We start from the raw sequence: 57,164 nt of genomic DNA, 5'->3' as shown, positions 1-57,164 counted from the left end.
GCCTCTTTCATCACCGGAATTCCGTCAATTTCCACCAACTTATAAACACCGTTCACAGGGGAACCGCTGACCAACTTGGTTCCTAAACCGTAACCGTCAATGCAAGCACCGCTACTTTTTAATTTAGCAATTTCTCGATCGTCCAAATCCCCACTAGCAAAAATTGGAACGCCCGGAAGGATCGATCGAACTTCCCGAGACAGCACCGCCAAATCGCCCGAATCCAGCCGCACGCCTTCCAACTGCATTTCACCGCTGTTTACTCGATCGGCCAACATCCGCGCCGCCGCCACAGTATCATAAGTATCTATCAGCAGCGGCGCCCCCGGAAAATAGCGGTGAAAAGCTGCAAACGCCTGATTCTCGCTACCTTCGAGGGCAGCCACAGCCATTACCAAAGCATGGGCGATCGTACCTACAGGCTTGCGGCCCAACTTCAAAGCAGCCAAAACATTAGAAGTTCCATCGAATCCCGCAGCCAGCGCTGCCCTAGCCGCCCAAACAGCAGCTTGAGGTCCAAAAGCCCTGCGCGTCCCGAATTCCAGCAACTTAGCCTCCGGGCCCGCCACATCGCGCAGCCGCGCTGCCCGCGTCGCAATCAAAGTTTGATAATTTATGGCATTCAATAAATAAGTTTCCACTAACTGAGCCTGCCACAGAGGAGCCTCAATTCGCAGCAGAGGCTCGTTGGCAAACACCGCCGTCCCCTCCGGCACCGCCCAAACATCGCCAGTAAAACGGGCTGTGGCGAGTAAAGTCCAAAATCGCTCCGGGGCGCCGGCAAAAATCCCAGTGGACTGCAAAGCCTGAATTTGCGCCGGCGAAAACCGAAATTTTTCCAAATAATCGATAACTTGCGCCAAACCCATCGCGATCGCGTAGCCAAAACCTTCTGGCAGCCTGCGCGCGAACAACTCAAAACTCGCGGCCCGCCCGTCGAGCCCTTCCCCGACGTAACAAGCGGCCATCGTTAGCTGGTAGAGATCGGTCAAAAGGCTGTAATCTGCTGAAGAAACCGTCAGTTCCTGGTCTTCTAAGATTTCTTCAAAACCTGTGAGCTGCAGGCTTTCTGTGGTAGTTTTCATAAAAAAAACCCCGAACAAACTTCTTTTTTTTAATTATAGTGACAAATACCATATCTTTTTGTAAATATTTGATAAAGATTGCAGATATTTGTCGAAAAAATTCGCTAAATATGCCCTTTAATAGCGGATTTCGGTTAATTGGTAGATTAATATTATGGTAAAACCAATATAAATACTGAATTTAACAAACTCAGGAATTAAGCACAAACACTCAAGCGTTCCGGGTTTTTTGCGAAAATATTTCGTTGCAGCCTTTGAATAGAGTTAGACAACCCGGTTTCTGAGTGTCGGAGGGCGATCGCGAGTGCTGGAGTTGAGCAAGGAAAAATCTACCAGCAAAAGGTCGATCGTCCAAAAATGCGTAATTTCTCTAACCTTCAGTTTGCTTCTATGTTGCAGACCAATAAGTAATTAAAATAAATATTGCTAAACTCATCCACAGCCTAAAAATCAGAGTAATATTAAAAGTATCAGAACCCTGACAAGAGAGGCAGATTCTATGAATCTTTCTAAATCTTTGGCAAACGCGATGCGTTACGTTTCGGAAGCAGCGGTGCGGATTTTTAGCCCCAGCGATGACAACTATCCAAATAGTGGAGTTCAACCTTTTGAGGGTAAGCCCTCCAAAAGTGCTAAATCCAAAGAATGAACAGCCATTCCCACCGTTTCTAGCGAGTTCGGCACAGGCATTCAGTTTAACAGTCAACGGTTAACAATTAACTGTTGACTGTTAACTTTTGAGTTTTGATTTTGACTGTTAATAGTAATTGTAGGTGGGGTTTCTCTTCGTTCGACCCAACGTACAATTACCAATCACCAATTACACTGAACGTCCACAATGGATAAAAGGCCGATTCAGTGTAGACTAAGCTTTTGAAATAAAGATTTCCCCCCCGGTTTACTGCGTATAAATTAGAGAAAAACGAAGCAAAACTAGAGCCTTTTGTTGCACTGGGGTTGGTTCAGTGATATTATCAAAAACAAAGCTAGCACCATTAATAGTTGATTGAATTTGATTGTGAGCTAGAGTACCCAAATCTGCTAGTAACTAACCTTTAGTTGAGAAGATTACCTAAACTTCTGGCTAGGTATCGAATATCCCACAAAAATATATACTGGTAACACTCTCTTGCACTGACTAAAGCCTGCGTCCCATTCCTGAGTTTCTGCAAGCGATCGTCCCAACTCCCCAACCCCCCAACACAAACCACTCATACCGCCGATTCCATGCTAAAAAGGTTAAATTCACACGGAGCCTTAACTCATGACCCACTTCGGCATTCTCTGTCCGGGATTCGGCAGCCACCTCAACACTATGATATCTTTGGGCTGTGAACTGCTTCGCCGAGGCCATCGAGTCACCGTATTTAACTTCCTCGATGCTAAGGGCAAAACTCTAGCCAGTGGCTTAGAATTCCAGCCATTCGCTGAAGAAGAGTTTCCCGTCGGCTGGTTTGCAGAAATCCTTACCCAACGCGGAAAACTTAGTGGAGTTACGGCATTGCGACATACTTTGAAGGAAGTCGCTCAGACTTCGACTGCTATTCTCAGAGAGGCTCCCATCGCCATTAAAAAAGCTGGCGTAGAAGCTTTGCTAGTAGACCAAGTTTGTCTCGAAGGAGGAACAATTGCCGATTTTCTAAACATTCCTTTTATCACAGTTTGCAGTGCGTTACTGTTAAATCGAGACCCCAACATTCCTCCCATTTGTACCCTTTGGCAGTACGATCCGACTTGGAAAGGACGCTTACGCAATCAAGTCAGCTATCAGTTACTCAGTTTGCTTGCAAGACCGATTCGAGAAAGAATTTCTGAGTATCGCCAAGAGTGGAACTTACCTTTGCACTCTCACCCGAATGATGCTTACTCGAAACTAGCTCAACTCAATCAACATCCGGCTGAATTCGACTTTCCCAGGCAAAATTTACCGCCGCATTTCCATTTTACCGGCCCCTATCACAACTCAGCGACGCGCAAACCAGTACCTTTCCCTTTTGAACAATTAACTGGGAAACAATTGATTTATGCCTCAATGGGAACTATTCAAAATCGCTTGTTGGAGGTTTTTCAAACGATCGCCTCTGCTTGTGAAGGATTAGACGCCCAATTGATAATATCTCTCGGAGGTGGTGCGACTCCCGAATCTTTGCCGCCCCTGCCGGGAAATCCGATCGTTGTTGGTTATGCACCGCAATTAGAATTGCTGCAAAAAGCCACTCTGACGATTACTCACGCCGGGATGAATACGACTTTGGAATCTTTGAGCAATGGAGTCCCAATGGTAGCAATTCCTGTGGCAAATGACCAGCCGGGAGTGGCGGCGCGGATTGCTTATACGGGTGTTGGCGAAGTCGTTTCTTTGAAGGAATTGAGCGTTCCTAAACTACGATCGGCAATTGTGAAAGTCCTAACCCAAGAGTCATATAAACAAAGGGCGATCGAGATGCAAGGGGCGATCGGGCGATCGGGAGGAACTAAGCGCGCCGCTGATATTATCGAACAGGTTGTATTGACTGGTAAACCTGTTTTCGATCAAAAATAACCGCAGACTTTCAATAAGTTTTATGTAGGCATTTGGAATCAAGGCTAAGCTGGATGTAATAAGACACTAGAGCTTATATGAAAAAAATGCTTTATTCACTTTTGCCTAAATCTCAAGTCAAAGTTCGGATTTTCAAACAGTTAGCAGCGGCTGTTTCGGCTTCCTTAGCTCTCAGTGCAATTAGCACTTTGAAACCCTCGCCGGTATTAGCAGCTAGCAATATCCCCCTAGCACAAACCTCGACTCAGCTAGCAGCAAAACCTGATTCTAGCTTGCAGTTAGGGCAGTTACGCAGCACTGTTCCCCTGCAGACAATGCAGCTCGATCCGGGCGGATTTATCCCGATCGCGATCGGCGGTACGATCATTATTCTGGTGCTGCCGCTATTTTTTGGCGGATTGGTAGTAATTGGCGATCGGGAAGTTGGCATTGTCAGTAAAAAGTTTAGCTTCGGCGGCAAGTCTTTGCCCCCAGGAGATTTAATTGCCTTAAACGGAGAAGCTGGATATCAAGCTGATACATTGCCTCCCGGTTGGCACTGGGGTTATTGGCCTTTGCAGTACAACGTTCGCAAAGAGTCTCTGACTGTGGTTCCCCAAGGTGAAATTGCTCTCATTATCGCAGCAGGTGGTAAGTCAATTCCACCGCAGCGCATCCTCGGCAAAATCACAGAATGTGACAATTTTCAAGATGCTCGCCAATTCCTCAAAGGCGGGGGCGAAAAAGGTAGACAACTCGGCATCTTGACTGGTGGTAGCTATCGAATTAATACAGCATTATTTACAGTAATTACAGCGGCAAATGCTGCCAAACACGGGATGACAGCAGAACAATTAAAGCTGTACAGAATTGCCCCCGATAAAGTGGGAATTGTCACAACTTTTGACGGCGTTCCCATTCAAGATGGCGAAATTGCTGGCCCGATTATCCCGAATCACGACAACTTCCAAAACGCGCAAAAATTTATCACCGCTGGCGGGCGGCGCGGTTTGCAGGAACAGGTTTTGCTTTCCGGTTCGTGGAACTTAAATCCTTGGTTTGTCGGGGTTGACCAAGTGGCGATGACCGAAATCCCGATCGGCTATGTCGGCGCGGTGATTTCCTATGTCGGCAAAACCTCGGAAGATGTGAGCGGCGCTGCTTTCACTCACGGAAATTTAGTAAATGTCGGCAATAAAGGGGTTTGGGTAACTCCCCTTTATCCGGGGAAACATCCGCTGAATACTCGCATTTTGAAAGTAGAGTTAGTGCCGACTACTAATATAGTATTGAACTGGTCTGGAAAAACAGAAAGGCACAGTTACGATTCTCAACTTTCGTCTTTAACTGTGCGTTCTCAAGACGGTTTTGCCTTTGATTTAGAAGTAGCTCAGATTATTCACGTCGGCGCTTTGGATGCTCCCAAAGTCATCTCTCGCGTCGGTTCGATGCAGAATTTAGTTGACCACGTTTTGCAGCCGACAATTGGGAATTATTTCCGCAATTCGGCTCAAGCTTATTCTGTATTAGATTTTCTCTCCGCAAGAAGCGGCAGGCAAGCGGAAGCGGCCGAGTATATCAAAGCAGCTTTGCGTACCTACGACGTGCAGGCAATTGATACTTTAATCGGGGATATTTTGCCGCCTGCAGAGTTGATGCAAACTCAAACAGATCGCAAAATTGCGGAAGAACAGTGCAAGACTTATGAGGTGCAGCAATTAGCACAAACTCAGCGGCAACAATTGGTGCGGGAAACGGCGCTGGCTGAGATTCAACAAGAGATGGTGAAATCGGAACAAGGCGTGAAGATTTCTGAGTTGAAAGCGAATTCTCAGGTGAAACAAGCTCAAGGCGAAGCTGAGTCGATTCGGGTGAAGGGAAATGCTCAAGCTGAAGCTTATCGCGCGGGTGTTGTGGCTTTGGGAGGTTCGGGTTATACGGCTTTGCAGTTAATGCAAATTATAGGCGATCGCAACGTGCGAGTTGTGCCGGATGTGGCGGTAACAGGCAACGGTAGCGGTGGCGGTTTGGTTGATGGTTTGCTGGGAATGATGATGTGGAATCAAACGAGCAAAAATGGAGAAAATGGCGGGGAGTTGCCGGTAGTAAACCTACAGACATCGGAACCTGCAGCCAAGTTACCGATAGCCAAGGTGCATTCTGTTAAGCCGCCGGCATCTCGCGCTAATTCCCCTGTTGCCAATTCTGAGTCTGATATTGATTCGCTGTTTGATGAATTGCCGTTTGACGATCGATCTTTTAGTTAAAATTTTCGTTTGTAGTGATCACTGTAGGGGCGGGTTCACCAACCATCTGTGCCTAAAACAGATAATCTCATAAACCCGCCCCCGCCCAACCGTAAATCTCCATCTACTTTTTCAAAATAAAAGGAGAAGCATTGGAAATTCAAGCAGTTGTTTTGACTTGATGCAGTGGAAAGAAAACCGCCGGCGAGACACTAAAAAGCTCTGCAAGCTTTTGTATGTGTTCAGTTGTAAGTTGACGCTTTTCATGGAGGATATCTGAGACAATAGACTCGGTTTTAAAAACAGGAACTAGGTCTTTTTGTCTCAGACCAAATTCTTCGATTAAAGCTTTTAACATTTCTATCCCATAAATGTCAGGTATGGGTTCTAAAGTTTTCTCGTATTCATAAATTAGAGTTCCAAGTACGTTTAGATATTCGCGTTCGTCTGAATTCAGTTCGCCTTTGTCCAACAGAAAATCGATCGCTTCTTGAGTGGCAATTAATTCCTCCTCAGCAGTTATGGGTCGCGGCGGAAATGTTTTGAGTAGTTCGATATAAGCACTACAGTTTTTCATGTTAATATGCAATATTAAGCAAGTAACATTTTATCATTTAATTGAATAGTTTGATTATTTAACCGCAGATAAACGCCGATAAACGCGGATATAATTTAGTTATTTATCCCTCATAACTCTTGATGCAATTCCTCGCTATTGAAAACTTTGTACCGATCGCAGTACAATCGATCGATATTGCATCTGAGGAATCTCCCATGTCAGAACAGTTTTCCACTGAGATTAGCGATCGCATCTGCGCTCACATGAACGAAGACCACGCTAGTGCTGTCGTGCTATATGCTCAAGCATTTGGCGGCAAACCAGAGGCGACGGAAGCTCAAATGCTCGCTATTGATGCCAATGGCATGGATTTAACCGCTAAAGTCAACGACGAAACAGTGCCTGTTAGAGTAAATTTCGATCGCACTTTAAAAGACGCCGAAGATGCTCACCACACTCTCATTGAAATGGTGAAACAAGCTCGAAAAGTTGCTAAGTAGTCAATTGCGTACTATTCTGTTATAATTTTAACGTTTGCAGTACAGACTTTAGTCTGGTTAAATAGTTGTTAAGGACTCAAGTCCTTAGTGAAAACCTTTAGTTAGGTTAATTTTTTTTAAAGACTAAAGTCCGTACTGCCCAAAAAATATTTAATAAAGTTTAATTTTACTCTAAACTATCCAATAAAATGACAGAAAATTACCCAAACCCCAAAGCATTAGATGTCGTCAAGGGCAGTAAAAATAACCATTTCGAGGCACTGGTAAAGCGACTAGATTTGATGATTCGCGCCCGCTATTCGCTGCTGTACATTGTCAGCGCGGAGGAGGAACCAGTCGAGGCTGTAATTGCCCAAGTAGCGCTGCAAGTAACTCCCGCGCGCCGGGTGTTGTTCTGGGATCTCGTGCGCGGCTGGGAGGATAACGGTTCTGGGAAAGGTTCGGTAATGGCGGCGCTCGATCGCGTCAGCAAAACTGCTGTTGAAGAATATACCATATTTGTACTGCGGGATTTGCACCCAATTTTGAAATATCCATACACCGAAAAAAATGCGGCGGTAGTGCGAGAATTGCGGAATTTAACGCGAGAATTGAAGCGCAGCAAAAAAACTATAGTTCTTACTTCTCACACGCTGGAATTACCGGAGGAATTGAAAGAAGAAGTCACAGTAATTGATTTTCCTTTGCCCAACGTCCAAGAAATCGACAGTTTAATTTCCCACGTTGTGGAAAAGCCGCAACAGTTGCAAGTTAGCGGTTTAGCAAGGGAACAATTGGTGAAAGCTTGTCAGGGTTTGAGTCGCGCTAGAATCGGGCGGGTTTTGGCTAAAGCTTTGGCCGCCAAACAGCAAATTAACGAGTCAGATATTGACGGAGTTTTGGAGGAAAAACAGCAAGCAATTCGCCAAACGGGAATTTTGGAGTTTTTCAACTCCAGAGAATCCCTAAAAAGTGTGGGGGGCTTGGAGAATTTGAAACAGTGGGTAAAGATGCGGCAAGATGCTTTTACTGATGAAGCGCGTCGCTACGGTATACCGAATCCGAAAGGAGTTTTGTTAGTAGGAATTCAAGGAACGGGCAAATCTTTATCGGCGAAAACAATAGCCTCAGAATGGCGTTTGCCGCTGCTGCGATTGGATACTGGGAGATTGTTTGGCGGCGTGGTCGGGGAAAGCGAAAGTCGCGTCAGGCAAATGATACAATTAGCAGAGGCGATCGCACCTTGCGTTTTGTGGATCGATGAAATAGATAAAGCCTTCGGCAACATTATCAGCGGCAGCGACGGCGATTCGGGAACTTCGCGCCGGGTATTCGGCAGTTTGATTACTTGGATGCAGGAAAAAACCAGTCCGGTGTTTATTGTCGCCACTGCAAATAACGTCAGGATTTTGCCGGCAGAGTTGCTGAGAAAAGGCAGGTTTGATGAAATTTTCTTTTTAAATTTGCCCTCAGAGTCGGAACGGCAAGATATCTTTAAAGTGCATTTGCAGCGACTGCGGCCTACTAGATTGCGCGAGTTTGATTTGGGGGTTTTGGCGAAGTGCGCTGAGAATTTTAGCGGTGCAGAAATTGAGCAAGTTGTAATTGATGGATTGTATCGGGCTTTTGGCACTTTTGTCAACGGACAGCGCCGGGATTTGATGACCGAGGATATTTTGAGGTCGATCGAGGATACAGTACCTTTAGCTGCGATCGCGCGATCGCAAATTGAAGATTTGAAGCGCTGGGCGGCGGAAGCGGGCGCGAGAACAGCATCTAACGATACTCACTTAATTGATGAATTGAAACGCTACAGCCAGCGGCGGAGGGATGCGATAGACAATTAATCCCACTTGTAGGGTGCGTCAGTTAAGGTCTAATTAATTCTGGGAAAAATCCCATCAGACGCACCTTACTAATCGCATGGTGCGTCAGTTAATTGGTGATTAATTATCCCAAATATCTCCCGTTATGACGCACCATACTACTACGAACCTAATTTAAAAACATCAGCAAGAATAGCATTTTCTTCCACCATTCTCCCCGCATCCGGGGAATCGTAAACAACTAACAGCGAATTCTGCCCCCCCAAATACGGAAACAGCGACAACCCCTCAGCATTGTCCGTACCCACCTTAAAAGGCAAGTCAAACAATACCTCCAAATCTCCCCCATCTTGTCCAGTAATACTGTCGCCCGATCGCTCTAAAATCCCCTTTAACCGAAAAACCCTCATCGCCCCCGATAAAGTCATCGTCGGCCCGGCTAAAACAATCAAATCTTCCCCGTTCCAGCACAATTCTCGCACCCCCAAACCGTTCAAATCAACAAAATGTTTCTTGTAAAACTTGTCGGCTTCACCAATAGCCTTTAGCTTTAAAACTCCCTGTTTAGACTCTTGCACTTCTATTTCTAAAATTATCGCCCAACCCCGCAGTACAGGCCCCCGTAAACCAAGAAAAATCCGATTGCCGCGCACCGCCAACCCTTCAATATCAAAACCATTTTCTTTACTCGGAATCGGCACAGATAAAAATAGACCGAGATGGCTGTCATCTTTCAGCGCATCAGTCAGCAAATTCCCCGTTTTTGTCCGCTGAAGGTATCCCGCTTTCAGTTGGTTTTTGGGATTTTCAGGATGGGAAATTGACTTGCACAACATCCCGTCTTTCAGAGGAAGGCGCGCCAGCAAATAGCGGTTGACCTCAGTCTCGATTTCTGCTAATCTTTCAATGTCTTTGTCGGCGTCTTTGCCTTTAGTTTTTTTGCGTTTTGTGCTGTGAGAACCGACCACCCAAAGATAATCGCTGTTGAAATCCATTCCTTCGATATCGATTTCGGATTTTCCAGGTAGATCGATAAAATCGGCGATCGCAAATTTTTGATGTTCTCCAAAAATATGAGGCGCGACAGGCGACAAACGCTCGATCGAAGTCGTTTCATCGGAACCCAGCCACAAATGACCATCGGGAGTTAAAGCAACAGCGGATAAGTCTGTAATGATATCAGCGGCTTCGCTGTTTAATTGCAGCATCAGCCGGCCGAGCAAAAAAGATTCTGGCATAATTATTAGCACCAAAACTATTGGTATGGTCAGTCATTATAGCTAAAGCTGCTTGAAACTGATATCTTGCTACAGGTGTAATAGTCCGCCGGGAATTAATTCTCCGTCTCAAAGCTTGCATTCAGTTAAAACAGAGATGTTGCACCATTCTCAATAAAGCTTTTATGGGCTAGAAGCCCAACCCCTACTCCCCACAATAAAATTTAATTTTTGTGGAACAGGCCGGAAAGCCTGTTCGCGAGCCCAACCCCTACTCCCGACAAGAAAGAAAATTCATCTGTTGTGGAACAGGCATCTTGCCTGTTCATGACACAGGTGCAAAAAGAAAATTCATCTGTTGTGGAACAGGCATCTTGCCTGTTCATGACACAGGTGCAAGATTTGAGTTAAAACCGACTCAAAACTAAAACAGAAAATTAAAACAGATATCCTCCTCAAGCCTCATAGCAAGAACTTCCGTTTTGAGATAAGGATTTTTAACCCCTAGCGGGCCAAACCGCAGTCGGGGGTAATTATTCAGCAAACCGAACCTCCACAGACGGATAACACCCTAATTGAAGCATTAACATTGCCGTTACGTTTCGTTACGATAGGGAGACAGAGAGAAAAACCTCTCCTTCGTAAAATCAGAGGTAGCCATTATGAACGGTACATTTCGCGTCGGCAACCTGTTTGGGATTCCCTTCTTTGTCAACGCATCTTGGTTTTTAGTTCTGGGTTTAGTAACCTGGCAGTACGGTGGCGCATTAGCTGCCCTGTTTCCCACATTGGGCCCCGTAGCGCCCTGGATGCTGGGATTATTCACAGCGTTACTGTTATTTGCTTCCGTCTTAGCCCACGAATTAGGACACAGTTGGGTAGCCATTAAACAGGGAATTGGCGTGAAATCAATTTCGCTATTTCTGTTTGGCGGACTGGCTAATTTAGAAAGAGAATCCAAAACCCCAGCCGAAGCATTTTGGGTAGCAATTGCAGGCCCGTTGGTCAGCTTATTTTTATCCGGTTTGTTAACAGCGATAGGCATCGGTGCTGGTCTCACAGGCCCCGCAGCCGCCATCGTCGGACTTTTAGCTTCCATCAACTTAGTTTTAGCCTTATTTAACTTAATTCCCGGTTTGCCCCTCGACGGTGGCAACATCCTCAAAGCGATCGTCTGGAAAATTACTGGCAACCCTTACAAAGGTGTAATTTTTGCTAGCCGCGTTGGTCAAATAATTGGTTGGATTGCCATTGCTACAGGCATATTCGGCAATATTTGGAATCTAGTAATCGGTTGGTTCTTACTGCAAAATGCCGGTCAATCTGCCCAATATGCCACAGTCCAAAATGAACTGGCAGGCTTGACAGCCGCAGATGCTGTGACCCCCGAAAGTCCGATCGTCTCCCAAGACTTGTCCCTCAGAGAATTTGCCAACAACTACGTTATCGGTAGCACTCAAACCTGGCGCAGGTTCCTGGCAACAGATGATGCCGGACAATTGGTAGGGGCGATCGACCTTGACGACCTCAAAACCATTCCTACTGGACGCTGGCCCGAAGTTTTAGTGAAAGAACTCCTGAAGCCGATCGAATTTTCCACAACCGTCAAACCAGAATTATCCCTCCTCGAAGTCGTCACCCTCCTAGAACAACTCAAAGTACAAGAACTACCCGTCATTCGCGAAAATGGTGTCCTCGTCGGACTTGTAGAAAAAGCTGAAATTGCCCGCCTGCTACAAAGACGAGCCGAAGCCAACCCTGCTTAATATCCTCAGATACTTGACAAATAATAGTTAACCCCCTCGATTTCCCCTTACCAAAAGGGCGATCGGGGGGGTTAACTCTAGCTTGACAAAAGTCAAGTCAAACACTAAATTATTAGCAGCAAATCAAGCATGATAATTATCAGAGTGTATTGACCTTTGAGCGAGGACGTTAGGCCATCTCACGACTATGGTCGCAGCAGCGCCGCCAAACCAAGTAAAATTGTAGTCTGGTATTTCTGTTAATTTCCCCCAGAAAATCGGATTTGGGAACTGCGATCGCAATCAGCCAGTTCAAACCGTAAACATCAGAAAACGGCAGCACTTCCACAAAATATTCCTGCCCGTCTCGGCTAAATTTCAGTTGGTGCCGCTGCTTAATGTCGCCAAAGCCCCCGAAGTGTTCGTACAAATATTTAGCTGCGGTGCGAATGACAGGAGTTTGACTGTCTAAAACATTCACCCGCTGCTGTTGCTGCTTTCCCGACATCATTCTAAAGGGTGATTCTTGACTTGAACTGGCAACCAGCAAGCCCGATCGTTCGATCGCGAAAATTTGTCCCGTTTTGCTAAGCTTGATGCGATCGAGATATTGCTGAAGCTCCGAGAGCGAAAAGTCTACTGCACTAACTCCCAGCAATTTACCATTTCGATCGCGAATGGGTTGGCTGGCAGCAATAAAAACAGTCCCAGGAGTAAAACCTGGATAAATGCTCGTCCAAATCGGTTTATTAGCTGCAACAGCTTCTTTGTACTAGGGGCGGAGACGGGCATCGTAGGTTCCGGGTTCTGCCTTTAATTTAGCGGTGCGAGTGCCTAGGCCGTCTGTAGCGTAGTATATGCTCTGAAAGTTGGTAGACTTGTTCGCCGCGACAATTTGCAAGCTGTTATCCGTGGGGTTGCGCCAAATGCCGAGATATTCTCCTGATTTTCCTGTACCGAAGGATATCCAGTGAATGCTTTGAAAAGATCGCATTTGCTACCAAAGGAACTTCTCTCCCCGAGGCTGGGGCCTTTCTAACTGTAAGTTTAATTCACCGCGCTCGATCGCTTCAGCGTTAAGTTTATTTACCCACTGGGTAGGTTCGAGAAAAGAAATCAGCTTTTCTTCAACTCTTCCCCGTCTCCGCGATCAATTTCTCGGCGAGCTCTTCGACTGCTCTTTCTCCGTTGCGAAAGGAAAGATACCCGACAATCCCAACTGCTGCGACGATTTGCAGCACAAAAGAGGCCACTAGAAGGCGACGCAGGGAGATTTTTGTTTGGTGTTGAGAAGTTTTACTCGCGAATCGGGGCAACGGCATAGGCTGGTGACTAATTGCTCCCTAACACTTTAACTGTTCCAGCTTGTAATTTCCCTTACGGGCGATCGAGGTGTTTCCTTGCCCTCAAAACCCCTCCCACACACAAAAATCAGGAGCAAGCACGAGACTTATACAATTTTAGATTTTAGATTTTAGATTAAATAATTGGGGAGAAATGATGAAGCTCGTGCTTTGGAGTTGGCCGACAGTACATTATTTTTTTTAACTGGTATTACGCACTCTTGGCTGAGAATACTTCGGTTATTTTCTTGCTTTGTTCGGTTTTGTAGCTCAGCCTAACCTGCTTCTTGGCTGGAACATCGACCATCGAAACTCAACATCCATCCGTTAAATGCGTTATAAAATCCGCTGCTGAACATCCATCCCTTACATCCGTTACATCCGCTACACAATCCGTTGCCGAACTTCTCTTCAACAGCTACGCGGAAAATCCCCCGCTTGTCCACACGGATATAGCGAGGGGCGAGAATAGGTATTCTCGGAAAATATAAAGTAGTGGCAGTGGCTTTTGTCGAGCCATTGCCATCTATAGAAGCCATAGTGTTTTAGGCTCACAGAAAGATTTCTGAGCCAATTCTTTGCTTGCAGTCAATGCTTGAAGTCAAACCAACCAGTTCAAGCAAGAAGTCAAAGCAAGTCGTAAAGGCCTAGGATACTTCTTCTTCTCTATCGATTTGGCGCAGGTGAATGTGCTTGCGTCCCAGAGAGATTTCAAATTCATCTCCTGGCTGGAGTTCCATCTGTTTGGTGTAGGCCGCTCCAATCAGTAAGTTGCCGTTAGATTGAACGCTAATCCGATAGCTGGCAGAGCGTCCGCCACGTCCATTGCCGTTTTGCTTCCCGTCTAGCTGAATGCCTTCTGCATCAATCAGCGCATTCAGGAATTTCATCATGTTGACCCGTTCTACGCCGTTCTTGGTAACGGTGTAGTAGCCACAGGCTCTAGCTTTTTCTTCCTTGGTAAGGTTCTCTAGGTCTTTGACCTTTTTGATCAGATCTTCGCCTTCAAGGGGTTCGATATTTTTCTTTTTAGCCATTTACTGAGTCCTGAAATATTCAACTGGTGTACGGATTTTTTCTCGGTTGGTTTTTGGTTTGACCAAGAAACTTTAGCTTTATAGCTGGTCGTAAAACCATATTACACCGATCGGCTCAATTGTTAACCACTATTATCTAAATATTTTTAACAACCTGCAGTCTTTCTTGAGGAGTAGCTGCAACCGGTGCGAGCAATCTCTAAACTCGGTAGCATAAGCTATCAGCTATCAGCTAGCTGAATATTTGCCCCGCTCTTAAAATCCCATGAAGTTAACCACACGCGGACACTACAGTGTCAAAGCATTACTGGATCTAAGTTTGCAACCTCGCTTTGGCCCGACATCGGTGAAATCGATAGCGAAGCGACAGGAGTTACCGGCTCCGTATCTAGAAAAATTGCTGATTGAAATGCGACGAGCCGGTTTAGTCCAATCAGTTCGGGGTGCCCAAGGAGGATATCAATTGGCCCGCCAGCCCGCTCAAATCTCTTTAGGACAAATCTTAGAGGCTGTAGGTGAAACTATTGAACCTTTACCTCGACATTTTCCCGACGCGACGCAAGCAGAGGACTGGGTAACATTCAGTTTGTGGAACCGATTGCACAAAAAACTTGCCGAAGCGCTGTACAGTATTTCCCTCGAAGACTTATACTATGATGTTCGCAGTTGGCAAGCGGCTCTTGGGGAAGAAACTAGCTTTATCATTTAAATGGTAAGTTCATTCATTCGATCGGCAGCAAGCACACATGGACGCAACACTTGTTACTTACTTTGGTGGCTGTCACTGCGGAGCTGTCCGCTTCCGTGTCGCCGTTGACAAACACGAAGCATCTGATTGCAACTGCTCTATCTGTAAAAAGAAGGGATTTTTGCATCTCATTGTGCCACCGGAACGTTTTGCCTTGCTCAGTGGCGAAGATGTTTTGACAACCTATACATTTAATACAGGAACTGCTCAACATACTTTCTGCCGAATTTGCGGCATTCACTCGTTCTATCGCCCCCGATCGCATCCCGATCATTTCGATGTCAACGTCCGCTGTCTTGACTCAGATGCCATCGAACACTTTCAGATCCTACCCTTTGACGGTGTTAATTGGGAGGAGAACGTACACTTGCTGGGCGACTAAAGTAATCTCAGCAGTTATAGCAACCACGCCTGATGATGATGAGGTTTTGAATTGCTCAAACCCTTGCCTTTATTGCTTCTTCCTTCTTCCTTCTACTATCAAATCGCCCCTCAAAAAATCAAAGTCCGCAAGGGTAGCAGGAGTTAAAATCTGCTCTCTGGGGCGAGAGCTCCTGCTCTGAAAATCAAGGAAGATGGTTCGGGCCCCTGGATTCATCCGTGGAGCGAGAAAAAAGCTCCTCGCTCCCCATCGCAAGTCCCCGGATTGATCGGTGGGGTCGCTTTCTTCAATTCTTTAATCTAAAATCTAAAATCTAAAATCTAAAATCGATTGACGGACTATCAAGTTTCACACAATATATAATGATGCCGGATGAATTTCCTGTTTTGATTTTAGCTGCGGTGTTGGATTATTCGATCGGCGATCCTTGGGGTTGGCCACATCCCGTGCAGGCGATGGGTTGGGCGATCGACCGCTATACTCGATTTGTCTTTAATATATGGAATAATCCCGCAGGCAAAATGCCTGAAGCAGGGGATTGTCCCGCTGGCGATCGGCACAAAATGCTGCTACGAGGTGCTGGTACAATACTAGCGCTCGGGCTGATTCTAGGCAGTTATACTGTCAGTTGGTCGATCGTCCAAGCTGCTAGTTGGGTACATCCTCTTTTAGGTATTGCCATACAGACCATTTTGCTGGCAAGCTGTTTTGCAGGTCGCAGTTTGAGGGCCGCAGCAGAGGATGTGCTAGCACCTTTAAATGTTGGAGATTTAGTCAAGGCGCGAGAAAGGTTGAGCCTTTACGTCGGCCGGGATACCGAAAACTTATCCGAACCAGAAATTCTGCGAGCATTGTTAGAAACTGTAACAGAGAATGCAGTCGATGGTGTGACAGCACCGCTATTTTATGCCTTACTTGGGTTCGGTCTGCCACATCTATTATTAAGTGTTACCGGTTCGCCGATCGATCCTAACTCGATGTGGGCGAGTGCTATAGTCCCCTTGGCGATCGCTTACAAAGCAGCCAGCACATTAGATTCTACGATCGGCTACAAAGAAGCGCCATACACAGATTTAGGATGGTTTAGCGCCAAACTAGAAGACGTGCTGACGTGGATTCCTTGCCGGTTAACAGTGATTACTTTAGCCGTTATATCTGGCAAACCGATTTACATTTGGCAAATTTGTCAGAGAGATGCTGTTAAAGATGCCAGCCCGAATTCCGGTTGGAGCGAGTGCGTTTACGCCGCCATCTTGGGAGTGCAACTAGGAGGTACTAATTCCTATCGCGGAGTTCTCAAACACAAACCGCTCTTAGGCGAGCCGGTTCACCCTATCACAGCGCCGCTAATTTGCCAAGCATTGCAATTAACTCGGTATTGCTTTCTGATTTGGTTGGGACTATCATTGCTTTTTTATACCTTATTAGGTTTGAGCCGCTAACTGATGACCTCACCCGAACACTCCAGGAGGCATAAATAACGTATTTCTGTCATTGTTCGCCCGCTTGCAAGCAATCGCAGCATCTGCTTTTCATCGGTTCGGGGTAAGTCCTGCAGAAGACAGAGATCGGCCACCGACAGCAGCAAAAAAAGTTTTGACCTTTGTTCAAACCCCCAGATTCATCTGTCAAGTTCATCTATCTAAAATCTCAAATTGTTCGATATGCCAACAGCCAACAATTAGCTCGCAGCAACCCATGACTAAAATTATCGAAATTTTATCCCCTGATGAAGTGAGGCGTACTCTCACCCGCGTCGCTTCTCAGATTGTCGAAAAATCAGGGAATCCCTCGGAGTTAGTGCTGTTGGGCATTCATAGTAGAGGAGTGCCTTTAGCTCAAATTTTGGCAGATCAAATTGAAGTCCTCGAACAAGTCAAAGTACCCGTGGGCGCTTTGGATATTACCTTTTACCGAGATGACTTGGATCGAGTTGCGATGCGGACACCGGCTAAAACAGAAATTCCTTTCGATTTGACGGGCAAAACCGTGGTGTTGGTAGATGACGTTATATATAAAGGCAGAACGAGTCGAGCGGCTTTGAATGCGGTAAACGATTACGGGCGACCGGAGAAAATTTGGTTAGCGGTATTAGTCGATCGTGGCCACCGAGAAGTACCGATTCAGCCGGATTTTACGGGTAAAAAGTTGCCGACTGCAAAGGAAGAACAAGTTAAGGTTTACGTTCAAGATCTCGACGGGCGGGACGGAGTGGAGTTAATTAAGGGTTGATAAGTAGAAGGAAGAAGGAAGAAGGAAGAAGGAAGAAGGAAGAAGACTTACACAGCAAGCTTGAGCGCGAGCCGTATTTTTCGTTTAATTAGGTGGATCTACTTAGGATCGCGAATTAAATAACTTACAATTTTAATTGTTATTGTGGGATGGGCGTCCCGCCCGTCTTTTTTGGACGGGCGGGACGCCCATCCCACAAACTTGTGGAAGTTATTTAATTCTCCTTCCTTATCGTTTCCGTTGGCATCGGAATCATAATTTTCTGAGGTCGCAAGTGCGATCAACGCGCGCGGAGCCAAGATATCTCCGCAAGGAGTCGATCGATCGAATGTCTAGTTTGCCGCGATCGCACTTGCGACCTCAGAAACCGGGTTTCTACGTATATTTATCGTTACTCAACGTAAAAATTCGGAGAAACCCGGTTTCTCGCCTCCCATGCGTCGAGGGAAGAAACCCGGTTTTGGGTTCACGGGGGGAGGGTCGTGATTAATTTTAAATCGGCAGTGCAGGAGTTGAACCTGCCTGGGGCGAATTATGAGTTCGCTGCCTAAACCGCTCGGCCAACTGCCGTTAAATCGATTTCTTCGACCTAACTCAAAATGAATTATAACATAATTTCTCAGTCCGTGCTAGAACTAGAGAACAAAAATCAAAATCTTTAGATCTGCTGAGTCCCCGATCGCCTGTTAGCCAATGTGCTCTCGCCGATCGACCGGACAAAGCAGTTTCTAGGACTCGGCATAAACTTATAGGCAATGGCAGTGAATTCGACGGTAGTTCTGACTCTAATTCTGCTCGCTCTCATGTTTGGAGCAGGCGTGACGAGTTCTGTTTGGGGATTTACTATAGGTCGCGAAGCCTTGCAAGGAACGACTCAACCCGATATTCGCCCCAGCAACAATGCTGGCAGCGGCAAGCAGGGAACTCAGGCTAGCAAAGACCAAGTGAGCATTTTGAAAGAAAAAGACATTCTCACAACAGTCAAAGCACGGGTAGAAGGTCGCGATCCAGAAAAAACAACGGCCGGGGCAAATACTAAAACAGAGAAGGCAAGCTCTAAACCAGCCGCGGCCAAAAAACCGGCTGCACAAAATGCCAGCGCCAAATTTCCCCGGAACAGTCGCGACGGGGGAATAACCTTGGAAGTGAGCGCGGCCAGTCAGCGCAACAATTCCATGCTGCTAGACGTGAGCATGAAAAATGAAGGCTCCCAAGCTGTGAGGTTTCTCTACAGTTTCTTGAACGTCACTGACGATCGTGGCCGGGCCCTGAGCGCGACTGCCGAGGATTTGCCGTCGGAACTCCCCCCCAACGGGCAGGTGTTTTACGGTACGGTGAGTATTCCCACAGCTTTGCTGGAAAATGCTAAGGAAGTTTCGCTGACGCTGACAGATTATCCAGGTCAAAAACTTCAGTTGCAAATATCTGGCATTCCAGTGGCGAAGTAAAACAAAAGGAGCAAAACCTCCAAAGGGATTCTCACGTTTGATCGAGAAAGTTTTTTTAGGGAGCATTGTGTCACTTTTAGGGGCGAGAGTGCAGGAGATATCTGATTTACCCGCGATGAGTTGGACAGAGGTGCTGTCGCGGTTGCTGTCAGTGCTGTTGCTGATTGCGATCAATGCTTTTTTTGTGGCGGCTGAGTTTTCGATGGTGACGGTACGCCGATCGCGCATCAATCAGTTAGTGGACGCTGGCGACGTTGCAGCTTTAACTGTGCAATCTTTGCAGCAAAGTATTGAGCGATTGCTCTCGACAATGCAGTTGGGAATCACTCTTTCTAGTTTAGCTCTCGGCTGGATTGGGGAAAGTACGATCGCCGTGTTAGTCCGAATGTCGATCGGCTATTTGCCACTGCCAATTTACATCAAGTCGGCGATCGCCCATTCTTTTAGCATATCAATAGTAACTTTTTTGTTGCTAGCTTACGTGCAAATCGTACTGGGCGAACTCTTTCCCAAATCTGTAGCGTTGCTGCATTCCGAACAGCTAGCCAGAAGTTTAGGGCCTCCGAGTTTATTGATTGCCCGTTTGTTCAAGCCCTTTGTGTCGTTTCTCAATCAATCTACTCGATCGCTCTTGCGGTTTGCGGGCATCGAATACGATCTAAGACATCGGCCGGTTACTCCCGAAGAACTGCAATTAATTATAGCTACTTCCAGCGAATCCAGCGGCTTGGAAGCAGAAAAGCGAGAATTGCTCAACAACGTGTTTGAATTTGGCGAAGTTTGGGTAGAAGAAGTAATGGTGCCGAGGCCTAGCATTGTCGCACTTCCCAAGACGGCAACCTTTCAAACTTTGCTCGACGAAATGGCGATTTCTAACCATTCCCGCTATCCCGTGACGGGAGATTCTTTAGACGACATTATCGGCATTATTGGCTTCAAACAACTTGCGAAACCCCTAGCTGAAGGTTTGCTATCTCCCGACACGCCAATTTTACCTTGGATGGGTTCGGTGAGGTTTGTGCCGGAGATGATGCTGCTGGGGGAACTGCTGCCTTTGATGCAGAGTTCGTCGGAAGAAATTGCGATCGTAGTCGATGAATTTGGGGGCATTTCCGGGTTAGTGACGCTGAGTGATTTGATTGCCGAAATTATCGGCCGCAGCTACGAGTCGCCCGACAGTAAAGAAATAGCTTTGCAAGTATTGGACGATCGCACTTATTTAGTGCAAGCGCAGTTAAATTTAGATGATGTGAATCAAATATTGAATGTGGATTTGCCAGTAACTGACGAATATCAGACAATTGGAGGTTTTCTGAGTTATCAGTTGCAAAGAATGCCGGCAGTTGGGGAAGTTTGGCGCGGCGAAAATGTGGAACTTACGGTTATTTCTGTGTCCGGACCGCGGTTGGATCAACTTCAAATTCACTTGCTGGAAGGGGCGGCGGGCGATCGAGCTTTAGGTGAAGTTGCAGCAGCGGATGAGGAAGTTGTGGGGAAAGGGCGAAAGAATAGCGGGGTGAGTAGTGTGGCAAAATTTTCTCATTAAGATTTGGATGAAAAGGGCGCTCAAAATAGCGCAACTTTTTCTCCCAAATCTGAGTTAACAACCCCGTTTATTCTTGAGTTTTTTAGAGAGGGACGAGAGTTTATGGAGGAGCGCTTTCAACCGCCGAGTCGGAATACTGTTTAAGCGTAAGACACCGGATCTTTCAATCCCAATTCCTCAAAAGCCGCCAGCCGCAACCGACAAGAATCGCAAACGCCGCAGGCATTTTTCCCGCCTGCGTAGCAAGACCAAGTTTGCTCCCAAGGTACTCCCAATTTGTTGCCTAATTGAATAATTTCTGTTTTTTTAAGTTCGATCAAAGGTGTTACAATTTTAATAAAATTTCCTTCTCTACCCTGCTTGGTTCCTAACCGAAATACTTCCTGCATGGCTTGGATGTAATCGAGGCGACAGTCGGGATATCCAGAATAATCTAAAGCGTTGACACCGATGTAAATGCGATCGGCTTCTAGAGTTTCTGCGTAGGCGAGGGCAAAGCTGAGAAAGATTGTATTTCTAGCTGGAACGTAGGTAATTGGGATGTTTTGAGACATTTCTGCTAGATTGCGATCGATCGGCAATTCCATCTGATTATCCGTCAAAGCCGAACCGCCCCACAGTGTTAAGTCAAAGTTTACGATCTGATGTGCCTTAACCGCTGCCGAAAGTGCGATCGCCCTTGCTGATTCCAACTCCCGCCGATGTCTTTGCTTGTAGTCAAAGGAAATAGCGTAACACTCGCAGCCGTCGGCTTTGGCTTGATACAAAACTGTTGAGGAATCCAGCCCTCCCGACAATAAAATAACTGCTTTCACTTAAAATATCCTCAATCAAATTAGCTTTTATATTTATATCAAATTAGTTGCCATTTGACAAGATAGCAATGCTAAATGCTTGTTGAAAGATATTTTTTTAACGAACCGCGAAGACGCGAAGTACGCGAAGGAAGAGAAGAGAAGGGACGTTGGTTGATAATCTATAGTGCGTGTTTAACTGGTTCCTAGGTTCTGCCTGGGAACCAGTAGAAAGAAAATTCATCTTTTGTGGAACAGGCATCTTGCCTGTTCTTGAGATTTGTTCAGGATGTCAGATTTAAATTGCTAATAAATCATCGAGTTCGCGGTAATCTGGCAAAGTTGTATCAATTTTAATGCCCTGCCGCAAAACTGTGCGATCGCCCTGCGATCTAGATAACAATTCGCTGAAATTCCGCGCCTTAAACAAAATCAAATCAGCAGGTAAACCAACTGCAATTCGTCCTAAATTCGGCAATCCCATTAAATCTGCTGGAGTCTTTGTAACTGCACAGGGCCAGTCTCCATAAGGCCTATCTAAATGAGCGATGCGGACTGCCATATTAAAGACTTCCAAAACATCATGGTCGCCAAATCCGTAAAACGGATCGCGACAATTGTCGCTAGCAACTGCAACGGGAATTCCGGCTGCTTTGAGTTCGTGCAGTAGCGTGACTCCCCGCCAGCGCGGTGTATGCCCAGATTCTCGGTCTTGCAGGTAAAGGTTGCACATCGGCAAGCTGACAATGCCAATATTTGCTTCCTTGACTAATTCCAGAGTTTCTGTTAGTAAATCTGACGGTTGTACGGCTAAACTACAGCAGTGCCCGCAGATAATTTGACCGGAAAATTCATGGCGGATGGCGGTTTTTGCGACTTCCCGCAATGTTACTGAATCTGGATCGTCGTTTTCGTCGGTGTGAAAGTCGAGGTTTAAATTTCGTTCTTTGGCTAAGGCAAAAACTCGATCGAGTTGTTTGTCTAAGTCGGGATTCATATAGGCGAAGCCGCCGAGAATGCCGCCGATTTGGGCTATGCGATCGGCTAATTTTTCGCCGGCTGGTGTCAGGAAATAGTCGAGGGAAACCAGGGAAACTGCTTGCAAGATCAGCCGATCGCCCCATTCGGCTTGCAGCGCTTCAAATACTTCTAAACTAACGGTTCCCTGTTCGCCCGCGCTGTCGATGTGAGTGCGGATGGCCTTGGTTCCGTGGGCGTAGCTGCACTTGAGGCCAAACTCCATTCGCCGGTAAACATCCTCTGCATTCCAGTTTTTTTGGGCATCAGCGCCTATCGCTTCGATCGCGCTGGCAAAAGTTCCATCGGGATTGGGCGATCGTTCCCAAATGTGACCTTTGTCTAAATGGGTGTGCATATCCACAAAACAAGGCCAAATTAAGCCGCCCTGCAAATCTATAACTGGGATATCTCCAGAGGAGGAGACAGGTTTTGTACCTGCTGGAGTAATTTGGGCGATCGCCCCTGCTGCAATTTCCAAATCCACCAAACAAAAATTGTTCTCACTCCCCGTTGTCGCCACAGTAGAAGCTGAGGGCGCGATCGATTTCATCTCTAGAAGAGACGCGGGTACGCGACCATTTTTGAGCAAATAATTAGATGTACTTGGCAACATTAATTTTGTGAGTTAGTATTTTCTTGATATTTCCCGGCTACCAGTTGTAACTATAACAACCCTCGCAGGAATTGTGAACATCTCTTTTCCCCTCTTTCTCTCTTTTCTAGATTCTCTACTCCCTCTGCGCCCTCTGCGGTTAGTTAAACTAATATCATGCAGAAAGAAAATATAAATGCTAGAGAAACTTGGATTAAATAGGTAGCTTTGCTGTTGGTACTCCCGCCCTAATCACTTAAGCAATTATGCAAAATTTTTAGATTTTCAGGACAGCGATAAAATCATCGTCACGAGTTTGGCTATACCGGATACTTCCCGATCCAGAATCCTTTTGCTATCATAAATCACTGCTTCAAATTGCAATTTCACTTTCAACTAACAGCAGCATCCATAGCAAGAGCCAAAAACAACTGTGTCAAAACCCAAGCATATAGTTTTAACATCCCATCCCGACAGATCCGGCACAAAACCTCATCCCATCCACTGGGGAGAAATCGATCCGCTGAAACGGGGGCCTGTGATTGGTAGCCTCACCAAATCGTCTCAGCGGAATGCGATCGGCACTCATTCGGGTTCCTACTCTGTTTATCGCGCGCTAGCAGTGGCTTCCGGTGCACTCCAAGCAGATCACCGCCCCGATTTTACCAACACCTCTCCGGCCGCACACATCGGGCCACACCAGAGTTGGGGCGATCGCAATTTGATTGTTTCTCTCGATCCGTTTGGGGGTTTGGTCAGCGAAGTTTATACTTCATTTCTCCAGCAGGGATATGATATTCGACCGACAATTGCTGTCACTAAAGCTCACATTAATATGCCGGAATTGCAAGATGCCATCGCTAAGGGGCGAGTGCAAATTGATGGCAAAATAGTCAAAGCAGGTGGCAATTTAGCAGTAACTAAAATTGCGATCGATCCGGTTTGGTATTTGCCGGGAATTGCTAGCCGAATTGGCGCCCAAGAAAGCGTTCTCCGCCGTGTCCTGTTCGAGCAAACAGGCGGAATGTTCTCGGATTTAGTGACGCGGCCAGACTTACACGTTTTCTTGCCACCGATTGGCGGAACTACGGTTTATATTATTGGCGATGTCGCGAATATTTCTGACCCGGATAAGCAGTTGGCGGTACGGGTACACGATGAATGCAACGGTTCTGATGTCTTCAGTTCCGATATCTGCACTTGTCGCCCTTATTTGGTACACGGGATGGAAATTTGCATCCAAACGGCACAATCCGGCGGTTCTGGGGTAATAGTTTACTTCCGCAAGGAAGGAAGAGCTTTGGGGGAAGTGACTAAGTTTTTGGTGTACAATGCCAGAAAACGGCAGGAAGGTGGCGATCGCGCTGATGCCTATTTTACGCGCACTGAATGTGTTGCGGGAGTTCAAGATATGCGGTTTCAAGAATTAATGCCAGACGTGCTGCACTGGTTGGGGATCTCTCGAATTGACAGTTTAGTTTCTATGAGCGATATGAAATACAATGCGATTATCAATTCTGGCATTCAGGTGGTCGATCGCATCCCTATTCCTGAAGATTGGATTCCCGCAGACGCACAAGTCGAAATCGTCGCCAAAAAAGCCGCCGGCTACTACACGCCAGACCCTGTGCCAGATGCTACAATTCTTGCAGAAGCGATCGGACGCGATTTAGGAGATTGAGAGGGCAAAGACGCGAGCGATCGGGCGCGAACAATCGCGTCTTTGCTAAATGAAATTTATTGCTGGTTTTTGATCAGTCAGGGTAGGTTATGGCTAATTTGCGTTCTACTGTGATCGTAAAAACAGATATTTGTGGATATACCGTCAGAGTAAAAAAATTATCTCAGTCGGACTTAAGTAGTTTGTTAAACGAGCATAAAACTTTTGTTTCAGATATTAGCGCCAGAAATGAAGGCAGCGTGATTAAAGGGGAAGGTGATTCATTTTGGATAATTTTTCCAAGCGTCACAGCAGCGGCAGTAGCAGCTATAGAAATGCAGCAAGAATTGAGAGCGCAGCAATCTAGTAAGGCGAACGACGAACGATTGGCTATTCGCGTGTCGATTACATTAGGAGATGTCTTGCATCAAGATAAAGATATCTTTGGCGATACGGTGAATTTAACAGCGCGCATAGAATCAGTAACTCCGCCGGATGAAATATATTTGTCCCAAGCAGCATGGCTGGCCCTCAACAAAGCAGAAGTGCAAACGTCTTTTGTCAACGAGTTTTCTTTGAAAGGGATGAGCGAACCTGAAAAAGTATATAAAGTTGACCAAAGTTACAAAACGCGAATCATCAAAAATCAAGCAATAATTAAAGCAGATTTGAGAGGTTTTATAGCTTATCAAGAATCTAATTCTATCAAAGACGTTGAATATTTGCTGACCAACTTTGATACTTTTGAAAAAACAATTTGCGAAGAATTCGGCGGCACAATTCGGAGTATTGTGGGGGATTCGCATTTGTTGACTTTCCCGGAAGCTCACTCAGCGTTAGCGGCAATGGAAAGTCTGTGCGAGAATTGGAAACTTTTTATTGACGCCAATCAAATACCTTGTGGCTTGTCGGTGGGAGTTGCTAAGGGAAATTTATATATATTTAGGTCTTGCACTTATGGAAAAGATATTAACATAGCCGACAGGCTGGAAGATTTAAGTAAAATAGTAACTCCGGGTAGAGAAAGAAATTCAGTCATAGTTTCCGATCACATAAAACGCGAAGTCAGCGGGTCGAAGTGGGAATATAAGCTGATTAAAATCGATAAAAATGCGATTTTAGATAATCTTTTAGATTACAGTCAGTTTGACTTTTTTCAAGAAAACGATGTTTACCGGTGTTTGGTTGTATGAAGTTGCACAATATTGAACTTGAGACTGTAGAATATCTGAGAACGCCGGCTGCTATTCGTCAAAAGTGCGATCGGCTTTTTGATTTAGCCCGCCAGGACAAACTCCGCTACTTCCGCGTCGATTTATCCCAACTCGACAAAGCAGCAAATTATGTAATTGACATAACGCGCCAACAGTATCCCGATTTTAACATTCCCTTTCACAGTCGCTGGCGACATTTTGAAGCTGGCAACTTGTCGCGACTCGCCGAATTGAATGCAGGTTTAGCAGAATTTGCACTCATAGAGCAAGCTAAGATCAAATTTGATTTAGCAATTGTCAGCGTTTTGCTTGATGCCGGTGCTGGTGCAGATTGGCAGTATTGTGAACCAGAAACCGGGCAGGTGTACCGCCGTTCTGAAGGGTTAGCAATAGCCAGCTTACGGATGTTTTGTCAAGGTGTTTTTTCCAGCAATCCCGATTTTCCTTGGCAAGCTGATTCTCGCGGACTTTCTCAATTAAAACTAGAAGCCTTAGCTGCTGGATTTCAGGTAAGTCGAGACAATCCGCTAGTTGGTTTAACAGGCAGATTAGAATTATTGCAGCGTTTGGGAAATGCGGTTTGCCAGCATCCATTATTATTTGGCAGCGAAAACCCGCGTCCTGGCAATTTGGCCAAATACTTGCTCGACAGTCGGGTTTCTGAAACCCAAACTGTGAATGCTGCGGTCGTATTGAGCGCTGTTTTGACAGGCTTTGGGGAAATTTGGCCGGGAAGATATGCAATTGGTGGCGTTAATTTAGGCGATGTTTGGCGGCATCGGGCATTGCAAGGAGAAAATCTGGGAGATGAATTGGTGCCGTTTCACAAACTCTCGCAGTGGTTGACTTATTCGCTGTTGGAACCGCTGCAAGAACTTGGTTTAGAAGTCGCCGGATTGGATGAGTTAACGGGATTGCCGGAGTACCGCAACGGCGGTTTGTGTTTGGATATCGGGCTGCTGCAGCCAAAAGATTCGGCTATTTTTGAGCAGAGTTACTTGCCTGGTTCGGAAGTTATAGTAGAATGGCGATCGCTGACTGTGAATCTTTTAGATACAATTGCCGCAGCTATTCGAGAAAAGCTGCATTTGAGTGCGACAGAATTGCCGCTGGTGAAGATTTTGCAAGGAGGAACTTGGGCGGCGGGGCGGAAGATTGCGGGGGAATTGAGGGCTGGTGGAGTGCCGCCAATTCAAATTGAAAGTGACGGGACGGTGTTTTAAAGGGAAGAAGGAAGTTCGGCAACGGATTCTGTAACGGATGTAACGGATGTCAGGAAGAAGGAAGTTCGGCAACGGATTCTGTAACGGATGTAACGGATGTAACGGATGTAACGGATGTCAGGAAGAAGGAAGAAGGAAGAGGGAAGAGGGAAGTTCGGCAACGGATTTTATAACGGATGTAACGGATGTAACTCATATGTTGCACCATTCTCAATTAGCTTTTTATGAACAGGCAAGATGCCTGTTCCACACAATATAAATTTTCTTGTGGAACAGGCATCTTGCCTGTTCTCGATAATGGTGCAAGATATCAGACGTAACGGATGTCAAGAAGAGGGAAGAAGCAAGAGGGAAGAAGCAAGAGGGAAGAAGCAAGAAGGAAGAGGGAATAATTTTCCCTCTTCCAACTTAAAACTTAAAATTCAAAATTTAAACCTGAAAACAATACCTCACACTACACTCCCAACAAGCTGCTTAGCGGCAAGTGCGATATTTGACGTGATAAACTAAACCGCGATGAGCCAAATCGAAGGAGTCAACGGTGGCCATGCCAGCACCGCGGGCTGTCATTGCAGCATTTACTCGCATATTTACACTGTCACCACAGCGAGACCAAACATTAGCTACAGTGGCTAAGCTATCTCGAACATTGTAGTTAGTTTCGCCGCTGAGATTCCGATTAAAAACTGGGCCGCGGGTTCCAGCGAAAAAGTATTCTGCTCGCAGGTTGCCTGTGGTTTTGGGAGCAACGTAGCCGCGATAATCAGCATCGTAGATAGAAATTTGGAAGCCTTGGGGTACTTTGATGGGAATGCTGAGATTGCAGCTTTTTCGGCTTTCTGCTGAGACATTTCCCAGGGCTGCAAATTTGTCAAATAGGATGGTCAGTTCTTGACCGTCGGGGCTGACGCTGACGCTGGCAGAGCGATCTGGGCAACCGCTACCGCCGTAGCTTGCACCTAAAATTTGAACGGCAGGATTAGCCAAGGCGGGGCTGATAGAAGCAGTCATTAATGCCGTAGCTAGCAATAGTTTTATAAACTTCATGGATGTTCTCCTTACTTCATAAGTAAAGTTGTGTGTTAGGAGCACCCTAAAAAATTGGAACTGAATTTAGGTAATGTTTTTTACACTGGGATATAACCGCCTTCATGTGGAAAGATGAAAAGCCATTACAGCCAAGCTTATGACCTTATGTGCAGTTCCTATTCAGGTTTTTTCGATTAGTGAATTAATCGAAAAGATAGGTTTTCTGCTGATACTTCTTAAGATTCATATCTGTTGGTAAAAGTTCCGGAAGATTTTGGTGCGAAACTCCGGATCTGTGTTAACAGGCTTGGACGGATCGCGAGAAAGCGAGCGAGACCAGTCGGGAGGCTTTTGTCCCCGGATCTGCGTTCCCAGGAAGAGCGCGGGAAGGAGAGGAAACGAGAAAATGAATTTCTTGTGATTTTCAAACCTCGCATTATTTAGTATCCCGCTGTGCAGATGCAAGGCAAGTTTAGGATCAAATTTTATTGGCGCAGTATTCGTGTTTTCAATAGGGGTTTGATATAAGTAGTCCTGGAGGCAGAGGCTGCCATAAACCTCTTTTTTTTTCGTCAAGAATGCCTCGATGACTGATAAGTTAGAATAAAGCAAATTAATTGTTCAAAAAAATGAGTGCTAAAGTTACTGTCATTGACCATCCTTTGATACAGCACAAGTTAACTCTCATGCGCCAAACTCAAACGAGTACGGCGAAATTTCGCCAATTGCTGAAAGAGATTGGGATGCTGCTAGCCTATGAAGTGACGCGAGATTTGCCGCTAAAATACGAACTAATAGAAACGCCGATCGCCAAAATGAATGCACCGGTGCTGGCTGCAGAAAAGAAAATTGTGATTATTTCAATTATGCGCGCAGGTCAGGGACTGTTAGATAGTATTTTAGAGCTGATTCCGTCTGCGAGGGTAGGACATATTGGTTTGTACCGCGATCCGACAACTCGGATGGTGATTGAATATTATTTCAAAGTTCCCCAGGATATCGAACAGCGAGATGTTTTAATTGTCGATCCGATGCTGGCTACTGGTAATTCAGCAGTGGCGGCAGTGGATAGGCTGAAAGAAGTTAATCCAAAGTCTATTAAATTTTTGTGCTTGCTGGCGGCGCCGGAGGGACTTAAACACTTTCACGAACAACACCCTGACGTGCAGATTTATACGGCTGCTGTTGACGAGTGTTTGGATGAGCACGGCTATATTGTACCCGGATTGGGAGATGCGGGCGATCGACTTTACGGCACTATGTGAATTCAATAAAATTATTTTCTGTTGTATATGCCAATACATTCATTTAACAGTAAGTTTTATAACATAAGTAGTGGTTTGATAGTGGCAGACAATGTAAATTGTAAGATTTTAATGTCAGGGAAAGCCTATATAGAGCAAGGATTGTAGGATTTTATTACGTTAAATTCGTAAATTGCATTATCTCAATGTATTTACTGCATATTATGGGTAAAATCTCTGCCTTTAGTGTAATTAATCGCAAGAATTAGTTCATAAAATAGATGTATGATGCTAACCGTTTGCGATCGACTACTAACATTTTTTGACGAGGGAAAAAACAATGGAGACTACAGCACAGAAGGAAGCCCCAACTCAGCCTGTTGAGGAAGTGAAAATTCAGAATATCAACAGTTTGGAGTTTGAGCTTTGGGCTAAAGCAGTGAAACGGCAGATGATTGCAGCACTCTCTAAAAAGGGCGCGATTTGACATCTCTGGGTTTTTTTTGCACAGGTTGTGTTAATTAATTAAATTAACAAAATTTTTGTCTGCATTGTTGTCCGAGTTCGAGAGGAATAAGGGGAAGAGTTTTGAGATTGCGCTGCTTTCGGAGTTGCGGGAGGGGCAAAAGAAAGAATTTTCCTTTTTCCTAGTTTTGGACGTACAGGTGGAAGGAAGCCGGGTTTTTTTACGAGAATACTTCTGTTGCGATCGGCAGAAATGGTAAAAAACCCCGGTTTCTTTGTGTCAAGAGTGCCTCCGGGACTGTTCTATCTGCCGAATGCTTTCTGCCAGATTACGATCGCTTGTCAACCGCTGCCAGCAAGCGCAGACTTCCGTCTTGAATCTGCACTGCTTTCACCGTTCCTACAGCAACTCTTTGTTGACCGTTAGCCATCGCTACCTCAATCTTAATCTTGGGGTCAGCCTGCAAGCCCAGCCGCCCCCAGAGCCACTTGACTTGAGTAGCAGGAAAAGAGCTCACTTCTACATCAGAAAATGGCGAATTAACCCAGCGGCTACCGTCGTAAAAACTCGCTACCTGCACCTGGTACCACACTTGTTCTCCTGCCAATTTTAACTCATTGTTCGGTTCTGGTTCCAGCCACTCAGCGGGATTGACACTGTTAATTAAAGTAGCAGAACCCATAATTTGACTCTTGTGGGCTTCTAAACTTTCCGCCTGAGAAACTGCTTCCTGAAGTTTGTTGACCAAATTCCGAATTCGACTTCTTGTTTCGCTGTCAGTATCTGATTGCTGGTCGAGCCAATTCATCGCCTCACGAGTGCCGTCTTGAGACGCTACAATCAGGGCACCCCAAGCCTTGACATCGGCGTCAGCGGCATTCACTCTCAAGGCGGCGTCGATGCGGTTCCAGATCCGCCCGCTGTCATTTTTGAGGGTTGTGGCTATTTCGTGACTGTTACTCGGATCGGCTTCAAATACTTGCAAAGCTTCACTCCAGCGGCCGTCGATCAATTCTGCGAGAACTTGTTGACCGGGACTGGCCCAAGATGCGATCGCCTGAGCCCGAGTAATTTTAGCGTGAAATTCGATCGTTTCTAGCTGAGCTTGCGCGACAGCAGGCCAATTTTTGCCGGCTTTCCCCTTCGCCACACGCATAACATTTAATGCTGGAGACCACAGCCCACTTTTTGCCAGTCGCAGCCCATTTTTGTAAGTCTCGTCATTGAAGGCAAATTCTTCTAAAGAAATAGCGGTTAACTGAACTGGGTTGGGCAAAAATTTGCGCGGGCCAATTTGATAAAGGGTAAATTGTGGCTCTAAACCAACTGTTTGGTCGATCGCCAACTGCGGGTTTTCGCCCTTAACAATTTGCTGCCAATTCGGCGGTTGTCCGGCCGCACTCGCCCACTCCAACAGCGGCATTAAATGATTTTGGCTGGGATTGTAGCGAACGACTTGTCCGTAGGGTATTTTCTTGTCGCCCTGCTTTAGTTGACCGCTGACATTAAACCAAATGCCGGATGCGGGGGGCTTTCCATCAAAGCGGCGCAGTTCTGTTAGGGGTAGGGACTGATTCGAGGCTTGATTGTTAGATGTAGAGTCAGCTAAAGAAGCAATGACAAAAGATTCCGCAGGGCCTTCTAGATTCACAGAACTTGCTAACTGAAAATACTGCTCTTTATCGGAACTGCGATCGGGCAACTGTACTCGCTTGTACACCCGAAGTTCGACAATTTGACGGCAAGGATTTTTGCAAACCGTAGAAGCCTTCACAGTTCTTTCTACCATCACCGGCAATAGCAAATCGGAAATAGAATTATCGCGGGATTGATCGACGGGAAGAGGCAGGGGTTCTCCGGTTACGAATCCCAATTTGCGGATGCTGGCTTTGATTTGATCGAGAGTTTGGATCGAATCTCTGCTACCTGTAGGCAGGCGCGACCATTCCGGCACAAACTGAGAGATCAACTTGTTGCCATTGGGATCGACAATTAGCTGATAACTCAGCCAAGCGCCGCCTCCCATTAAGGCTGCACAGCCACCCAAGATGCTGAGGGCTGTCAAATTAGCTATCAGTCTTTTCCAGGGATATCTGGCGCGAGTTCGGGGAGTAGGTATTGGACGCTGGGACTCTTGAAGATTTTTGGGGCGTCGGGTTTGGCGCCGGCGTCTTGTCGGAGGAGGAGCAACTTTGGGATTTTCTGGGGGTTTGGCTCGATTTTTTGAGGGGTTAATTTTGTGTTCCATCATGCCATTTTAGAATTTAGATTTTAGAATTTAGAGTTTAAAATTGCAATAGCCGATCGTACTGCCGACCTATGATATCCCAAGTGTATTGGCTTTCAACGAGCGATCGAGCGTTGACAGAGAGCTCCTGTCTTAGCTGCTGATTTTCAAACAAACTGGCGATCGCCTCAACATACTCCTGAACTTTGTTCGCCCGCAAGGCCTTTATCAGTTGTGGGCCGCCATCGACGGCTAAACCCTCCAAACCTCGATCGCTAGCAACCACGGGAGTTCCCGCAGCCATCGCCTCCAAAGTTTTATTTTTAATCCCAAAACCAATCCGCATCGGCACCACACAAACAGCAGCTTGATGCAAATATTCTGCCACCCTTTGCACCCGGCCTACTACTTGAATTCCGGGAAGTTCCCCCAAGGCGAGCACTTCCGGGACTGGCGAAGCCCCTACTAAGGTGAGGGTAGCATCGGGATAGCGCTGCTGCAAAGGCGGCAGTATTTGCAAACTGAGAAACCGTGCCGCGTCAATATTGGGCAAATTGTTCATTGCGCCTGCAAAAATTAACGTGTGTCCTCCCGGATCGATCGATCGATAGGGAAATTGAGTTAAATCCACGCCGTTAGGAATTACATCTATGGGAGGTACAAAAAAATCTTGTTTTCCTCGCACTGGAACCGGAGGCAACAGTAATTCGAGGAGTTGCTCTCTGTCTGTGGATGTTGTCGCGACAATGCGGGAGAATTTGGAACAATAGCGTTTTTCGTAGCGGGCGAGTAGCGGTAAATTTAGTCGATCGCGCAGGGGTTTTTCCGAGGTGCCGGTTGCTAACATTTCCCTGCAAGTGCCCCAAACGGAACTGTGAATGTTTGCTACTGTCAGCAGTTTTTGCCGCCATTCTGGACGCACGTAAATCTCGTTAACGCTGTGCTCGCAGGTGACAGCATCGCATTTGCCTGCTGTTACCAATTCGTCTGCCCAATTCTGCATTGATTGGGAGTAGCTTGAGAGTACGTTCGGAGGTGTCCCGGACAACAAAAATCGACTGAATCTGTGGAATTTTCCTATTATTTCAGAGAACCCCCCCTCAGTCCCCCCCTTGTTAAGGGGGGGAGGCAAGAATCCTTCCTCAGTCTCCTGGTGGAGTCTTAGCCCCCCCTTAGCAAGGGGGGGTTGGGGGGGTGCTAGCGGGTTGGGAAAAACTGCTAATTCTGTGACTTGCTGGCGCAATGTGTCGATTTGTGCATCGGTGACATCGGGCGATCGTACAGTGCCGAGAATTACATCATGTCGCTGGCTCAAGTATTGTAATAAATTAAACGTCCTTACCTGAGTTCCTCCGCGGCTGGGCGGATAGGGAAATGTCGAGGAAAGCATCAAAATCTTCATGGGATGTGGAATAAATAAAGTTACCGCCAAGCGATAAAATTGATTGATAAAATCTTTTTAACAATCTTCGCACCTATGGACGAATTATCTGTTAAGGCGCTGCTGGAAGACTTGAAAAAGTCCGACGAAATTGTTCGCGATCGGGCAACTACAGAACTCTGGCGCACTTGGTTTAACCAGAAGGGTGAGTATGGGATGCAAATTCTCAGGCGATCGCAAGTTTCGCTGGATGCAGGCGATGTTCACCACGCTTTGGATTTGCTGACGAAATTGATTGCGGAAGCGCCGGATTTTGCGGAAGCTTGGAACCGACGCGCCGTACTTCACTATACTCAAGGAAATTATAAAAAGTCGATCGACGACTGCCAAATTGTCCTCAAACTGAACCCGGTGCATTTTGGGGCGTTGCACGGTCTGGGTTTGTGCTACGCTGCCTTGGGAGAATACCTCAATGCTATTCAAGCTTTTCGTCGCGCTTTGGAAATTCAACCGTTTGCTTTGGTGAATCAAAAGTTAATTCTAGAATGTACGGCTCGTTTAAATTAAAATACATTGGGCATTGGGCATTGGGCATTGGGCATTGGTGGTTTATTTCCCTGGACTGAAGTGCGAATTTTTTCCACAATTTCAAATCTAAAATAGTCGTAGTGCCGAAAATTAGTGTTTGCATTCCTACTTGCAATCGAGTCCATTTGCTAGCTAGTGCGATCGCCAGCGTGCTAGCTCAAACTTATACAGATTTTGAATTAATTATCTGTGATGACGGTTCTACTGACAGCACTCCTCTGTTGATGTCGGAATTTGTCGTAGCTTGCGGGGCGGGACGCCATCGCGGAATTCGCTACATTCGCCACCCGCAGAATATCGGCAAGAGTAATAATATGCGATCGGGCTTTGCGGCGGCAAGGGGCGAATATTTTATCAAGTTTGACGATGACGATCGCCTGAGCGCGCAATTTCTAGAGCGGACATCGGCTATTTTAGATAAAGACCCCAGCATTGATTTTGTCAGTACCGATCACTGGGTGATCGACATTAACAATTATATTGACGAAAGCCAGACGAAACTCAATTCGCAGCGGTGGGGCCGCACCGAGTTGTCGGCGGGAATTATTGAAGATTTGCTATCGGCAGTTTTTCTCAGACAAAGTTTGCAAATAGGGGCGACTTTGTTTCGGCGGCGCGCGCTGGAAGAAGTCGGATTTCTGCGGCCGAATTTGCAAAATTGCGAAGATAACGATTTGTTTGTGAGACTTGCGATTGCGGGCAAAAAGTGCTATTACTTGCCGGAGCTGTTGATGGAGTATCGAGTTCATGCAGGACAGCAAGGAGTCGATCGGGCAATTCCGTATTTAAGCGATAAATTGCGCTATTTAACCGGCTACGAGTTTGAGTCGGAGAAGTTGGAAACTGTCAGGCTCAAAAGGATTGCCGAAACTCAATTAGCGTTAGGCTTGCGGCTGATTGAGGTGGGTGAAACTGCAAAAGGGCGCCTGATGGTGCGGGCGGGAAAGTCTGTTTCTGCGGCGAAAATGTGGGCGGGTTTGGGATTGTCGTTGCTGCCCGTCGAGTTGCGTCCCAGGGCGTTTGAGCTTGTGCGAGAGTTGATGAAATAACTATCAATAAGAATTATTAATTCTCAGCAGCGGATAATATATTAATTTTAATTACAGTACGGGGTTTTGTCTGGCCTTGAGATTTGCTCAGATTGTGCTAGAGCAAGAACTTGCCGGGGATTGTTCCGAGAGTTGGCAAAAAATAAAAATTCGATATGACACGTTTTACATTAAATTAAGAAATTAAGAAATACTGAAAAATTAAGTATTTACGAGTTTGACATTGATCGGGCACGAGTACAGACCTTTTTTTGGGTCTGCCCTGCTTGTGTTATCGATCATGCCATTCGAGAAAACTTTGGCCCTGAGACTTGGTGAAGGGCTCAAAGTCAGCATTGTTAAATTCTGTCTAGTTTATTAATGCACCACTCATGTCAATCACTAATCGGATTAGTTTCAATAATCTCCAGGGCGACATCTTCGGCGGTGTCACGGCTGCCATCGTCTCGCTGCCCCTTGCCCTCGCCTTCGGGGTCGCTTCGGGAATCGGGCCGATCGGGGGACTGTACGGTGCCATTTGCGTTGGCTTCTTTGCGGCGCTGTTTGGTGGCACCCCAACACTGATTTCTGAACCCACAGGGCCGATGACTGTGGTGATGACTGCGATCGTCGCATCCCTCACCGCCAGCAATCCCGAACAAGGGCTAGCAATGTCATTTACCGTTGTGATGCTGGCGGGGCTGTTTCAAATCATCTTTGGTATTTTCAAGCTAGGTAAATACGTCACCCTGATGCCCTACAGCGTGATTTCCGGCTTTATGTCGGGAATTGGCGTGATTTTGATCATTCTGCAAATTGCACCGTTTCTGGGTCAAGCCCCTCCCAAGGGCGGTGTTTTGGGCACTTTTATGGCAATTCCGCAGTTGCTGGCAAACGTAAATCCGCCGGAAGCAATTCTGGGTGCCTTGACGGTGGCAATTATTTTCCTGATGCCCAAAAAGCTGAAGAAAATCGTGCCCCCGCAATTGATAGCGCTGATTGTCGGCACGGTAATTTCCATGACTGTGTTTCAGGGCGCGGATATTCGCCGGATTGGGGAAATTCCGGTGGGACTGCCCCCCTTGCAATTGCCGACTTTTTCCGCCGGTCAAATCACGGTGATGTTTGTGGATGCGGTGATGCTGGGGATGCTGGGCTGTATCGATACCTTGCTGACGGCGGTGGTGGCGGACAGTCTGACGCGGACGGAGCACAAGTCGGATAAGGAGTTGATCGGTCAAGGGATTGGCAATATCGTATCGGGTATCTGCGGTGGCTTACCGGGCGCCGGGGCAACGATGGGAACTGTGGTCAATATCCAAACAGGCGCGACTTCGGCGTTGTCGGGTTTAACTCGGGCGTTGGTGTTGCTGGTGGTGGTTTTGGGGGCGGCGAAGTTAACTGAACCGATTCCGATGGCGGTGTTGGCGGGGATTGCGCTGAAGGTGGGGATTGATATCCTTGACTGGAGTTTCCTGAAACGATCGCACAAAGTATCTGTTAAGGGTTCCCTGATCATGTACGGGGTGCTGTTTTTGACGGTGTTTGTGGATCTGATTGTGGCGGTGGGTGTGGGCGTCTTTATTGCCAATATCCTGACTATCGAACGGTTGAGTAGTTTGCAGTCTGCAGGAGTGAAGCTGATTTCCGATACGGATGATGAGGTTCTCCTCAGTCAGGAGGAGAAGCAACTCTTGGATCAGGGTAAGGGGCGCGTGTTGCTGTTCTGCTTGAGCGGCCCGATGATTTTTGGGTTGTCAAAGGCGATCTCCCGCGAACACAATGCTATGAAGGATGCGGATGCTTTGGTGATGGATTTGAGTGCTGTGCCCATGCTGGGGGTGACGGCTTCGCTAGCGATCGAAAATGCGATTCGCGATGCCTGCGATAAGGGTTTGCAGGTTTACATTGTCGGTGCCAGCGAGAAAATTCAGCAGCGCTTGCAGAAGTTGGGATTGTTGGATCTGATCGCGCCAGAGCATGTCATGAGCGATCGTACCGCAGCCTTGCGACAAGCGGTCGCTGTGGCTGACAAGAAAGGAATTCCCTTGGGAGTGCCGGCGTAACAAGGCGCGAATTCGCCAAAATAGTAGTGGTTTAGCAGGAGTGTCCGTTTCTCCTGCTATTTCTATGGCTCGATAGCCCCTTTCCTATCGTTTCCGGTTGCATCAGTATTGTTCAAGTATCCAAACAGTCAGTTGTCCCGAAAGGATAATTTTAGTCAACAGTCAACAGTCAACAGTCAACAGTCAACAATCATCTCGCTCGTGTGTGCAGAAATTATCCCAATGATATAGCGGGTAGCCACGGAATATCTATAACGCCTGCGTCGTAACCAAGTTGTTTGAGCAGTGTGGTAATTTGCCCTCTATGGTGAGTTTGATGATTAAACATATGTGTCACCAAAACCCAAGTCGGTAGCACGCGGCATTTACCATCTACATTGCTTGTGTACTCAAACGGTTGACTCAACCAGTCAGAATTAAGGTGTCTAGACCATTCTATAATTTGCCGATCCGTTGTCTCCCGTTCTGCTCTCAAAACCTCAAATTCAACATAAAGTTCTTCACCGATAACGGTAACAGAAAATGGGTGAAGAGTGAAACGCCCCATCCATGCTTTGTCACCATACAGTAAGTGATTCAAAGTGCCATGAATCGACTTGAAAAAAGCACCCATATCCTGTTTGCGCTGTTCATCAGGAATTGCCGAGCATACAGAATATATTTTTTGGTTCATCCAGCAATTGTACTCGGCCATTAGCTGGTAGTAGCTACCTTCGTACATACTCAAAACTTAACCATCTAGTTTGAACAACTTACATTATACAAATACGTCTTTCACAATACTCCTGACTCTAATTGGTCTAGATAAATAAATTCAGGAGCTTTAACTCCCGCTTCCTCTCTAATTTTAACCAGTGCAGGCGACTCAAAGAACGCTCTTGCATCTGTTGTTGATGTCCACGCGGAGAAATGAACGATTTTGTTGGGTTCATTGTCATACTTCAAGACTTGATAGGAGCGCTCGCCAGCTTCTTTTCGGATGCTTTCAGCACGATCGAATACCTGTTTCCAAGCTTCATAATTTTCTACTTCATGAATAATTAAGACATACTGCATAGTAATTAGATTCTCTGAGCCTCTCAAAACTTCAAACGACTAATTTTATTAGACTAACTCACCTTGTCTCCAAAACCGACCACAGGAGAGCGAGTAAATTATACCGTAGCGACGGTTGAAAATCCTCCCAACACCGAACAGAGCGATCGCGCTTTCCACTAAAGTAGTAAACAGTGCTCCATCTAAGTTTTTCCTAAATATCGTGTCTATATTTGCTGAAATTCCGACTGTGTGGTTGCAAATTTCCCTCGTGGGAGTCTGGCTGGGTGTGATTTTACTGGTAGCTGAGGGCTTAAATCGCTTTACTTCTGTCGATGCTGAAGTATCGCGGAAGGTTGTTCACATCGGTACTGGAAATGTGATTTTGCTGGCTTGGTGGCTGGAAATACCCGGTTGGGTGGGGATTTCGGCGGGAGTTTTAGCAGGCGCGATCGCCCTAATTTCTTACCAAGTTCCGATTTTGCCCAGTCTTAACAGTATCAACCGGAAGAGTTTGGGGACTTTTTTCTATGCTGTTAGTATCAGCGTTCTCGTGGCTTGGTTTTGGCCGCTGCAACATCAGGAATACGCTGCTTTGGGCATTTTAGTCATGACTTGGGGCGACGGATTGGCTGCTGTCATCGGCCAGAAATACGGCAAACATATTTATCGAGTTGGGGGAATTCAGAAAAGTTGGGAAGGTTCTGCAACTATGTATTTGGTGAGTTTTGCTGTTAGCAGTTTGATTTTGCTGGCGGTTCAAGGCGCAGTTTGGCAAACTTGGGCTGTGTCGGCTGTTGTAGCTTTAGTTGCTGCTACTTTGGAGTCAGTTTCCAAGCTGGGAATTGACAATCTGACTGTGCCGATCGGCAGTGGGGCGATCGCCTTTTTCCTAAATCAATTTTTAATTGGTAATGTGTAATCTGAACTTCCCACCACGGGGGGGCGTTGCTGGATACAGGTATGAATTCAAGATTTCCCAATTGCTGCTATAAACGGCGTTGCTGAATAGAGGTATGAATTCAAGATTTCCCAATTGCTATAAACCGGCTTGAGGGTGAGTTTTGTAACTTCAAGCGAAAAAGTAATTCATACCGTGCACCAGTAACCCCAATTATCAATTGTCTAAGTTCCGTTAAAGCAGCCGACGTGCTTGTAAAATTTGTTGTTGCCATTGCTCGAAAGCGGGGATTTTTGAGCGATCGTCTGTGGGAAACATCGCCCTTATTTGCTCCATCAGCTCGATCGCCAGCGGTACACCAAGCTGCAATTGTTCCAACACATCCCGCTGAGCAAAAACTGTTTCCGGTGTTCCTTCTAAAATCAATTTTCCTCGATCCATGACAAACACCCAATCAGCCCAGCGGTAGATGAAATCGAGGTCGTGACTTGCTAAAAGGATTGTGGTTCCAGTGCTGTGAATTTGTTGAAGTAAACCGATCAATTGTCGGGTGTGACGCGGATCGAGATAGGCGGTAGGTTCATCTAACAGCAGCAGTTTCGGTTTGAGAACCATGATATCGGCGATGGAAACCCGCTTTTTCTGCCCCAAACTGAGATTGTGAATTGGTTCGCGGGCGAGTTCGCTTAGATCGAATTGCTCGATCGCCTGCTGTACCTGTTGAGCTATTTCGGATTCTCTCAAGCCTAAATTGTACAATCCATAGGAAATATCTTCTTCTACCGTCGAAGCTACTAATTGATGTTCGGGATTTTGAAAGACGAGTCCGATTTGTTGGCGCAGTTGCATCAAAGATTTGCGATCGTAGCGAAAGGGTTCACCTTGCCAGCTAATGATTCCCTGTTGCGGTTGATATAAGCCATTTGCTAACAGAAAAAATGTGGTTTTGCCACAGCCATTTTGACCGATCAGCCCGCACCGTTTCCCAGCAGGGACTTTGAGATTTAAACCCTGAATTGCCACTCGCGAACCGCAGGGATAGGAGTAGGAAGTGCCAGCGAATTCGAGAATCCATTCAGACATATTTGTTATTTGTTATTTGTTATTTGTTATTTGTTAAGCTAATACGCATTTAAATTGCATGGGAAATAAATTTTCCTTATTGTGGAGTGGGCATCTTGCCCGCCCTCAACATACAATTTAAATCAACAACAGCTTATAGCCTTGTTCCCAGGCTCTGCCTGGGAATAAATACCCGGAGGCTATGCCTCCAATTACCAATTACCGATTACCAATTACCGATTACCGATTACCGATTTCCATTGTATTTGTGTCAGCCTTGATCAGATTTTGATAACTGCCAAAGCTGCATTTCATAACAGAGATGTTGCTCAAAAAGTTGGCTTGCCTCCAATCCTTCAACCACCAACTTCTTGAACCAGCGGCGAAATATCCAGCGCAGGAATTTGTGGACGGGGGGAACTGTGATCGCAATCAAATCTGCAACATAGATCATTGTATTTAGTCCATATCGGCGGAAAGTATCGACATACAAATCGATTGTTGGCAAAATATGGGCGGAAATATCCTCAGTTTTTACTAAAGTGAATCCAGCCTGCTTTAATGCTGCATGAAGTTCCGTAACAACATGACAATTAGAGAACATTCCCTCTTTATAATTAGCATCAGATCGCAGCATATCAGCCAGCAAAACGTAACCGCCCGGATTGAGGATTTTGGCGGCACCGTTAGCAATATCAACAGCCGACATATACTGGCTACTTTCGCTAAAGAGAATAAGATCGTAGAAATGGGTTGCTTTGAAGTCTTCAAACCTCGTGAGGTGGAAGATTGCCCGATCGCCCGTACACTTAAGAAAGCGCTGTTGTTGGAACGGATCGGGTGCGAGCCCTTCCACTGCAAAACCTCGATCGAGCAAATAAGCCGCATTTCCGCCAATCCCGCAGCCCACATCGAGTATCGTATGAGTGCCTTTGGGGATTGCATCCAACAGTTTTACAGTATAAGCTTGCTGAGCTAGGCGCAATCGTGCGATCGTTAGTTCGTCAGCGGGCACAGGTAGGGTTTCCCAATAGCCGTAGTGAAGGTAGGGCGAATCTGTCAGGCCCAAATAGTAATTAAGCGCTGCATTTTGGTAGCGAGTTACCTTGGAAATTTCGATTGATTTTGGCTGCGGCATTCGGAAAATTTAGTAAGTTTTAGGATTTAGGGCAGAGTTGAAATTCTTCCCAGCGCTTGCATACCTGTTCATAGCACTCAACAGGAGAAATTGCCAACTTTTGCAACAAATTGATATCAATCTGACGGTTGGCGATCGACAAAAATATAATTGCTGCCTTGGGTTCGTAGCCAGCAATGATTTGGAGCAGATTTAAAACAGTGTTCTCCTCTATTTCTAGTTGTTGCAAATAAGCAGTCGCGTGCAATTGCGGAATAAATTGCAGATCGTACTTGATAGTATCTACGCTCCAATTCACCGAACCGTTAATGGGAGTATTGATTTTGCAAGCAACCAAGCCTCGTCCTTGATGCAAAAAGCCATTCCAAGCAGTATGTCCGATCGACAAAATATTCTGATGAATAAACAAGTTTTGCCAGTAGCCAAAACTACCCTGCCAAACACTATCTTCGATTCGCATTTTTTTAGTTTCCCGCTGCCTAAAATTTCGTTATTGTCGATCGGGAAACGGAGCACAACAGCAGATTATTTGTAAAAATATTGAACTCACCATCATCCATACCTCGCAGATGAAAAACAACAGGTAAACAAATCGGCGGGCATCCTGACTTAGAGATGCAATGATCTCATTACAGTTGCGGGACAGCGCCGGATTCGCACCGAACTTTCCCCCTTACGTCTGATGTGTGTTTTTCATCAGAGCCGATCGATATATGGAAATATTACCACTATTTGGAACATTTGACAAAAAACCTTCCGCCTATTCACCAAACTCAATATTTTCATACAAATCGGCCAGCGAAATTTCCACAGCAACAGATGTTAAACTCAGCCGATCGCCCATACAGCTATATTCCGAAAAAATCCACTTATTCGCATCAGTTTTAGAATATTGCTCCACCTGTAGCCGATATTGGTCGATTAATAAATACTCCTGAAAACTAGGAATACTGCGATAGGCAGCAAACTTTTCATCGCGGTCATAAGCTTTAGTACCTTTAGACAGCACCTCAGCAATGAGCAGCGGATTGGTAATTGTATCCGTCCGTCCAGATTGCAGCTCTATCGGGCGCGCTACCACCATCACATCCGGGTAAGTATAATTATTAAGCTGCGGAACCCAAAGCCGCTGATCCGAACTAAAAGTCCGATATGGTTTCCCTTTTAACGCCAGTTTCAGCGCAACAACTAAATTAGTGGTAATTTCATTGTGATCCGGTGTGCCGCCAGCCATCAGAACAATCTCCCCATTGATAAATTCATGCCGATCCTGAGAATTGATTTCCAATTCTAGATATTCCTCAGCGGTGTAGGTTTTGGTTTCAACTTGCGCGATCATACACAACGCTCTCCTTTAATCTACTCATTTCATTTTATCTTAAAAATCGTTAATAAACAGGCCGGGGCGGGTTTATGAAATTGTCGGTTTTCGGCAATTATTGTTAGTGAACCCGCCCCTACAGGAATCACGGTCGATCGACAAGACATGATATTACTTAACAAAGTTACCGCAACGGGACGAAGTTATAGCCAGTGCTTCCTCCTTGTTTAACTTGCACTAAAATCGGCTTACCAGCCCGATCGCCCGTGGGCAAAAACTTCACATCCTCGCTTGAACCTGCTGCCGAAAAACTCGCATTTCTGAGTGCTTGTTGCAATCCTTCCCGCGTATTGCTTTGCCGCAAGCCAGCGATCACAGCTTGAGTCGCGTCAAAACTCGTTGCTGTTCGCCAATTCACAATGCCTCCCCAACGCTGGCGGGCATTTTCTGGGAAACGGCTACCGGGATTAGTTTCAGGATGCCAGGGAACGGGCAAAACAAGCCCGTCAACGTCTTTTTGTCCGTCTTTTAAAGTTTGAAAGGTGTAGAGCGTAGTGCTGCCGTAGAGTGGCAATTTGCCTCGATTACTGCGAGCCAGAGAAATCGCACGGTCAATGCGATCGATGTGGGGTGCTACCATCAATCCTTGTGCACCTTTGCTGACAGCATCGGCGATCGCACTTTCGGGATTAAAAGAGGGTAATGAAAAGTCGCAAACAGTAGGAACTAATTTGCCGCCAGCAGCAGTAAGAGATGCTACAAATTCATCTTTAAATGATATGTTATCCGGTGCTTGGGAGTCATAACAAATGGCAATATTAGTTTGGCCTGCTGTTTTGACTGCATATTCTGCTAAAGGAGCAGCCATTAAGCTAATATTGGGTACTGTCCGAAATATGTAGCTGCCAAATCCTGATAGATTATTGGCAAAGCTCGTCGGTGTAACCATTACCAGTTTTTCTTGCTGATAGATCGGAGCAGCTTCGAGAGATGCGTTGCTAGCATTGTGTCCAATTACTCCTAGTATACTCGGATCTTTTGTCAATGTCCTTGCAACTTCTCTGACAACCTCTTGACTGTTGTCATCGTTGACAATTTCTACTTGCAGTTTTGCCCCGTTTATGCCACCGCTAGTATTGACTTCATCCTGAGCTTGGGCAACACCTCGAAGGATTTCTTGGGCGACATTGGGGTTGCTACCAATGGGGACGCTGACAGCAATTTTCAAGTAAGAACCATTGCTTGCTTTGGAATTATTCAAATAAATAATGGTTTCCGGATCGTTGCGATTTTGTTGCAGCGATTTCTCAAAATATTCGGCGGCAGCTTGGTAATTACCCTCAGCAAAAGCTTGAGTTCCTGCTTGTTTGGCTGCTGTTGTTTGGGAGGCTACTAATATTTGGTTTCCTAAACTGATGCGATTTGCGATCGTTCCGGGTGCGATCGTTGCAGGTGTAGATGTAGATGTAGGTGTATTTGAAGTTTGGGCTTTCAATAAACCGGGAAGGAACTTGTATGCGCCAAACCCAATTAAGCCGAGGGCAATAATAAAAACAATGGGCGGCGGGCTGTTTTTTTTGTTAGTATCTTGATACATGATTTTTTCTCTTTATTTTGATACTGTTATTATTCATTCAATTACTGTTTACGTCAATTCATATAATTCATTAATTAAGTTCATAAAAGTCATATTTGTAATAGCTGTTGCAGGAAGTGCGATCGCCCTTATGCAAATCCGGCCCGCTAAACTAACGAGAATAGGAGAATTATCAACAATAGTCGTGGACGCGCGGGTAGTCAGAAACCGGGTTTTTGGCGAGAATACTTGGTTACAACCCGCAGATTCAGTAAAAACCCGGTTTCTTTGCTTGTGATGCGTAAGTCTCGTTGATATTAACCACCGCCACTAATCGTGAATATAATGCAGGACTTACCCACTCCGACCAAAGAAACCGGGTTTTATTACGAAAAGACACGTTATAGCTCGCAGGTTCGGTAAAAAACCCGGTTTCTGGCCCCCATTCGTCCAGAAATAACAATAAATTTAGCGTTGAAATACCACACTTAACAAAGTTAAAACCGTGCAACCAAACAAAGCTTCTAATGTATATCTTCGCGAAGGTTTGTAAGGGTAAGAATTCCAAACGCGCAGTTCTCCATTAAAGCCCCGTGACGCTAAACTCAACGAAACTTGACGGTAGTTTTCCAAAGTTCGCTGAAGCAATTGCCCGATTAAAATGCTTAAACTACGCATTCCTAGTTTCCAAGTGCGGTAGCCGCAGCGGGAGTTTTGGGCAATCCAAAGTTCATCGGCGATCGCCAATAAGCTAAAAATAAACCGATACATTAGTAATAGCAGTTCTGTGACCAACTCTGGACAGCGTAATTGTCTGAGAATTTGCAAGATTTCGGTAAATGGAACTGTCAAGAGGATGAAATACATACAACTTGTCGATGCGAAGGCGCGGGCAAATAGCAAGCTCACTTGGTATATTCCAGTGCGACTCACATACAGATAAAAAGTGCCGATGCTAATGCCCCAACCTTGCCAAATATCCCACTGAATTTCCTGGATTTGACTTAACTCAACCGCACCCATCGCCAAAGCAGGCAAACTTGTCAGCAAAAACATCAACGGTAGCGACAGCAACCGCAAATACAGTTTCCCCGGAATACCCGCATAGACGACGATCCAGACGGCCAACCAAAGGGCGATCGACAATTGGACGATCGCCCCAGAAACTAGAGACAGAATTAACAGGGCGATCGCAAAGGATAACTTGTGACTTGGCGGCAATCCCCGCAAGCGATTTGTATAAGCCAGACTATCAATCTGATGATTCATTCCAAAGTCTTCCAGTCCGCGCAGGCGGACTTTGTATGTGTAGAAGCGAATTCTATTCGCCGTTTATTCGCCATTTATTCCGACGGCGATTCATCATCAGATTTATGAGATTCCGTGCGTCCCTTATAAAGCCCGATCGCGTAGCCAATTACGCCAGCCCCTAGCGCTGCTTGAGTCGCAAACAGCAAACTTTCAATTTCTCCGCTAGCAGGCTCAAAAAAGTGGTTAAACCAAGGTTGATAGTCCGGTTGAATTTCCGTAATCGCTTTCTCAGCTTCCCCATCCGCTCCGCCGTATTCACCCCGGACAAAAACTAGGGGAATAACGGCAAGCGCGATAACAGCAATTACCAACATCCAATTTTGTTGTGAAGTAGCTTGCTGATTTCTTGTGTTTTTTTGACTCATGGCTTATGACTCCTGTCTCATCAATAACTTGAGAGTTTTTAGCTCTTGCTGCCCGTAAGAATGCAGCCAATTCCAGACCAATACAGTCAGCAATCCCTCACTAATCGCAAGGGGTACTTGAGTGATAGCAAAGATGCCAGCAAACTTGAGAAACGAAGCCATAAAACCGCCACTTGCTGCGGGGAAAGCTAATGCCAACTGAATCGAAGTAACCACGTAAGTCAGCAAATCTGCCAAAGCCGCCGCACAAAAAATTGCCGCCCGTTGCCTGCCAGTTCGCAACAGCAATTTATAGATAAAATACGCAGCAAAAGGGCCAACAATCGCCATCGAAAACATATTAGCTCCCAGCGTTGTCAGCCCACCATGCGCTAACAGTAACGTTTGAAACAGCAGAACTAAAGCCCCCAGTACAGCCATCACCGAAGGGCCGAACAAAATTGCACCCAAACCGGTACCCGTTGGGTGAGAACAACTCCCCGTTACCGAGGGAATTTTTAAAGCAGAAAGTACAAAAGTAAACGCACCGGCTAAAGCTAGCAATAGTTTAAGTTCCGGGTGTTCTTTTGTAATACGAGTAATTGAGCGCAAACCTACTGCAAAAAAAGGCAGCGCCACAATCCACCAAAACGCAGCCCATTGCACCGGCAAAAAACCTTCCGAAATGTGCATAGCTGCGGCGGGCGTTGCCGTGCCCAGGACAATATAACAACTCAAGCCAGCCATCAATCCCAAGCTGACCAATTTCCGATTTCTGGCCTTCACACTGAACCTCGCAGATGAGACTATGTAAACTAACACATCGGCGGGCATCCTGACTCAGAAAGCGACAAAACTCTCATTACAGTTGCGGGACAGCGCCGGACTTACACCGAACTTTCCCCGTTTCCTCTAACGGCTGCTCCCCATTAGAACCGACTGGTTAGACATAGTTTAGTCGATCGCGTAAGTCTCAGCAAATATTTTACAAAAATTCATTCAGCTCAACTCAGTCGAGATTACCGATCATCTTCTCTTCTTTCGCGTCTTCGCGGTTCGTTCCATAAATACTATCGCTCAACAAATCAACGGTATAATATTAATGAGTTTTGAGGAAAGCCGCCATGTTAGATTACAAATTTCCGAGGCACTGGCCCTCAGCCGATGAACTACCAGACTCAGATGAAACGCCTGTGGATAACGAACTGCAAGAACTAATACCAGGGTTGTTAAAAGCAATATTGCTCATACTTTGGGCAGAACGCATGGACTGGTTTTTTGGCATAGATATGGGTATTTATCATCACCCCGATAAACCTCCCATTGTGCCCGATGCTTTTTTAAGTTTAGGTGTAGAAAGGTTTTATGATGAAGAATTGCGTCCCAGTTACGTGCTGTGGGATGAAAATGTTCTGCCGACTTTTGTGCTAGAAGTAGTTTCTCCAACTTATCGCAAGGAATACAGCACAAAGTTGGAGGAATATCAAGCTTTAGGCGTACTTTATTACGTCATTTATTCTTCCCGCCGCCGTCGTAAACCTCATTTGGAAGTACACAAGTTAGTCAATGGGAAGTACGAGTTACAGTCAGGAAATCCAGTTTGGATGCCTGAAATTGGTTTGGGGATTGGTTGTGAAAGGGGAAGTTATTCTGGGGTGACAAGGGAGTGGTTGTATTGGTATGATGCCGATGGAAAACGTTATCTGACTCCTGAAGAACAGGTGAAAGAATCAGCGCAGCGCGCCCAACAGGAATCGCAGCGCGCCCAACAGGAATCGCAGCGCGCCGATCGATTGGCCCAACGTTCCGATCGACTAGCTCAGCGATTGCGGGAGTTGGGGATAGATCCTGATAATCTGGGCTGATGGCAGTCAAGAGTACAACACTTACACACTCTTGAGGCTCACAAACCGGGTTTTTTAACCGAGATCGATCGTCCTCAACGAAAGCTTTTCTGGAAAAAACCCAGTTACTGAATCCAGGAATATGTGAATATTTATCGCAAAAATCGGGGAAAATGGGGCTAGATTTGCGAAAAACAGAGAGTTTGACGGCAAACATTGAGCTCCAGCTCGAAAAGATGAAAATCAGGAGAGGTTATTAAATAATGGTCATGGATCTGCGTTCTTACGATGTCATCTGTTTTGGTGATGAAGTTCCAGGAGTTCTAGCTGTTATCTCGGCGGCCAGAGAATATCGTCGCCGCACAAAGCGTTATCCGCGAATTCTGCTGATGTCGAAAGCAAGCTTGCAAGAAGGAATTGGCGGGCATTTGGTAAGAGGCGGTCTTGCTTATTTAGATAGAACTCAGATTAGTGAAGAACTTCAACAATCTTTAAAGTTAGATACCTTTGGTTCACCGGCGACAATCTATAAAGAATTTTTACAAAAATCCGGCGTTAAGGCAATTGCACTTGACTCCCGCAAAGCCAGTGCAGCGCTGAAAGAAATGCTGGTACAAGCTGGGGCAGATCTCCTCAGCAAAGTAGAAATTCAATCAGTCACTAAAGCAGGGCAAAAAATTGCCAGTATAACCACCTCTAAAGGCGTAGTTTATGCCGGCAAGCAATTTATTGATGCCACTGTCAATGCCGAATTAGCTCAAGCTGCCGGCGTGAGAAAGTTGCAGGGATTTGAAACATTGGGTCTGCCTAATTCAGAACTTCCAGTCACCCTCGTTTTTGAAACGCAAGGACTCAGTGCAAGAGCACTGAAAGAATTCGATTATATTTATCTAAAACGCTTCACAAATCTAGCCGATTCAGAGAGTCAAAAATTTTTGCTGTACGCTGCTGGCAAGGATGCCCAACTAGCAGAAGAACTCCGGCGGGAAATGAGGGACACTAAAGGCAATCTCAAAACTCTGTGGGTGGGAAACGATTACATCGATGTTCGGTCGCTGGCTCTGTCTGTAGCGTACCACTCCTTTAGAGGAATAAAGCTATCTTTTCCTGAAACCGGCGTAATTTTAGATCGGGGAAATATAGCAATACTTCCAAATGAAAGACATTCGTGGAATGCGCTTTTATTTGCAGTCACCGCCAGCGAAGCCGAAGCCTTAGCGAAAAGCGGGAGCAAACCCACGGCTAATATGCAAAGAGAGATGTTATTTATTACAACTTGGCTGAGGAGTTTGGGGGCTACTTCTGTTACTTATGCCTCAGAACTTTATATCAGACACGTCGGCAATGTGACGGGAGTTGTAGAACCTTTAACTGGCGCACAAATGCTGTTAGGTGGCGTACCTGCTAATGAGGCACTGGGAACATTTAGCTATCATTTTGATATCCGCGGAGGTATCCAGGGTATTCGCGAGAAAGCAAACAGTCTAGGATGGTTTAAAAGTATGGCTTTTAAAAAGCCTACCTTCAATATTGGCATCCGCCACGCATTAATTAAAAACGTTCCTAACCTGGCAGTGGTCAGTCCGTGTTCTGGATTTGAAGGGTTAGCCTGTTCGGCCGGCAGAATTGTTGAATTCAACGCTGCAGTTGGTCAAGGTGTGGGTATCGCTGCGGTTAATGCGATTCTAAATAACAAAAATCTAGCCGATGTATCTAACCGAGAAGTGAGACAAGTTCTCGCTGAAACAGGTCAGTTACCTAAAATTTTTGGAACTCCAAATAATGGTGAGGCAATGCTATTGGCGCAATTCGAGACTCTTGCCAGTTCGGATGCTATTGCGTAATCTCAATTCCGGTTGCAGTCCTCATGATTGTTGACTGTTGATTGTTGACTGTTGACTGTTGACTGTTGACTGTTGACCGTTGGCTGTTCGCTGTTGACTGTTGACTGTTGGCTGTTGGCTGTTGACTGTTGACTGTTGAGTAAAATTATGCTTTCGGGACAACGGACTTTTTGAACCTTTGAAAAATATCGATACAACCGGAACGATATAATAGCAATTTCTATAAACAATGCAGTAGTAGGTTGGGCAGGGGGAATGATACTCAAGCCAAAAGTTTTGAGCAAAAAATGAGTGAAATTGCTATTAGTATTATGCCACATCGAACGACAACCATTAAGTTGGTTTGTAGTGAGGAATTTAATCCTCATAAAATTCTGAGTAATTCCCTCGTCACTACAAACCTATAACGGTGATTTTACCGGAAATTGTACAATATCTCGATCGCCTGCACCGAATTATTGTGCTGCGTGGCACTAACCTGTTAAGCAACTTTTCAACTTGAGACTTCACTTGATTTTTCCAGCTTGGTTTCCCGCACAAACAAGAAAAGCGGGAATGTACATGAAAACGAAACAAGCAAACTCAGAAGTATGTACACCCCTACAAAACTTATATCCAATCGTTTTGACCGAAAGCATCCAGGATACAAGCCCCCGGATTCATCCGTCCAGAAATAAAAAACCTGTATCTGATAAACAAGCCCCCGAATTTATCCGTGGGGTCAATGCTTCAATCGAAAATCTAAAATCTAAAATCTAAAATCGATTGACTCAGCGTACATCCAAGTGCTTCCGGCTACAGTGGCGATAAACAAATCTAAACTTACCGATTTCGCAGCAAGATTAGCCGAACTTTCGTTTACAAAGTCGAGCAAACCAGCATTGCTAAAAAACTGCAAGTTATAGTACCAAGGCAATACAAGCCCCAGAATTGCTAGGATGAGATAAATGATTCGCTTAACGCTCATAATTACCCTACCTGTTCTTCGATCAACTGTATTACCCTACTCGTTAACAACCCATCCTTACTTCTTCTGCGGGCACTTCGGATGAATCCCCCCCTGCAAACAGATGTAAGCAATTTGACTTTTATCTAAATTCTTAGCCTCCCCAAAATCAACTCCTTGGAATCGACCCGATTTACTACCAGTCGGACTTTGAATAAATTGATCCGGAGCTGTTTTCCCCAGAAACACAGCGCCTTTAAAATCCGCTCCTGCTAAATTCGCGCCCCTAAAATCAACCGAACTCACCTCCGCATTCCGCAAATTAGCATCTTGCAACCGAGCATCTTTGAAATTCACGTTGGTGAGTTTAGTCGATGTCAAATCGGCTTTTTGTAAGTTAGCACCGCTCAAATCAGCACCGGACAAATCAGCACCTTGCCATTCCGATTTAGACAAATTTGTCAAGGACAACTGAGCGCCTTGAGCCTTCACTTTGCCCAAACGCGCACCTGACAAATCCGCTCCCGACAAATTCGCGCTTCCTATATCTGCCCCGGTAAAACTTGCATTTTTTAACAGTGCTTCCTGCAAATTTGCTCCAATTAAAATAGCACTGCTAAAGTTAGCTGAATTCAAATTGCCGTTTGACAAATTAGCTTTGTTCATGACAGCGCGCACAAAAGTAGTGCGGTTCATTACAGCACTGTTCAAAGACGCCCCGACCAAATTTACTCCTTCCAAATTAGCGCCGCTCAAGTCAGAAATCCAATCGTCAAAGGTACCTGGACGCCTGTCTTCGCCGGTGCCGTAAAAGCGAGATCCCTGCAAGCTGGCATTGGTTAAATTGGCATTTCTCAACTTAATTCCCGACAAGTCAACTTTGTTTAAAACTAAAGTAAACTGAGACGGGCCGGCAGGACTTTGAGCTAAATCCGTGCGGCTGAGATCCGCGCCGTTGAGCTGGCTGCTATACACTGTGAGAATTTTGCCGATCGCCCTTTGTACTGTTCGCTGGCGGGCGGCCGCTAACTCGCGTTCCGGGGCCTTGCCGCCAAAGCGCAGGGAATCGAGGTCGTTGCTGAGGGCTTGATTCAACCGCTGCAACTCAGGCAAAGCTTTCGGCCCGCTACTGACTAAAGCTTGCTGGATCGCGTCCAGCATGGCGCGGTTGTCTTCTTGAGCTAGCAAATCCGCTAGCAGCGGTACGGCGCGGGAGTCTTCCACCGCCCCCAAAGCCAAAATTGCCGATCGCCTGCCGGATGCCCCGCTAGCCGATGCGGGAGACAATTTGCTAACTAAAGCGACAAATAATTCGTCGTTCCGCTGCCGGGAATCCCGCATATTTGCTTGAGTTTGAGTGTAGATGAGAGTGCCGACAAACAAAGTTAAAATCAATCCCGCGCTACCGATGGTAACTATCACTAAAGTGGTGCCTGGGTGTTGGCGCATCCAATTCCACAAACTGGCATTTACTTTCAGGCCACTTTGTGGAGTCACCACCAAAGCCGCAATCTGCGCGTCTTCCTCAGTCCAATCTTGAGTCGGGACAGGAGTGTCAGACAGTTGATGCGATCGAGCGTTGACGACCAAAGTATTCGCTATGCGATCGTGTCCAGATTGGCGTTTGTAGCGCCATGCAAAAGCGCCGTCTGCGAGCACTGCCAAGCCGCTCAACCCCCCTAAAATCAGCAAATCAGGAAACGCACCGCTCAAGCGCCAAATGCCGTAAGCGACGCCCAGAGGCACTCCCCAGCGCCCCAAACTTTCGCGAATTAGCACTTGTCCAAAACCCGGAGGAGTACCCGACGCGGTGACAACTTTGACCCCGAACCAGCGTTTGGGGAGAGTTTGACCGGTTCTGGCGAGCAAAAACAGTTGCCACCCCGCTAAAACAGCCGGTGCCAGCAGCGCCCCTGACCAGAATAGATTAGTTAGGGGTGCGACTCTGGGGCTGCGATCGCGCACGGGTATGCCCAAGGTACGGGCGACGGTTTCGGATGCTGCTGCTACTGAGGAATTGAGCGGCACGGTTTGAGATTCCTGGTTGACCAATGCCCCGATACTGAAGGGAACGAGGGCGCTGGCCGCAATTAACGAAATTTCCACTGCCCAAGCGCCGCACCTGCGAACCAGCAGTGGCATTTGCTTGGATTGTGTTTGCCAAGACGGATCGGGTTGATTGATGCCGCTGGGCGCGGTGGGGTTAGCCATATTTAGAAATTCCTATTATTTGTCGTTAGTATTTGAGGACTGGGGGGAAATTGCCAATTTATACGCTATGTAGATTAGCACTCCGAGAACGGCAAGAGTCATCAGGGCCGAAATTAGCTGTACGATGCTATTGAAGACTGTCAGGACAATTATCGCTCCGACGGCAAAGGCTGCCACCTGTCCCGGTTTGGGGAGTCTTTGAAACTTGTCCAGTAATTGATTGTAGAAGGTTCCGACGGCTTGATAGCTGTCTGGATTTTGTGTGATGAGTGGCGATCGTTCTACTTTCGCTTTTAGTTCTCCGAACGCTTGCTGCCAATTGAAATTATTTTGAGGATTCATAAAAAAATTCGGAAGTTATTTTAGATTAATGTGTTTGGAACCGCCATTATCCTCTACCGTCAAAGAACTAGAACCAAATGCCATTGTGTGAGGAAACATGAAGATCAATTATCCGGGCGATCGCAGCAAACTGTGGTTTAGCTCGATCGTGACCCTAGCCTTGGCAATGATTTTAGCGGATGCCGGTGCCCTTCGGAGCCAACCGCTACAAATTGCTCCGGGATTTCCCGAACCGCTGGGAGTTTCTGGAGTTTCCGGCGGCCCTAACAATAGCGGCGACTGCGGTTTTGTCTCCCAAGCACCGAACCACGTCATCGAAGTAACGCAGGATTTGCCTTACTGGCGGATTGCAGTACAAACCGCTGGAGCTCCGAGTTTGATGATTCAGGGGCCGAGGGGGCGTTTCTGCGTGCTGCCGGCGAATGCTGCTGCGGGGAATGTAGAATTTTCCGGTTATGGGGACAAGGGGACTTATGTTATTTTTGTGGGCGATCGAGCTCAAGGTCAACACCCTTACTCTCTCTCGATTTCCCAAAAGCGAAATTAACAATACAACGGAATTAGGAGGCTGGCTGTCAGAAAATGGCTTTTTGGCGATCGTAAATCAGCCGAATTTCTGACAGCAAGTGCGGGCAATAGGGATTTCATATCAATTTTGTATTTGGTCTTTAACCCACTGGCGAAACAATCTGAGAGTTTGACTCGTCCCCGCGGTTTGGCTTTGTTCGCAATATTGAGAAATAGCTTCAATAATTGGCAACTTGGGAAAGGTCGGACTAATTTCCGATTCAACATATTTCCCATCTTGAAGCACATTAATCAGAAACTTTTTATTTTCATAGCGCCATATTTCAGGTACTCCCAGCGCCTCGTAAGCATCGAGTTGAGTTTTGGAAGTTAGATCGACTTCAATTGCTAAGTCAGGCGGCGGATCTACAGTTAAGTCGATCCGTTTTTTGCCAATCATTAGAGCGTAATTCTGAATGTAAAAGCAGTTGTCAGGTTCAATTCCTTGTAACATACTTTTTCGTTTGAAAGTCGTCGAACCAAAACATTCTCGATCCATTTCAAGTTCTTCGAGTAATATTTTTACCATATCGCCAATGATTTCCTTATTGAATTCATGTTCTGGTAGTGGCATCCTAATCTCCAAAGTTCCTTGACTGTAAGCTATTCTAGAGCCACGGTGTTCTCCCAACTCTTCTAAAATTGCTTCAAATTCCTGCCAGTTGACATCATTGAAAAGCACTCTCTGCCCTGGGGGTACACTGATTTGTTTTAATTGCAGAGTTACCATTTCAACCTCCGATTTATTTAAGTTTATTATAACTGATACCATCTTTTAAGTTGAGGGGTGTACAGCGCCCCTCAACTTAATTTACTGGTAACTATCGCCAAAAATCTAGCTGTCTAATCGGCGTTTTTTTGCTGGTTGTAAAGTTCCTTAAACTTGCGCTGCTGCTCGTTGTGGTCTACGATTGGAGACGGATAATGCAGAAGTCGGCGTTCTAAAGGCGAAATATTTCCTGTTAGCAAAAGTTTAGTATCAACGCGACGCAATTCGGGAACCCAGTGCCGAATATATTCGCCCTCCGGGTCGAATTTTTGAGCTTGACTGGCGGGATTGAATATTCGCAAAGGTTTCGGGTCCATGCCGCTAGATGCGCTCCACTGCCAGCCGCCGTTGTTAGCAGAAAGGTCGCCGTCAATCAATTTTTGCATGAAGTATTTTTCGCCCCACTGCCAGTTAATAATTAAATCTTTGGTGAGGAAACTGGCGACTATCATGCGGCAGCGATTGTGCATCCAACCTGTCTGATTTAACTGCCGCATTGCTGCATCGATAATAGGATAGCCTGTTTTGCCTTTACACCAAGCTTGAAAAAGCTTTTCATCGTTCTCCCACGGAAAGTCTTTGAATGCTTGACGATAGGGGCCGTCTGCTAATTCTGGGAAGTTATATATGGCGTGTTGGTAAAATTCCCGCCATGCTATTTCCTGTTGCCAAGTGCGGATGCTTGTGCACGCTTCTTCGCTGCGGCAAGTTTCCATTACTATCTGGGTAGCTTGCCAAACAGTGCGGATGCCAATTGCACCAAATTTGAGGGCGGCGCTGAGTTGGGATGTGCCGTTAGTTGCGGGGAAATTGCGCTGTCCTTGATATTCGTAAATTGCCCGATCGCAAAATTCTTCTAATTTTTGTTGCGCTGCATCTTCTCCGGGTTCTATTACTAAGGGATTTTCCCAAAGAAATCCCAAACTAGAGGCAGTTGGCACTGTTTCCATTGCACCTGCTTGGTTGGCGAGCTCTTGTTCTTCGGCGGTTAATCCGGTCATTAATTCCAGATAAGTTATCGGCAGTGTCTCTACTGGTTGGGCTTTGGGTTTACTGTTCCATTTTTTCCAAAATGGTGTATAAACGGTGTAGGGAGTCTTTGTACCGCTGCGAATTTCATCTGGGGCGTGCAGGAGTTGATCCCAGAAATTTTGAACTTGAATTCCTGCTTGTTGGAGGGCGTTTGATACGGACTGATCGCGCTGTTTTGCGTAGGGTTCTACATCCCAGTTCCAAAATACTGCTTGAGCATTTATAGCTGTTGCTAATTTCGGTATTCCTAGAATCGGGTCATCTTGAACGATCAGCAATTGGCTGCCTGCTTCGCTGTAACGCGCGGAGAGTTTTTGCAAGCAGCCGATCATGTAGGTGACTCTAGCTGGCGCTACGTCATCCCGATTTAGGATATTGCGATCGAGACAAAAAATCCCGACTACTTTCGGGCTTTGCTGGCGGGCTGCTGCCAGTCCGATGTTGTCAGAAATACGCAAGTCGCGGCGGTGCCAAAATAAAATTAGATTGGATATATCGGACATTCGATTTTAGATTTTAGATTTTAGATTTTAGATTTTACAGTCCTGGACACAAGCGGGTTCAACAACCCGGTTTCTAAGTTAACTTTTATCGGTTTGACGCAGGAATTTTATAAGAAACCGGGTTTGTCTGTCAGTCCTATTTAAGTCAAAAATGGACGGGCTAAGAAAAAGCTAGAAATTGATTTTGCGTCAATTGGTTCCCCAGCTAAGATAGCTTTTTCTAATTCTTCCGGGGTGAATAAAACTGTCTCCATGTCTTCGTCATCGTCTTGTGCGGGCGGCTTTTCCAGTTTTTCCAAATCTTGGGCTAAGAAAGCATAAATGATTTCGTCGGAATAACCGGGGGCGAGAAAAAATTGCCCTAATTTCTGCCATTTTCCGGCGCGATATCCGGTTTCTTCTTCGATTTCGCGTTTGATAGTTTCGGCGGGGCTTTCATTGATTTCGACTGTACCTGCGGGAAATTCTAAAATTCGCCCTTTTGTGGCAAAGCGATATTGGCGTACCAAGACGAGTTTACCTTCGGGTGTGACGGGAACTGCCAGTGCTCCGCCCGGGTGGCGAATACATTCCCACTCGCCTTCGGAACCGTTGGGAAGACGGAGGGTGGCTACGTCAAAGTTAAATTTGCGCCCTTGGTAAAATAGGCGTTGTTTGAGGAGTTGGGGTAGTTCTTGACCGATCGACATAAGCGACAAGCGAATAATGTTAGCATGCACCGATTTAAGACATCATAGGCGATCTCATAGGATTTTAGATTTTAGATTTTAGATTTTAGATGGGGAATGACTGATAACTATCACAGTTTGGAGCTTACCTACGGTTACATTTTTTGGGAAACTGGTACGATCCCCGTGAATTGTACTCAATTTTTACAATGGCAATTTTTGCACTCCGGAACAGTCTGCGGTTTGCAGCAGTTGGGCGATCGCACTTTTCGTCACCGGATGCACCCAATCCGGGGCAATTTCTGCTAAAGGTACTAATACAAAAGCTCTTTCGGTCATCCGGGGATGAGGTAGAGTCAGTGTCGGAGTTTCTAGGATTAAATTGTCGTACAGCAGCAAATCTAGGTCGAGGGTTCTTGGCCCCCATTTTTCTCGGCGAATTCGATTAAATTTTCTCTCAATTTCTAATAATTTTGCTAGCACTTGTTCGGGTTCTAGTGTAACTTCTAGGATTGCACAGCCGTTGATGTAATCGGGTTGGGGCGGCCCGACGGGGGCGGTTTGATACCAGCTTGAATGGGATTTTACTGCGATTTCTGGGGTGTTGTTGAGGGTTACGATCGCGCTAGAGAGTGTGGCGAGGGAGTCGCCTAAGTTGCTACCGAGGGCGATCGCACATTTTGTTAGTTTCATAAAGAAGGAAGAGGGAAGAAGGAAGAAGGAAGAAGGAAGAGGGAAGAGGGAAGAGGGAAGAGGGAAGGCACGACACGGATTTTGACACGGATACACGGATTAATTATCGAG

At 46.1% G+C, this 57,164-nt stretch carries 55 protein-coding genes, 1 tRNA gene, 1 pseudogene and 2 riboswitches (1 of these 59 running past the window's edge); of the genes and pseudogenes, 25 read left to right on the top strand and 32 right to left on the bottom strand.

Annotation, left to right across the window (positions count from 1 at the left end):
* Window positions 1-1,085 carry the 5' portion of a nicotinate phosphoribosyltransferase gene (locus QUA43_RS01295; RefSeq protein WP_333370329.1) on the bottom strand. It extends 319 nt beyond the left edge of the window, so 1,085 of the gene's 1,404 nt are visible here — the first part of the coding sequence; it begins with the start codon at window positions 1,083-1,085; the stop codon falls past the left edge of the window.
* A 499-nt stretch (window positions 1,086-1,584) separates the two neighbouring features.
* Here QUA43_RS01295 and QUA43_RS01290 point away from each other — a divergent pair, with 499 nt between their 5' ends.
* From QUA43_RS01290 to QUA43_RS01280, 3 genes are all read left to right on the top strand, one after another.
* On the top strand, window positions 1,585-1,734 hold the full coding sequence (locus QUA43_RS01290; RefSeq protein WP_333370328.1) for an isochorismate synthase: 150 nt from the start codon (window positions 1,585-1,587) through the stop codon (window positions 1,732-1,734).
* Between the two features lie 615 nt (window positions 1,735-2,349).
* Window positions 2,350-3,627 (top strand): glycosyltransferase, encoded by a 1,278-nt coding sequence (locus tag QUA43_RS01285; protein WP_333370326.1) that lies wholly within the window; start codon window positions 2,350-2,352, stop codon window positions 3,625-3,627.
* 86 nt (window positions 3,628-3,713) lie between these two features.
* Window positions 3,714-5,873 (top strand): flotillin family protein, encoded by a 2,160-nt coding sequence (locus QUA43_RS01280; RefSeq protein ID WP_333370324.1) that lies wholly within the window; start codon window positions 3,714-3,716, stop codon window positions 5,871-5,873.
* A gap of 139 nt (window positions 5,874-6,012) precedes the next feature.
* Here the strand turns inward: QUA43_RS01280 and QUA43_RS01275 are convergent, their stop codons facing one another.
* Window positions 6,013-6,429, bottom strand: a complete 417-nt coding sequence (locus tag QUA43_RS01275) for a transcriptional regulator (RefSeq protein ID WP_333370322.1) — start codon at window positions 6,427-6,429, stop codon at window positions 6,013-6,015.
* A gap of 122 nt (window positions 6,430-6,551) precedes the next feature.
* On the opposite strand from QUA43_RS01275, the gene QUA43_RS01270 reads away from it, so the two are divergent.
* Window positions 6,552-6,911, top strand: coding sequence for a DUF2470 domain-containing protein (locus QUA43_RS01270; RefSeq protein WP_333370320.1), 360 nt, complete (start codon window positions 6,552-6,554; stop codon window positions 6,909-6,911).
* Between the two features lie 188 nt (window positions 6,912-7,099).
* Window positions 7,100-8,737 carry an AAA family ATPase gene (locus QUA43_RS01265; RefSeq protein ID WP_333370318.1) on the top strand — a complete coding sequence of 546 codons (1,638 nt, stop codon included), beginning with the start codon at window positions 7,100-7,102 and terminating at the stop codon, window positions 8,735-8,737.
* A gap of 140 nt (window positions 8,738-8,877) precedes the next feature.
* Here the strand turns inward: QUA43_RS01265 and QUA43_RS01260 are convergent, their stop codons facing one another.
* Window positions 8,878-9,954, bottom strand: a complete 1,077-nt coding sequence (locus QUA43_RS01260) for a DUF3616 domain-containing protein (RefSeq protein ID WP_333370317.1) — start codon at window positions 9,952-9,954, stop codon at window positions 8,878-8,880.
* A gap of 641 nt (window positions 9,955-10,595) precedes the next feature.
* Here QUA43_RS01260 and QUA43_RS01255 point away from each other — a divergent pair.
* Window positions 10,596-11,699, top strand: coding sequence for a site-2 protease family protein (locus tag QUA43_RS01255; RefSeq protein ID WP_333370315.1), 1,104 nt, complete (start codon window positions 10,596-10,598; stop codon window positions 11,697-11,699).
* A gap of 169 nt (window positions 11,700-11,868) precedes the next feature.
* Here QUA43_RS01255 and QUA43_RS01250 read toward each other — a convergent pair.
* The 4 genes and pseudogenes from QUA43_RS01250 to QUA43_RS01235 all read right to left on the bottom strand — a co-directional run.
* Window positions 11,869-12,438, bottom strand: a pseudogene (locus QUA43_RS01250) (PDC sensor domain-containing protein); the annotation flags it as partial.
* Window positions 12,439-12,450: 12 nt separating this feature from the next.
* Complete coding sequence (locus QUA43_RS01245; protein ID WP_333370313.1) at window positions 12,451-12,672, bottom strand: hypothetical protein; 222 nt, start codon at window positions 12,670-12,672, stop codon at window positions 12,451-12,453.
* 624 nt (window positions 12,673-13,296) lie between these two features.
* Window positions 13,297-13,560, bottom strand: coding sequence for a hypothetical protein (locus QUA43_RS01240; RefSeq protein WP_333370311.1), 264 nt, complete (start codon window positions 13,558-13,560; stop codon window positions 13,297-13,299).
* 108 nt (window positions 13,561-13,668) lie between these two features.
* On the bottom strand, window positions 13,669-14,058 hold the full coding sequence (locus QUA43_RS01235; protein ID WP_172191324.1) for an AbrB family transcriptional regulator: 390 nt from the start codon (window positions 14,056-14,058) through the stop codon (window positions 13,669-13,671).
* 265 nt (window positions 14,059-14,323) lie between these two features.
* Here QUA43_RS01235 and QUA43_RS01230 point away from each other — a divergent pair, with 265 nt between their 5' ends.
* From QUA43_RS01230 to pyrR, 4 genes are all read left to right on the top strand, one after another.
* Window positions 14,324-14,767, top strand: a complete 444-nt coding sequence (locus tag QUA43_RS01230) for an Rrf2 family transcriptional regulator (protein WP_190656033.1) — start codon at window positions 14,324-14,326, stop codon at window positions 14,765-14,767.
* Window positions 14,768-14,804: 37 nt separating this feature from the next.
* Window positions 14,805-15,188, top strand: a complete 384-nt coding sequence (locus tag QUA43_RS01225; protein ID WP_333370309.1) for a GFA family protein — start codon at window positions 14,805-14,807, stop codon at window positions 15,186-15,188.
* Between the two features lie 362 nt (window positions 15,189-15,550).
* A complete protein-coding gene (gene cbiB / locus QUA43_RS01220) occupies window positions 15,551-16,630 on the top strand; it encodes an adenosylcobinamide-phosphate synthase CbiB (RefSeq protein ID WP_333370307.1) in 1,080 nt (359 codons plus the stop codon).
* A gap of 256 nt (window positions 16,631-16,886) precedes the next feature.
* Window positions 16,887-17,420, top strand: a complete 534-nt coding sequence (gene pyrR, locus QUA43_RS01215; protein ID WP_333083995.1) for a bifunctional pyr operon transcriptional regulator/uracil phosphoribosyltransferase PyrR — start codon at window positions 16,887-16,889, stop codon at window positions 17,418-17,420.
* 497 nt (window positions 17,421-17,917) lie between these two features.
* On the opposite strand, the gene QUA43_RS01210 is transcribed toward pyrR, so the two are convergent.
* A tRNA-Ile gene (locus QUA43_RS01210) sits at window positions 17,918-17,990 on the bottom strand.
* Between the two features lie 185 nt (window positions 17,991-18,175).
* Between QUA43_RS01210 and QUA43_RS01205 the strand changes: the two genes are divergently transcribed.
* Window positions 18,176-18,868: a hypothetical protein gene (locus QUA43_RS01205; protein ID WP_333362510.1), complete on the top strand. Its 693-nt coding sequence runs from the start codon at window positions 18,176-18,178 to the stop codon at window positions 18,866-18,868.
* A 67-nt stretch (window positions 18,869-18,935) separates the two neighbouring features.
* Window positions 18,936-20,414 (top strand): hemolysin family protein, encoded by a 1,479-nt coding sequence (locus QUA43_RS01200; RefSeq protein ID WP_333370305.1) that lies wholly within the window; start codon window positions 18,936-18,938, stop codon window positions 20,412-20,414.
* Window positions 20,415-20,554: 140 nt separating this feature from the next.
* On the opposite strand, the gene queC is transcribed toward QUA43_RS01200, so the two are convergent.
* Window positions 20,555-21,229 carry a 7-cyano-7-deazaguanine synthase QueC gene (queC, locus tag QUA43_RS01195; RefSeq protein ID WP_333370303.1) on the bottom strand — a complete coding sequence of 225 codons (675 nt, stop codon included), beginning with the start codon at window positions 21,227-21,229 and terminating at the stop codon, window positions 20,555-20,557.
* A 277-nt stretch (window positions 21,230-21,506) separates the two neighbouring features.
* Window positions 21,507-22,841 carry a cytosine deaminase gene (locus tag QUA43_RS01190; protein WP_333370301.1) on the bottom strand — a complete coding sequence of 445 codons (1,335 nt, stop codon included), beginning with the start codon at window positions 22,839-22,841 and terminating at the stop codon, window positions 21,507-21,509.
* A gap of 412 nt (window positions 22,842-23,253) precedes the next feature.
* On the opposite strand from QUA43_RS01190, the gene QUA43_RS01185 reads away from it, so the two are divergent.
* The 4 genes from QUA43_RS01185 to QUA43_RS01170 all read left to right on the top strand — a co-directional run bounded on the left by QUA43_RS01185 (window position 23,254) and on the right by QUA43_RS01170 (window position 27,176).
* Window positions 23,254-24,501, top strand: coding sequence for a GTP cyclohydrolase II (locus tag QUA43_RS01185; RefSeq protein ID WP_333370299.1), 1,248 nt, complete (start codon window positions 23,254-23,256; stop codon window positions 24,499-24,501).
* Between the two features lie 89 nt (window positions 24,502-24,590).
* Window positions 24,591-25,673 (top strand): adenylate/guanylate cyclase domain-containing protein, encoded by a 1,083-nt coding sequence (locus QUA43_RS01180; protein ID WP_333370297.1) that lies wholly within the window; start codon window positions 24,591-24,593, stop codon window positions 25,671-25,673.
* Window positions 25,670-26,917 (top strand): URC4/urg3 family protein, encoded by a 1,248-nt coding sequence (locus tag QUA43_RS01175; RefSeq protein WP_333370295.1) that lies wholly within the window; start codon window positions 25,670-25,672, stop codon window positions 26,915-26,917. The genes QUA43_RS01180 and QUA43_RS01175 overlap by 4 nt, the downstream gene beginning before the upstream one ends.
* Window positions 26,918-26,963: 46 nt before the next feature.
* Window positions 26,964-27,176, top strand: a complete 213-nt coding sequence (locus tag QUA43_RS01170; protein WP_333370293.1) for a hypothetical protein — start codon at window positions 26,964-26,966, stop codon at window positions 27,174-27,176.
* A 215-nt stretch (window positions 27,177-27,391) separates the two neighbouring features.
* Here QUA43_RS01170 and QUA43_RS01165 read toward each other — a convergent pair whose 3' ends face one another.
* Window positions 27,392-27,964, bottom strand: a complete 573-nt coding sequence (locus QUA43_RS01165; protein WP_333370291.1) for a DUF4360 domain-containing protein — start codon at window positions 27,962-27,964, stop codon at window positions 27,392-27,394.
* A 611-nt stretch (window positions 27,965-28,575) separates the two neighbouring features.
* On the opposite strand from QUA43_RS01165, the gene upp reads away from it, so the two are divergent.
* Together upp and QUA43_RS01155 are read left to right on the top strand one after the other, a co-directional pair.
* Window positions 28,576-29,211, top strand: coding sequence for a uracil phosphoribosyltransferase (gene upp / locus QUA43_RS01160; protein WP_333261449.1), 636 nt, complete (start codon window positions 28,576-28,578; stop codon window positions 29,209-29,211).
* A 319-nt stretch (window positions 29,212-29,530) separates the two neighbouring features.
* The gene (locus QUA43_RS01155) at window positions 29,531-29,677 is read left to right on the top strand and encodes a hypothetical protein (RefSeq protein ID WP_332946242.1); all 147 of its coding nucleotides are present in this window, start codon (window positions 29,531-29,533) and stop codon (window positions 29,675-29,677) included.
* Between the two features lie 307 nt (window positions 29,678-29,984).
* Here QUA43_RS01155 and QUA43_RS01150 read toward each other — a convergent pair whose 3' ends face one another.
* Complete coding sequence (locus QUA43_RS01150; RefSeq protein ID WP_333370289.1) at window positions 29,985-31,907, bottom strand: hypothetical protein; 1,923 nt, start codon at window positions 31,905-31,907, stop codon at window positions 29,985-29,987.
* A gap of 34 nt (window positions 31,908-31,941) precedes the next feature.
* A complete protein-coding gene (locus QUA43_RS01145; protein ID WP_333370287.1) occupies window positions 31,942-33,285 on the bottom strand; it encodes a glycosyltransferase family 4 protein in 1,344 nt (447 codons plus the stop codon).
* Window positions 33,286-33,360: 75 nt separating this feature from the next.
* Here QUA43_RS01145 and QUA43_RS01140 point away from each other — a divergent pair, with 75 nt between their 5' ends.
* The 3 genes from QUA43_RS01140 to bicA all read left to right on the top strand — a co-directional run bounded on the left by QUA43_RS01140 (window position 33,361) and on the right by bicA (window position 36,946).
* On the top strand, window positions 33,361-33,831 hold the full coding sequence (locus QUA43_RS01140) for a tetratricopeptide repeat protein (RefSeq protein ID WP_333370285.1): 471 nt from the start codon (window positions 33,361-33,363) through the stop codon (window positions 33,829-33,831).
* Between the two features lie 101 nt (window positions 33,832-33,932).
* The gene (locus QUA43_RS01135; RefSeq protein ID WP_333370284.1) at window positions 33,933-34,901 is read left to right on the top strand and encodes a glycosyltransferase family 2 protein; all 969 of its coding nucleotides are present in this window, start codon (window positions 33,933-33,935) and stop codon (window positions 34,899-34,901) included.
* A 371-nt stretch (window positions 34,902-35,272) separates the two neighbouring features.
* Window positions 35,273-36,946 carry a bicarbonate transporter BicA gene (gene bicA / locus QUA43_RS01130; RefSeq protein WP_333370282.1) on the top strand — a complete coding sequence of 558 codons (1,674 nt, stop codon included), beginning with the start codon at window positions 35,273-35,275 and terminating at the stop codon, window positions 36,944-36,946.
* Between the two features lie 214 nt (window positions 36,947-37,160).
* Here bicA and QUA43_RS01125 read toward each other — a convergent pair whose 3' ends face one another.
* Together QUA43_RS01125 and QUA43_RS01120 are read right to left on the bottom strand one after the other, a co-directional pair.
* Entirely contained in the window at window positions 37,161-37,667 is a 507-nt protein-coding gene (locus QUA43_RS01125) for a DinB family protein (protein ID WP_333370281.1), read from the bottom strand.
* 53 nt (window positions 37,668-37,720) lie between these two features.
* Window positions 37,721-38,002 (bottom strand): antibiotic biosynthesis monooxygenase, encoded by a 282-nt coding sequence (locus tag QUA43_RS01120; protein ID WP_333216526.1) that lies wholly within the window; start codon window positions 38,000-38,002, stop codon window positions 37,721-37,723.
* Between the two features lie 202 nt (window positions 38,003-38,204).
* On the opposite strand from QUA43_RS01120, the gene QUA43_RS01115 reads away from it, so the two are divergent.
* A complete protein-coding gene (locus QUA43_RS01115; protein WP_333370278.1) occupies window positions 38,205-38,903 on the top strand; it encodes a diacylglycerol/polyprenol kinase family protein in 699 nt (232 codons plus the stop codon).
* A gap of 213 nt (window positions 38,904-39,116) precedes the next feature.
* On the opposite strand, the gene QUA43_RS01110 is transcribed toward QUA43_RS01115, so the two are convergent.
* From QUA43_RS01110 to QUA43_RS01075, 8 genes are all read right to left on the bottom strand, one after another.
* Window positions 39,117-39,965, bottom strand: a complete 849-nt coding sequence (locus QUA43_RS01110) for an ABC transporter ATP-binding protein (protein WP_333370276.1) — start codon at window positions 39,963-39,965, stop codon at window positions 39,117-39,119.
* Window positions 39,966-40,215: 250 nt separating this feature from the next.
* Entirely contained in the window at window positions 40,216-41,082 is an 867-nt protein-coding gene (locus QUA43_RS01105; protein WP_333370274.1) for a methyltransferase domain-containing protein, read from the bottom strand.
* 19 nt (window positions 41,083-41,101) lie between these two features.
* Window positions 41,102-41,542 (bottom strand): hypothetical protein, encoded by a 441-nt coding sequence (locus QUA43_RS01100; protein WP_333370272.1) that lies wholly within the window; start codon window positions 41,540-41,542, stop codon window positions 41,102-41,104.
* Between the two features lie 117 nt (window positions 41,543-41,659).
* Window positions 41,660-41,804: riboswitch (cobalamin riboswitch) on the bottom strand.
* Between the two features lie 38 nt (window positions 41,805-41,842).
* Window positions 41,843-42,421 carry a Uma2 family endonuclease gene (locus tag QUA43_RS01095; RefSeq protein ID WP_333158317.1) on the bottom strand — a complete coding sequence of 193 codons (579 nt, stop codon included), beginning with the start codon at window positions 42,419-42,421 and terminating at the stop codon, window positions 41,843-41,845.
* 166 nt (window positions 42,422-42,587) lie between these two features.
* Window positions 42,588-44,000: an ABC transporter substrate-binding protein gene (locus QUA43_RS01090; RefSeq protein ID WP_333370270.1), complete on the bottom strand. Its 1,413-nt coding sequence runs from the start codon at window positions 43,998-44,000 to the stop codon at window positions 42,588-42,590.
* A 447-nt stretch (window positions 44,001-44,447) separates the two neighbouring features.
* Entirely contained in the window at window positions 44,448-45,248 is an 801-nt protein-coding gene (cbiQ, locus tag QUA43_RS01085; protein ID WP_333370268.1) for a cobalt ECF transporter T component CbiQ, read from the bottom strand.
* A gap of 74 nt (window positions 45,249-45,322) precedes the next feature.
* Window positions 45,323-45,655, bottom strand: coding sequence for an energy-coupling factor ABC transporter substrate-binding protein (locus tag QUA43_RS01080; RefSeq protein WP_333370266.1), 333 nt, complete (start codon window positions 45,653-45,655; stop codon window positions 45,323-45,325).
* A gap of 3 nt (window positions 45,656-45,658) precedes the next feature.
* On the bottom strand, window positions 45,659-46,381 hold the full coding sequence (locus QUA43_RS01075; RefSeq protein ID WP_333370348.1) for an energy-coupling factor ABC transporter permease: 723 nt from the start codon (window positions 46,379-46,381) through the stop codon (window positions 45,659-45,661).
* 61 nt (window positions 46,382-46,442) lie between these two features.
* Window positions 46,443-46,589, bottom strand: a riboswitch (cobalamin riboswitch).
* Between the two features lie 169 nt (window positions 46,590-46,758).
* Between QUA43_RS01075 and QUA43_RS01070 the strand changes: the two genes are divergently transcribed.
* Window positions 46,759-47,499: a Uma2 family endonuclease gene (locus tag QUA43_RS01070; RefSeq protein ID WP_333370264.1), complete on the top strand. Its 741-nt coding sequence runs from the start codon at window positions 46,759-46,761 to the stop codon at window positions 47,497-47,499.
* A 248-nt stretch (window positions 47,500-47,747) separates the two neighbouring features.
* On the top strand, window positions 47,748-49,322 hold the full coding sequence (locus QUA43_RS01065; protein ID WP_333370262.1) for an FAD-dependent oxidoreductase: 1,575 nt from the start codon (window positions 47,748-47,750) through the stop codon (window positions 49,320-49,322).
* 21 nt (window positions 49,323-49,343) lie between these two features.
* On the opposite strand, the gene QUA43_RS01060 is transcribed toward QUA43_RS01065, so the two are convergent.
* The 5 genes from QUA43_RS01060 to QUA43_RS01040 form a co-directional block, all read right to left on the bottom strand.
* Window positions 49,344-49,484 (bottom strand): hypothetical protein, encoded by a 141-nt coding sequence (locus QUA43_RS01060; RefSeq protein ID WP_333370260.1) that lies wholly within the window; start codon window positions 49,482-49,484, stop codon window positions 49,344-49,346.
* Between the two features lie 331 nt (window positions 49,485-49,815).
* Window positions 49,816-49,941 carry a DUF2834 domain-containing protein gene (locus QUA43_RS01055; RefSeq protein ID WP_333370258.1) on the bottom strand — a complete coding sequence of 42 codons (126 nt, stop codon included), beginning with the start codon at window positions 49,939-49,941 and terminating at the stop codon, window positions 49,816-49,818.
* 129 nt (window positions 49,942-50,070) lie between these two features.
* Window positions 50,071-50,289: a DUF2834 domain-containing protein gene (locus QUA43_RS01050; RefSeq protein WP_333370256.1), complete on the bottom strand. Its 219-nt coding sequence runs from the start codon at window positions 50,287-50,289 to the stop codon at window positions 50,071-50,073.
* A gap of 57 nt (window positions 50,290-50,346) precedes the next feature.
* Complete coding sequence (locus tag QUA43_RS01045) at window positions 50,347-52,479, bottom strand: pentapeptide repeat-containing protein (RefSeq protein ID WP_333370254.1); 2,133 nt, start codon at window positions 52,477-52,479, stop codon at window positions 50,347-50,349.
* Window positions 52,480-52,494: 15 nt separating this feature from the next.
* A complete protein-coding gene (locus QUA43_RS01040; RefSeq protein WP_333370253.1) occupies window positions 52,495-52,821 on the bottom strand; it encodes a hypothetical protein in 327 nt (108 codons plus the stop codon).
* 97 nt (window positions 52,822-52,918) lie between these two features.
* Here QUA43_RS01040 and QUA43_RS01035 point away from each other — a divergent pair, with 97 nt between their 5' ends.
* Window positions 52,919-53,368, top strand: a complete 450-nt coding sequence (locus tag QUA43_RS01035; RefSeq protein WP_333370251.1) for a hypothetical protein — start codon at window positions 52,919-52,921, stop codon at window positions 53,366-53,368.
* Window positions 53,369-53,470: 102 nt separating this feature from the next.
* On the opposite strand, the gene QUA43_RS01030 is transcribed toward QUA43_RS01035, so the two are convergent.
* From QUA43_RS01030 to folK, 4 genes are all read right to left on the bottom strand, one after another.
* Window positions 53,471-54,118 carry a Uma2 family endonuclease gene (locus QUA43_RS01030; protein ID WP_333370248.1) on the bottom strand — a complete coding sequence of 216 codons (648 nt, stop codon included), beginning with the start codon at window positions 54,116-54,118 and terminating at the stop codon, window positions 53,471-53,473.
* 113 nt (window positions 54,119-54,231) lie between these two features.
* Window positions 54,232-55,683 carry an FAD-binding domain-containing protein gene (locus QUA43_RS01025; RefSeq protein WP_333370346.1) on the bottom strand — a complete coding sequence of 484 codons (1,452 nt, stop codon included), beginning with the start codon at window positions 55,681-55,683 and terminating at the stop codon, window positions 54,232-54,234.
* A gap of 149 nt (window positions 55,684-55,832) precedes the next feature.
* Window positions 55,833-56,381, bottom strand: coding sequence for an NUDIX hydrolase (locus tag QUA43_RS01020; protein ID WP_333205604.1), 549 nt, complete (start codon window positions 56,379-56,381; stop codon window positions 55,833-55,835).
* 183 nt (window positions 56,382-56,564) lie between these two features.
* Window positions 56,565-57,053 (bottom strand): 2-amino-4-hydroxy-6-hydroxymethyldihydropteridine diphosphokinase, encoded by a 489-nt coding sequence (gene folK, locus QUA43_RS01015; protein ID WP_333370246.1) that lies wholly within the window; start codon window positions 57,051-57,053, stop codon window positions 56,565-56,567.
* Window positions 57,054-57,164: the final 111 nt, after the last annotated feature.

Source organism: Microcoleus sp. N9_B4 (assembly GCF_036701635.1).
In the GTDB taxonomy this organism is placed as follows: Bacteria; Cyanobacteriota; Cyanobacteriia; order Cyanobacteriales; family Microcoleaceae; genus Microcoleus.
The sequence above is the reverse complement of the archived record's forward strand: the minus strand, read 5'-3'. Positions and strand labels throughout refer to the sequence as shown.

Bases quoted from the DNA above. Each gene is read 5' to 3' on its own strand.
- QUA43_RS01290 (WP_333370328.1), top strand. From the start codon at position 1,585: ATGAATCTTTCTAAATCTTTGGCAAACGCGATGCGTTACGTTTCGGAA.
- QUA43_RS01285 (WP_333370326.1), top strand. From the start codon at position 2,350: ATGACCCACTTCGGCATTCTCTGTCCGGGATTCGGCAGCCACCTCAAC.
- QUA43_RS01280 (WP_333370324.1), top strand. From the start codon at position 3,714: ATGCTTTATTCACTTTTGCCTAAATCTCAAGTCAAAGTTCGGATTTTC.
- QUA43_RS01275 (WP_333370322.1), bottom strand. From the start codon at position 6,429: ATGAAAAACTGTAGTGCTTATATCGAACTACTCAAAACATTTCCGCCG.
- QUA43_RS01270 (WP_333370320.1), top strand. From the start codon at position 6,552: ATGCAATTCCTCGCTATTGAAAACTTTGTACCGATCGCAGTACAATCG.
- QUA43_RS01265 (WP_333370318.1), top strand. From the start codon at position 7,100: ATGACAGAAAATTACCCAAACCCCAAAGCATTAGATGTCGTCAAGGGC.
- QUA43_RS01260 (WP_333370317.1), bottom strand. From the start codon at position 9,954: ATGCCAGAATCTTTTTTGCTCGGCCGGCTGATGCTGCAATTAAACAGC.
- QUA43_RS01255 (WP_333370315.1), top strand. From the start codon at position 10,596: ATGAACGGTACATTTCGCGTCGGCAACCTGTTTGGGATTCCCTTCTTT.
- QUA43_RS01245 (WP_333370313.1), bottom strand. From the start codon at position 12,672: ATGCGATCTTTTCAAAGCATTCACTGGATATCCTTCGGTACAGGAAAA.
- QUA43_RS01240 (WP_333370311.1), bottom strand. From the start codon at position 13,560: ATGGCTTCTATAGATGGCAATGGCTCGACAAAAGCCACTGCCACTACT.
- QUA43_RS01235 (WP_172191324.1), bottom strand. From the start codon at position 14,058: ATGGCTAAAAAGAAAAATATCGAACCCCTTGAAGGCGAAGATCTGATC.
- QUA43_RS01230 (WP_190656033.1), top strand. From the start codon at position 14,324: ATGAAGTTAACCACACGCGGACACTACAGTGTCAAAGCATTACTGGAT.
- QUA43_RS01225 (WP_333370309.1), top strand. From the start codon at position 14,805: ATGGACGCAACACTTGTTACTTACTTTGGTGGCTGTCACTGCGGAGCT.
- cbiB (WP_333370307.1), top strand. From the start codon at position 15,551: ATGATGCCGGATGAATTTCCTGTTTTGATTTTAGCTGCGGTGTTGGAT.
- pyrR (WP_333083995.1), top strand. From the start codon at position 16,887: ATGACTAAAATTATCGAAATTTTATCCCCTGATGAAGTGAGGCGTACT.
- QUA43_RS01205 (WP_333362510.1), top strand. From the start codon at position 18,176: ATGGCAGTGAATTCGACGGTAGTTCTGACTCTAATTCTGCTCGCTCTC.
- QUA43_RS01190 (WP_333370301.1), bottom strand. From the start codon at position 22,841: ATGTTGCCAAGTACATCTAATTATTTGCTCAAAAATGGTCGCGTACCC.
- QUA43_RS01180 (WP_333370297.1), top strand. From the start codon at position 24,591: ATGGCTAATTTGCGTTCTACTGTGATCGTAAAAACAGATATTTGTGGA.
- QUA43_RS01175 (WP_333370295.1), top strand. From the start codon at position 25,670: ATGAAGTTGCACAATATTGAACTTGAGACTGTAGAATATCTGAGAACG.
- QUA43_RS01170 (WP_333370293.1), top strand. From the start codon at position 26,964: ATGTCAGGAAGAAGGAAGTTCGGCAACGGATTCTGTAACGGATGTAAC.
- QUA43_RS01165 (WP_333370291.1), bottom strand. From the start codon at position 27,964: ATGAAGTTTATAAAACTATTGCTAGCTACGGCATTAATGACTGCTTCT.
- upp (WP_333261449.1), top strand. From the start codon at position 28,576: ATGAGTGCTAAAGTTACTGTCATTGACCATCCTTTGATACAGCACAAG.
- QUA43_RS01155 (WP_332946242.1), top strand. From the start codon at position 29,531: ATGGAGACTACAGCACAGAAGGAAGCCCCAACTCAGCCTGTTGAGGAA.
- QUA43_RS01150 (WP_333370289.1), bottom strand. From the start codon at position 31,907: ATGATGGAACACAAAATTAACCCCTCAAAAAATCGAGCCAAACCCCCA.
- QUA43_RS01145 (WP_333370287.1), bottom strand. From the start codon at position 33,285: ATGAAGATTTTGATGCTTTCCTCGACATTTCCCTATCCGCCCAGCCGC.
- QUA43_RS01140 (WP_333370285.1), top strand. From the start codon at position 33,361: ATGGACGAATTATCTGTTAAGGCGCTGCTGGAAGACTTGAAAAAGTCC.
- bicA (WP_333370282.1), top strand. From the start codon at position 35,273: ATGTCAATCACTAATCGGATTAGTTTCAATAATCTCCAGGGCGACATC.
- QUA43_RS01125 (WP_333370281.1), bottom strand. From the start codon at position 37,667: ATGTACGAAGGTAGCTACTACCAGCTAATGGCCGAGTACAATTGCTGG.
- QUA43_RS01120 (WP_333216526.1), bottom strand. From the start codon at position 38,002: ATGCAGTATGTCTTAATTATTCATGAAGTAGAAAATTATGAAGCTTGG.
- QUA43_RS01110 (WP_333370276.1), bottom strand. From the start codon at position 39,965: ATGTCTGAATGGATTCTCGAATTCGCTGGCACTTCCTACTCCTATCCC.
- QUA43_RS01105 (WP_333370274.1), bottom strand. From the start codon at position 41,082: ATGCCGCAGCCAAAATCAATCGAAATTTCCAAGGTAACTCGCTACCAA.
- QUA43_RS01100 (WP_333370272.1), bottom strand. From the start codon at position 41,542: ATGCGAATCGAAGATAGTGTTTGGCAGGGTAGTTTTGGCTACTGGCAA.
- QUA43_RS01095 (WP_333158317.1), bottom strand. From the start codon at position 42,421: ATGATCGCGCAAGTTGAAACCAAAACCTACACCGCTGAGGAATATCTA.
- QUA43_RS01090 (WP_333370270.1), bottom strand. From the start codon at position 44,000: ATGTATCAAGATACTAACAAAAAAAACAGCCCGCCGCCCATTGTTTTT.
- cbiQ (WP_333370268.1), bottom strand. From the start codon at position 45,248: ATGAATCATCAGATTGATAGTCTGGCTTATACAAATCGCTTGCGGGGA.
- QUA43_RS01080 (WP_333370266.1), bottom strand. From the start codon at position 45,655: ATGAGTCAAAAAAACACAAGAAATCAGCAAGCTACTTCACAACAAAAT.
- QUA43_RS01075 (WP_333370348.1), bottom strand. From the start codon at position 46,381: ATGGCTGGCTTGAGTTGTTATATTGTCCTGGGCACGGCAACGCCCGCC.
- QUA43_RS01070 (WP_333370264.1), top strand. From the start codon at position 46,759: ATGTTAGATTACAAATTTCCGAGGCACTGGCCCTCAGCCGATGAACTA.
- QUA43_RS01065 (WP_333370262.1), top strand. From the start codon at position 47,748: ATGGATCTGCGTTCTTACGATGTCATCTGTTTTGGTGATGAAGTTCCA.
- QUA43_RS01050 (WP_333370256.1), bottom strand. From the start codon at position 50,289: ATGAGCGTTAAGCGAATCATTTATCTCATCCTAGCAATTCTGGGGCTT.
- QUA43_RS01045 (WP_333370254.1), bottom strand. From the start codon at position 52,479: ATGGCTAACCCCACCGCGCCCAGCGGCATCAATCAACCCGATCCGTCT.
- QUA43_RS01040 (WP_333370253.1), bottom strand. From the start codon at position 52,821: ATGAATCCTCAAAATAATTTCAATTGGCAGCAAGCGTTCGGAGAACTA.
- QUA43_RS01035 (WP_333370251.1), top strand. From the start codon at position 52,919: ATGAAGATCAATTATCCGGGCGATCGCAGCAAACTGTGGTTTAGCTCG.
- QUA43_RS01030 (WP_333370248.1), bottom strand. From the start codon at position 54,118: ATGGTAACTCTGCAATTAAAACAAATCAGTGTACCCCCAGGGCAGAGA.
- QUA43_RS01020 (WP_333205604.1), bottom strand. From the start codon at position 56,381: ATGTCGATCGGTCAAGAACTACCCCAACTCCTCAAACAACGCCTATTT.
- folK (WP_333370246.1), bottom strand. From the start codon at position 57,053: ATGAAACTAACAAAATGTGCGATCGCCCTCGGTAGCAACTTAGGCGAC.